Source organism: Caballeronia sp. GAFFF2, from assembly GCF_023631485.1.
Classification (GTDB): domain Bacteria; phylum Pseudomonadota; class Gammaproteobacteria; order Burkholderiales; family Burkholderiaceae; genus Caballeronia.
On record NZ_JALQDA010000030.1, the window covers coordinates 57672 to 113899 of the forward strand.

Annotated in this window: 56 protein-coding genes and 1 pseudogene (2 of these 57 cut by a window edge); 37 read left to right on the forward strand and 20 right to left on the reverse strand. The window is 61.2% G+C overall.

From position 1 onward, the window contains the following. Positions 1 to 163: the 3' portion of a family 1 encapsulin nanocompartment shell protein gene (locus NCT04_RS22460; RefSeq protein WP_250467784.1), read on the forward strand. 644 nt of this gene lie to the left of the window's left edge; the window shows 163 of its 807 coding nt (coding positions 645-807); its start codon lies off the left edge, out of view; the stop codon is at positions 161 to 163. A 90-nt stretch (positions 164 to 253) separates the two neighbouring features. Continuing rightward, complete coding sequence (locus NCT04_RS22465) at positions 254 to 574, forward strand: DUF1330 domain-containing protein (protein ID WP_250467785.1); 321 nt, start codon at positions 254 to 256, stop codon at positions 572 to 574. Here the strand turns inward: NCT04_RS22465 and NCT04_RS22470 are convergent. From NCT04_RS22470 to NCT04_RS22485, 4 genes are read right to left on the reverse strand one after another with little or no spacing between them, the layout of a single operon-like run. Then, positions 571 to 1314, reverse strand: a complete 744-nt coding sequence (locus tag NCT04_RS22470) for a FadR/GntR family transcriptional regulator (RefSeq protein WP_244831068.1) — start codon at positions 1312 to 1314, stop codon at positions 571 to 573. The genes NCT04_RS22465 and NCT04_RS22470 overlap by 4 nt on opposite strands. A 60-nt stretch (positions 1315 to 1374) precedes the next feature. Next, positions 1375 to 2163, reverse strand: coding sequence for an ATP-binding cassette domain-containing protein (locus tag NCT04_RS22475; RefSeq protein ID WP_244831069.1), 789 nt, complete (start codon positions 2161 to 2163; stop codon positions 1375 to 1377). Then, positions 2160 to 3173: an ABC transporter permease gene (locus NCT04_RS22480; RefSeq protein ID WP_244831930.1), complete on the reverse strand. Its 1014-nt coding sequence runs from the start codon at positions 3171 to 3173 to the stop codon at positions 2160 to 2162. The genes NCT04_RS22475 and NCT04_RS22480 overlap by 4 nt, the downstream gene beginning before the upstream one ends. Next, complete coding sequence (locus NCT04_RS22485) at positions 3173 to 4279, reverse strand: sugar ABC transporter substrate-binding protein (RefSeq protein ID WP_244831070.1); 1107 nt, start codon at positions 4277 to 4279, stop codon at positions 3173 to 3175. The genes NCT04_RS22480 and NCT04_RS22485 overlap by 1 nt, the downstream gene beginning before the upstream one ends. A gap of 321 nt (positions 4280 to 4600) precedes the next feature. On the opposite strand from NCT04_RS22485, the gene NCT04_RS22490 reads away from it, so the two are divergent. The 10 genes from NCT04_RS22490 to NCT04_RS22535 all read left to right on the forward strand — a co-directional run bounded on the left by NCT04_RS22490 (position 4601) and on the right by NCT04_RS22535 (position 14802). Next, positions 4601 to 6343 (forward strand): IlvD/Edd family dehydratase, encoded by a 1743-nt coding sequence (locus tag NCT04_RS22490; protein ID WP_250467786.1) that lies wholly within the window; start codon positions 4601 to 4603, stop codon positions 6341 to 6343. A 181-nt stretch (positions 6344 to 6524) separates the two neighbouring features. Beyond that, positions 6525 to 7757, forward strand: coding sequence for an urea ABC transporter substrate-binding protein (locus tag NCT04_RS22495; RefSeq protein WP_250467787.1), 1233 nt, complete (start codon positions 6525 to 6527; stop codon positions 7755 to 7757). Positions 7758 to 7820: 63 nt separating this feature from the next. After that, on the forward strand, positions 7821 to 8690 hold the full coding sequence (locus NCT04_RS22500; RefSeq protein WP_250467788.1) for an ABC transporter permease subunit: 870 nt from the start codon (positions 7821 to 7823) through the stop codon (positions 8688 to 8690). A 66-nt stretch (positions 8691 to 8756) separates the two neighbouring features. Then, positions 8757 to 9737 carry a branched-chain amino acid ABC transporter permease gene (locus NCT04_RS22505; RefSeq protein ID WP_250468037.1) on the forward strand — a complete coding sequence of 327 codons (981 nt, stop codon included), beginning with the start codon at positions 8757 to 8759 and terminating at the stop codon, positions 9735 to 9737. Next, entirely contained in the window at positions 9734 to 10444 is a 711-nt protein-coding gene (locus NCT04_RS22510) for an ABC transporter ATP-binding protein (RefSeq protein ID WP_250467789.1), read from the forward strand. Before NCT04_RS22505 ends, NCT04_RS22510 begins: the two co-directional genes overlap by 4 nt. After that, positions 10441 to 11148, forward strand: coding sequence for an ABC transporter ATP-binding protein (locus NCT04_RS22515; protein ID WP_250467790.1), 708 nt, complete (start codon positions 10441 to 10443; stop codon positions 11146 to 11148). The genes NCT04_RS22510 and NCT04_RS22515 overlap by 4 nt, the downstream gene beginning before the upstream one ends. Before the next feature lie 13 nt (positions 11149 to 11161). Then, positions 11162 to 12148 carry an acetamidase/formamidase family protein gene (locus NCT04_RS22520; protein ID WP_250467791.1) on the forward strand — a complete coding sequence of 329 codons (987 nt, stop codon included), beginning with the start codon at positions 11162 to 11164 and terminating at the stop codon, positions 12146 to 12148. Between the two features lie 74 nt (positions 12149 to 12222). Beyond that, a complete protein-coding gene (locus NCT04_RS22525; protein WP_244831077.1) occupies positions 12223 to 13377 on the forward strand; it encodes a transporter substrate-binding domain-containing protein in 1155 nt (384 codons plus the stop codon). Between the two features lies 1 nt (position 13378). Continuing rightward, positions 13379 to 14020 (forward strand): ANTAR domain-containing response regulator, encoded by a 642-nt coding sequence (locus tag NCT04_RS22530; RefSeq protein WP_244831078.1) that lies wholly within the window; start codon positions 13379 to 13381, stop codon positions 14018 to 14020. A 17-nt stretch (positions 14021 to 14037) separates the two neighbouring features. Continuing rightward, on the forward strand, positions 14038 to 14802 hold the full coding sequence (locus tag NCT04_RS22535; protein ID WP_250467792.1) for an SDR family NAD(P)-dependent oxidoreductase: 765 nt from the start codon (positions 14038 to 14040) through the stop codon (positions 14800 to 14802). 15 nt (positions 14803 to 14817) lie between these two features. On the opposite strand, the gene NCT04_RS22540 is transcribed toward NCT04_RS22535, so the two are convergent. Then, on the reverse strand, positions 14818 to 15744 hold the full coding sequence (locus tag NCT04_RS22540) for a glycosyl hydrolase (RefSeq protein WP_250467793.1): 927 nt from the start codon (positions 15742 to 15744) through the stop codon (positions 14818 to 14820). Between the two features lie 4 nt (positions 15745 to 15748). Between NCT04_RS22540 and NCT04_RS22545 the strand changes: the two genes are divergently transcribed. The 5 genes from NCT04_RS22545 to NCT04_RS22565 all read left to right on the forward strand — a co-directional run bounded on the left by NCT04_RS22545 (position 15749) and on the right by NCT04_RS22565 (position 21239). After that, on the forward strand, positions 15749 to 16249 hold the full coding sequence (locus tag NCT04_RS22545; protein ID WP_250467794.1) for a hypothetical protein: 501 nt from the start codon (positions 15749 to 15751) through the stop codon (positions 16247 to 16249). Positions 16250 to 17127: 878 nt separating this feature from the next. Beyond that, entirely contained in the window at positions 17128 to 17847 is a 720-nt protein-coding gene (locus NCT04_RS22550; protein ID WP_244831081.1) for a FadR/GntR family transcriptional regulator, read from the forward strand. A gap of 37 nt (positions 17848 to 17884) precedes the next feature. Further along, positions 17885 to 18652, forward strand: coding sequence for an SDR family oxidoreductase (locus tag NCT04_RS22555; RefSeq protein ID WP_244831082.1), 768 nt, complete (start codon positions 17885 to 17887; stop codon positions 18650 to 18652). 27 nt (positions 18653 to 18679) lie between these two features. Beyond that, the gene (locus NCT04_RS22560) at positions 18680 to 19987 is read left to right on the forward strand and encodes an MFS transporter (RefSeq protein WP_244831083.1); all 1308 of its coding nucleotides are present in this window, start codon (positions 18680 to 18682) and stop codon (positions 19985 to 19987) included. A 4-nt stretch (positions 19988 to 19991) separates the two neighbouring features. Further along, complete coding sequence (locus tag NCT04_RS22565; protein ID WP_250467795.1) at positions 19992 to 21239, forward strand: enolase C-terminal domain-like protein; 1248 nt, start codon at positions 19992 to 19994, stop codon at positions 21237 to 21239. A 2-nt stretch (positions 21240 to 21241) separates the two neighbouring features. Here NCT04_RS22565 and NCT04_RS22570 read toward each other — a convergent pair whose 3' ends face one another. The 3 genes from NCT04_RS22570 to NCT04_RS22580 all read right to left on the reverse strand — a co-directional run bounded on the left by NCT04_RS22570 (position 21242) and on the right by NCT04_RS22580 (position 22557). Then, the gene (locus NCT04_RS22570) at positions 21242 to 21712 is read right to left on the reverse strand and encodes a hypothetical protein (RefSeq protein WP_250467796.1); all 471 of its coding nucleotides are present in this window, start codon (positions 21710 to 21712) and stop codon (positions 21242 to 21244) included. Between the two features lie 42 nt (positions 21713 to 21754). After that, positions 21755 to 22222, reverse strand: coding sequence for a zinc-finger-containing protein (locus NCT04_RS22575; protein WP_250467797.1), 468 nt, complete (start codon positions 22220 to 22222; stop codon positions 21755 to 21757). A gap of 155 nt (positions 22223 to 22377) precedes the next feature. Continuing rightward, the gene (locus NCT04_RS22580; RefSeq protein WP_244831087.1) at positions 22378 to 22557 is read right to left on the reverse strand and encodes a CsbD family protein; all 180 of its coding nucleotides are present in this window, start codon (positions 22555 to 22557) and stop codon (positions 22378 to 22380) included. 149 nt (positions 22558 to 22706) lie between these two features. Here NCT04_RS22580 and NCT04_RS22585 point away from each other — a divergent pair. Continuing rightward, positions 22707 to 23396 (forward strand): annotated as a pseudogene (locus NCT04_RS22585) (GNAT family N-acetyltransferase); the annotation flags it as partial. A gap of 1 nt (position 23397) precedes the next feature. Here NCT04_RS22585 and NCT04_RS22590 read toward each other — a convergent pair. After that, entirely contained in the window at positions 23398 to 24279 is an 882-nt protein-coding gene (locus NCT04_RS22590) for an alpha/beta hydrolase family protein (protein WP_250467799.1), read from the reverse strand. Positions 24280 to 24504: 225 nt separating this feature from the next. Here NCT04_RS22590 and NCT04_RS22595 point away from each other — a divergent pair, with 225 nt between their 5' ends. From NCT04_RS22595 to NCT04_RS22625, 7 genes are read left to right on the forward strand one after another with little or no spacing between them, the layout of a single operon-like run. Then, on the forward strand, positions 24505 to 25584 hold the full coding sequence (locus NCT04_RS22595) for an ABC transporter ATP-binding protein (protein ID WP_250467800.1): 1080 nt from the start codon (positions 24505 to 24507) through the stop codon (positions 25582 to 25584). Next, positions 25581 to 26486, forward strand: a complete 906-nt coding sequence (locus NCT04_RS22600) for an ABC transporter permease (RefSeq protein WP_250467801.1) — start codon at positions 25581 to 25583, stop codon at positions 26484 to 26486. Before NCT04_RS22595 ends, NCT04_RS22600 begins: the two co-directional genes overlap by 4 nt. Beyond that, on the forward strand, positions 26483 to 27337 hold the full coding sequence (locus tag NCT04_RS22605) for an ABC transporter permease (protein WP_250467802.1): 855 nt from the start codon (positions 26483 to 26485) through the stop codon (positions 27335 to 27337). Before NCT04_RS22600 ends, NCT04_RS22605 begins: the two co-directional genes overlap by 4 nt. A gap of 31 nt (positions 27338 to 27368) precedes the next feature. Next, positions 27369 to 28448 (forward strand): ABC transporter substrate-binding protein, encoded by a 1080-nt coding sequence (locus tag NCT04_RS22610; protein ID WP_250467803.1) that lies wholly within the window; start codon positions 27369 to 27371, stop codon positions 28446 to 28448. After that, entirely contained in the window at positions 28445 to 29812 is a 1368-nt protein-coding gene (locus NCT04_RS22615; protein ID WP_250467804.1) for an LLM class flavin-dependent oxidoreductase, read from the forward strand. The genes NCT04_RS22610 and NCT04_RS22615 overlap by 4 nt, the downstream gene beginning before the upstream one ends. A gap of 10 nt (positions 29813 to 29822) precedes the next feature. Then, positions 29823 to 31052: an acyl-CoA dehydrogenase family protein gene (locus tag NCT04_RS22620; RefSeq protein ID WP_250467805.1), complete on the forward strand. Its 1230-nt coding sequence runs from the start codon at positions 29823 to 29825 to the stop codon at positions 31050 to 31052. Between the two features lie 15 nt (positions 31053 to 31067). Beyond that, on the forward strand, positions 31068 to 32366 hold the full coding sequence (locus NCT04_RS22625; protein ID WP_250467806.1) for an NtaA/DmoA family FMN-dependent monooxygenase: 1299 nt from the start codon (positions 31068 to 31070) through the stop codon (positions 32364 to 32366). Positions 32367 to 32389: 23 nt separating this feature from the next. Here the strand turns inward: NCT04_RS22625 and NCT04_RS22630 are convergent, their stop codons facing one another. The 5 genes from NCT04_RS22630 to NCT04_RS22650 are packed head-to-tail and all read right to left on the reverse strand — an operon-like array spanning position 32390 to position 37030. Beyond that, entirely contained in the window at positions 32390 to 33586 is a 1197-nt protein-coding gene (locus NCT04_RS22630) for an acyl-CoA dehydrogenase family protein (RefSeq protein WP_250467807.1), read from the reverse strand. A gap of 39 nt (positions 33587 to 33625) precedes the next feature. After that, complete coding sequence (locus NCT04_RS22635) at positions 33626 to 34342, reverse strand: ABC transporter ATP-binding protein (RefSeq protein WP_250467808.1); 717 nt, start codon at positions 34340 to 34342, stop codon at positions 33626 to 33628. Positions 34343 to 34345: 3 nt separating this feature from the next. Next, positions 34346 to 35161, reverse strand: a complete 816-nt coding sequence (locus NCT04_RS22640; RefSeq protein ID WP_250467809.1) for an ABC transporter permease — start codon at positions 35159 to 35161, stop codon at positions 34346 to 34348. A gap of 23 nt (positions 35162 to 35184) precedes the next feature. After that, on the reverse strand, positions 35185 to 36189 hold the full coding sequence (locus NCT04_RS22645) for an aliphatic sulfonate ABC transporter substrate-binding protein (RefSeq protein ID WP_250467810.1): 1005 nt from the start codon (positions 36187 to 36189) through the stop codon (positions 35185 to 35187). Between the two features lie 31 nt (positions 36190 to 36220). Continuing rightward, positions 36221 to 37030 carry a class II aldolase/adducin family protein gene (locus NCT04_RS22650; RefSeq protein WP_250467811.1) on the reverse strand — a complete coding sequence of 270 codons (810 nt, stop codon included), beginning with the start codon at positions 37028 to 37030 and terminating at the stop codon, positions 36221 to 36223. A gap of 290 nt (positions 37031 to 37320) precedes the next feature. Between NCT04_RS22650 and NCT04_RS22655 the strand changes: the two genes are divergently transcribed. Further along, the gene (locus NCT04_RS22655) at positions 37321 to 38892 is read left to right on the forward strand and encodes an alanine/glycine:cation symporter family protein (protein ID WP_250467812.1); all 1572 of its coding nucleotides are present in this window, start codon (positions 37321 to 37323) and stop codon (positions 38890 to 38892) included. A gap of 48 nt (positions 38893 to 38940) precedes the next feature. Here the strand turns inward: NCT04_RS22655 and NCT04_RS22660 are convergent, their stop codons facing one another. Continuing rightward, entirely contained in the window at positions 38941 to 39687 is a 747-nt protein-coding gene (locus tag NCT04_RS22660) for a glucose 1-dehydrogenase (RefSeq protein ID WP_250467813.1), read from the reverse strand. A gap of 382 nt (positions 39688 to 40069) precedes the next feature. On the opposite strand from NCT04_RS22660, the gene aqpZ reads away from it, so the two are divergent. Further along, positions 40070 to 40801 (forward strand): aquaporin Z, encoded by a 732-nt coding sequence (gene aqpZ, locus NCT04_RS22665; RefSeq protein WP_244831104.1) that lies wholly within the window; start codon positions 40070 to 40072, stop codon positions 40799 to 40801. Positions 40802 to 40827: 26 nt separating this feature from the next. On the opposite strand, the gene NCT04_RS22670 is transcribed toward aqpZ, so the two are convergent. Then, positions 40828 to 41376, reverse strand: a complete 549-nt coding sequence (locus NCT04_RS22670) for a MarR family winged helix-turn-helix transcriptional regulator (protein ID WP_250467814.1) — start codon at positions 41374 to 41376, stop codon at positions 40828 to 40830. A gap of 105 nt (positions 41377 to 41481) precedes the next feature. Here NCT04_RS22670 and NCT04_RS22675 point away from each other — a divergent pair, with 105 nt between their 5' ends. Both NCT04_RS22675 and NCT04_RS22680 read left to right on the forward strand, forming a co-directional pair. Further along, positions 41482 to 42279: an SDR family NAD(P)-dependent oxidoreductase gene (locus NCT04_RS22675; RefSeq protein WP_244831106.1), complete on the forward strand. Its 798-nt coding sequence runs from the start codon at positions 41482 to 41484 to the stop codon at positions 42277 to 42279. 29 nt (positions 42280 to 42308) lie between these two features. Further along, positions 42309 to 43349, forward strand: coding sequence for an aldo/keto reductase (locus NCT04_RS22680; RefSeq protein ID WP_250467815.1), 1041 nt, complete (start codon positions 42309 to 42311; stop codon positions 43347 to 43349). 82 nt (positions 43350 to 43431) lie between these two features. On the opposite strand, the gene NCT04_RS22685 is transcribed toward NCT04_RS22680, so the two are convergent. The 3 genes from NCT04_RS22685 to NCT04_RS22695 are packed head-to-tail and all read right to left on the reverse strand — an operon-like array spanning position 43432 to position 45555. Then, on the reverse strand, positions 43432 to 43605 hold the full coding sequence (locus tag NCT04_RS22685; RefSeq protein ID WP_250467816.1) for a hypothetical protein: 174 nt from the start codon (positions 43603 to 43605) through the stop codon (positions 43432 to 43434). A 53-nt stretch (positions 43606 to 43658) separates the two neighbouring features. Beyond that, a complete protein-coding gene (locus NCT04_RS22690) occupies positions 43659 to 44114 on the reverse strand; it encodes a YaiI/YqxD family protein (protein WP_250467817.1) in 456 nt (151 codons plus the stop codon). Positions 44115 to 44166: 52 nt separating this feature from the next. Next, the gene (locus tag NCT04_RS22695; protein WP_250467818.1) at positions 44167 to 45555 is read right to left on the reverse strand and encodes an MFS transporter; all 1389 of its coding nucleotides are present in this window, start codon (positions 45553 to 45555) and stop codon (positions 44167 to 44169) included. 214 nt (positions 45556 to 45769) lie between these two features. Here NCT04_RS22695 and NCT04_RS22700 point away from each other — a divergent pair, with 214 nt between their 5' ends. Beyond that, positions 45770 to 47587, forward strand: coding sequence for an IlvD/Edd family dehydratase (locus tag NCT04_RS22700; protein WP_244831110.1), 1818 nt, complete (start codon positions 45770 to 45772; stop codon positions 47585 to 47587). A 15-nt stretch (positions 47588 to 47602) separates the two neighbouring features. Here NCT04_RS22700 and NCT04_RS22705 read toward each other — a convergent pair whose 3' ends face one another. Next, entirely contained in the window at positions 47603 to 48703 is a 1101-nt protein-coding gene (locus NCT04_RS22705; protein ID WP_404989374.1) for a LacI family DNA-binding transcriptional regulator, read from the reverse strand. Between the two features lie 219 nt (positions 48704 to 48922). Between NCT04_RS22705 and vgrG the strand changes: the two genes are divergently transcribed. The 7 genes in view from vgrG to NCT04_RS22740 are tightly spaced (at most 32 nt apart) and all read left to right on the forward strand, a layout consistent with a single transcriptional unit that may run on beyond the window. Continuing rightward, entirely contained in the window at positions 48923 to 51316 is a 2394-nt protein-coding gene (vgrG, locus tag NCT04_RS22710) for a type VI secretion system tip protein VgrG (RefSeq protein ID WP_250467819.1), read from the forward strand. Then, positions 51313 to 52146, forward strand: coding sequence for a DUF4123 domain-containing protein (locus tag NCT04_RS22715; RefSeq protein WP_250467820.1), 834 nt, complete (start codon positions 51313 to 51315; stop codon positions 52144 to 52146). The genes vgrG and NCT04_RS22715 overlap by 4 nt, the downstream gene beginning before the upstream one ends. Continuing rightward, positions 52140 to 52622 carry a DUF3304 domain-containing protein gene (locus NCT04_RS22720; RefSeq protein ID WP_250467821.1) on the forward strand — a complete coding sequence of 161 codons (483 nt, stop codon included), beginning with the start codon at positions 52140 to 52142 and terminating at the stop codon, positions 52620 to 52622. The genes NCT04_RS22715 and NCT04_RS22720 overlap by 7 nt, the downstream gene beginning before the upstream one ends. Positions 52623 to 52636: 14 nt before the next feature. Then, positions 52637 to 54250, forward strand: a complete 1614-nt coding sequence (locus NCT04_RS22725; protein ID WP_250467822.1) for a T6SS phospholipase effector Tle1-like catalytic domain-containing protein — start codon at positions 52637 to 52639, stop codon at positions 54248 to 54250. A gap of 32 nt (positions 54251 to 54282) precedes the next feature. Further along, the gene (locus tag NCT04_RS22730) at positions 54283 to 54531 is read left to right on the forward strand and encodes a PAAR domain-containing protein (protein ID WP_244829230.1); all 249 of its coding nucleotides are present in this window, start codon (positions 54283 to 54285) and stop codon (positions 54529 to 54531) included. Positions 54532 to 54535: 4 nt separating this feature from the next. Beyond that, a complete protein-coding gene (locus NCT04_RS22735) occupies positions 54536 to 55780 on the forward strand; it encodes a KPHS_23130 family T6SS system protein (RefSeq protein ID WP_502800693.1) in 1245 nt (414 codons plus the stop codon). Continuing rightward, positions 55773 to 56228 carry the 5' portion of an ImcF-related family protein gene (locus tag NCT04_RS22740; RefSeq protein ID WP_250467824.1) on the forward strand. 2169 nt of this gene lie beyond the right edge of the window, so only the first 456 of its 2625 coding nucleotides appear in the window; it begins with the start codon at positions 55773 to 55775; the stop codon falls past the right edge of the window. Before NCT04_RS22735 ends, NCT04_RS22740 begins: the two co-directional genes overlap by 8 nt.

Genomic DNA, 56228 nt, shown 5'->3' on the forward strand with positions numbered 1-56228 from the left:
TTCCACGCGCGGTGGCGACTACGAACTGCATCTCGGGCAGGACCTCTCCATAGGCTATACGAGCCATACGGACACGACCGTGCAACTCTATCTGCGCGAAACGCTGACCTTCCTGATGCTGACGAGCGAGGCGTCGGTGGCGGTGGTCGCTGCATCGGCTTAAAGCGCGGGCCACGCCTTACCTCTCAGGTAATCGACGCACGGCACGGCGCACGCGAAGATGTCTTCACCTCATCAAACGGGAGACATTCGAATGACCGCATACGCCGTGGGCCAACTGCACGAAGTCGAGATGTGCGCGGATATCGTTCAATACCTGGAAGCGATCGATGCGACGCTCGCGCCCTTCGACGGTCACTTCATCATTCACGGTGAACGCCCGGAAATGCGCGAGGGAGAGTGGAGGGGCGATCTCATCGTGATCGCCTTTCCCGATCTCGCGCAAGTGCGCGCCTGGTACGAATCCGACGCTTATCAACGCATCCTGCCGCTACGCACGAAGCACGCGAGCAGCGCGGTGTTCTTCATCGATGGCGTGGATAGGGATCACAAAGCGACCGACATCCTGACTTAACCCGACAGCGGCCGCTCGGGTTCCAGGGCTGCGCCGCCCAGAATGGACGTTGCATCGGCGCGCGCGTGGTTGAGTTGCACGAGGCTCGCCTGACGCGCGGCGAGCGCATCGCGATGCGCTATTGCCGTGAGAATGGCTTTGTGCCGCGGCAGCGACAGCGCATGCGTGTTCGGATGCCGGCTCGTCAGCTTGATCGATTCCGACAGCGCGAGCGACAGCATATTGCCGATATACGCGAGCATGTCGTTGTGCGTCGCGGACATGATCGCGCGATGAAAATACAGATCCGGTTCGAGCAGTTCTTCGGCGGTCTGCGCGGCTTCCATGCTCTTATATGCCGCGCCGATACGCTCGATATCCTCGTTCGTTGCAGAGATGGCGGCGAGCGCCGCAGCGGCAGGCTCGATGATCTGCCGCACCGTCATCAGCGAACGAAAGAACTCGCCTTCACGGAGATTGCCGACGGTCCAGACGAGCACATCGGGATCGAGCATGTGCCATTCGTCGCGCGCACGCACCACGCTGCCCACGCGCGGCTTCGAGACGACGAGTCCCTTCGCCACCAGCACGCGAGTTGCCTCACGCAGCACGGGACGGCTCACGCCATAGGTTTCGCAGAGCGCGGGCTCGGCAGGCAGACGTTGTCCCGGCGCGAACACGCCGCTCACGATCTGCATGCCGAGTTCCTGCACGATCCGTCCGTGCATGCTCTTGCGTTTCGCCGGGTTCCGGTAGTCCATATCGATCCGGCCGATGTCCTGAAGTCGCGCCCGTTGCGTCCGTTGCGTCCGTTGCGTCCGCTACGCGGTGGTCGCCCGCATCGCGCGATATTCCCGCCGCACGATTTCCATCAGCTCCGCCACCGACGTATTCGCGCTGCGCTGCTCATACGTCACGCGTCCGCGTTGCATCAGGATGATGCGATCGGCGATATCGAGCGTCTGCGCGTAGTTGTGCATGATCATGATGATCGACAGGCCGCCTTTCTCCTTCAGACGCAAGACGAGATCGATGATGAGCGCAGCCTCGCGTGCGCCCATGGCGGCGAGCGGTTCGTCGAGCAACAGAATCTTCGCGTTCGAATTGACGGCGCGCGCCACCGCTATAGCCTGACGTTGGCCGCCCGAAAGACGCTCCACAGGCAGATCGACGGAAGGCACATGCACGCCGATATCGTCGAGACATTGCGCGGCGCGCTCGCGCATCTGCTTGTGATCGAGCAGACGAAACGGGCCCGGCTTCACGATCTCGCGATTCAGGAACATGTTGTGATAGATGCTCAGCGAATTCGCGAGCGCGAGATCCTGATACACACATTCGATACCGAGCGAACGCGCATGATCGACCGAGCGCAGCAAGGTTTCTTCACCGTGTATCTCGAGCTTTCCATCGGTCTGCTGATGGTAGCCCGTGAGTATTTTGACGAGCGTGGACTTGCCCGCGCCGTTGTCGCCGAGCACGCCAAGAATTTCGCCCGAGCCGAGCGAGAACGACACGCCATCGAGCGCCGTCACCGCGCCGAAGCGCTTGACGAGGTTGTCGCCACGCAGCGCATAGCTCGCCGGGGCGGTTTGCAAAACATCGCTCATACCCGGCCTCCCTTGCGGCGAACGCGGCCGATATGGATGTTGAAGATCATCGCGGCGAGAATGGCGGCGCCCAGAATGATGTTGAACGTGAACGCGTTGATGCCGATGAGCGTAAAGCCATCGTTCAGAATGCCCAGCACGGCCGCGCCGATGAGCCCGCCCACGATGGTGCCCGAGCCGCCGGTCAGTGGCGTGCCGCCGATCACGGCCGCCGCGACGGCCAGAAACATGATCTGGTTGCCGCCTGCTTGCGGGTCGATGGACGTAATGCGGTAGCCCTCGAGAATGCCCGTGAAGCCCGCGAGCACTGCGGCGAGAACGAAGTTTCCGAGCCGCAAGCGGTTCACCTGAATTCCGGCCTCGCTCGCGCCAATGGCGTTCGCGCCGGCCGCCTGCGTATGCAGTCCCCATCGCGTATGACGTAACAGCACGTGCATGACGAAGCCTATCGCCACTGTCCAGATGATCTCGCTATAGCCCCATCCGCCCATCACGGCAGCGAAGCCCGGTTCGCCCGGCGTAGCCACCGGCGTGCCGCGTGAAAGCGTCAAGGTGATGCCGTTGATGAGAAACAGCGTGCCGAGCGTGGTGACGAATGAAGGCAGGCGCAGCCATACCGTCACCGCGCCATTCACGAAGCCGATGATCGCCGCCGCGACGAGTCCCGCGATCACCGCGAGCCACATGGGCGCGCCCGCGTCGTTGGCGAACACCATCATGAAAGGCGCGAAGGCGAACACCATGCCCGCCGACAGATCGATGTCGCCGCCGATCATCAGCATCACTTCGCCGAACGCAATGATCGCCACCGGCGCGATGAACTGCGAGAGGTTGACGAGACTCGCGTTGCTCAACAGGAAGTCGTGATTGATGACCTGAAAGTACGCGCACAACAGCACGGCCACGAGCAGGATGCGCAACTCCGCCGCCCAGTTCGACAACAAGGCCCCGCGCGGCCGTGGAACGCGCGCGGGAGCTTGTGTCTTCTGCGGTTCGTTGACCGCGTTCATCATGATTTGATCGCGCCGTTCATCGGCACGATCTGCGGCTTGGTCGACTTGCCTTCATAGCGCGTCGACGTGTTGAGATACGGCTCGACCGTGCCCTTGGTGACGAACTTCAGGCCCGTGTTGATGTTGGCCGGCCCGACAAGTCCACCGGAAGCCAGGAACGTGAACGCTTCCACGACCGTATAAAAGCCCTGCACATAAGGCTGCTGGTCGATGGTGAAATCGAGGAAGCCTTCGTGAATCAACTGGACGGTCTGGGGCAACAGATCGAAGCCGCCGCCGTGCACGCCCTTCGACGGCAGGTTGGACTCCTTCATCACTTGCGCCACGCCTTGCGTGCTGCCTGCATCCACCGCGAACATGCCTTTCAGATCCTGATGGCCGAGATAAAACGCCTTGATCTTCGAAAGCTCTTCGTTGACCGTGGCGCCCGTGGCGACCGTCTGAACGTCGATCTTCTTGCCGGACTTCTTGATCGCGTCGCTCGCGCCATCGAGGCGCGGCTGGATGTTCAACTGTCCGGGCGTCGCGATGAAAAGCGCCACCAGGCCGCTGTCGACGAGACTCGCAATACGCTCGCCCATCTGATAGCCAGAGAGATACAAGTCCTGCCCGATGTACGCGAGGCGCGGGCTCGTCTTGCCGCGCGGCGCATCGGCGTTATAGGCGAACACGGCGATGCCCGCATCGAGCGCGGCCTGGATGGGCTTGTCGAAGGCGGTCGGATCGACGATAGGAACGGCGATGGCATCCGCCTTGGCCGCGATGGCGGAATTCACCGCGCGCACCATTTCGCCCGCATCCGAAGTGGCGGAGCCCGTCCACTGATAATCCATGCCGAGCAGCGAACAGGCGTCCTGAATGCCGTATTGCGTTGGCACGAAGAAAGGATTCGTGGTCACGTGATTGACGAACACGATCTTCCATTTCTTGTGCTGCGGAAATGCGGTTTCCGCGGCCTGCGCCGACGAGATCAATCCGCCCGCGCCGCCGGCCGCGCCGAGAAGCGACAGCGCTGCTCCCAGACCCGCACCCTGCATGAGGCCGCGACGGCCGTTGTTGATCGTGCTCTTGTTGTCTTCCGCGTCTTTTGAATCATGCGCCATGTCTTCCTCCTAGCCCTTTCTCGTTGGTCGATGGGTCGACTGATCGTCGATCATGTTCAGATAGTGAGTGGTGCGGGTTTGCGTCAAATGATGGGATGCTCGTGCAACTCCGACGTTGTTCTATTTCTTCGATTCATCGCGCTCTCAGGTTCGGCGTGGTGAAGCTCGAAGCACTCGGTTTGCTTCGCTGCAGCATCGCCTCTCGTTGAATTAGCCAAACTATATGCAGCGTTCACGCACGTTTCGATTAGCGTTTTCCCGGTAAGATGAAGCGCAATAGTCATGCTATTTCCAGCATCTCTCAAAGAGTGGGTAAAAGACATGGATGAGCCAAAACGTAAACTTCGATCGGCCGCCTGGTTCGGCACCGCGGACAAAAACGGCTTCATGTATCGAAGCTGGATGAAGAACCAGGGCATTCCGGGTCACGAGTTCGAAGGCAAGCCGATCATCGGCATATGTAATACGTGGTCCGAACTAACGCCGTGCAATGCGCACTTCCGCAAGCTCGCCGAGCACGTGAAGCGCGGCGTATTCGAGGCGGGCGGTTTTCCCGTCGAGTTTCCGGTGTTTTCGAATGGCGAATCGAACCTGCGTCCCACGGCCATGTTCACACGCAATCTCGCGAGCATGGATGTCGAGGAAGCCATTCGCGGCAATCCGGTCGATGCGGTCGTGCTGCTCGTCGGTTGCGACAAGACCACGCCCGCGCTTCTGATGGGCGCGGCGAGTTGCGACGTGCCGGCCATCGTCGTGTCGGGCGGGCCGATGTTGAACGGCAAGCATCACGGGCGCGACATCGGCTCGGGCACGGTCGTGTGGCAGCTGAGCGAGCAAGTGAAGGCGGGCAAGATATCGATTCACGAATTCATGTCGGCGGAAGCGGGCATGTCGCGTTCGGCGGGCACCTGCAACACCATGGGCACCGCATCGACCATGGCGTGCATGGCCGAAGCGCTCGGCGTGACCTTGCCGCACAACGCCGCGATTCCTGCCGTCGATGCACGCCGCTATGTGCTCGCGCATTTGTCCGGCATGCGTGTCGTCACCATGGCGCTCGAAGACTTGCGACTGTCGAAGCTCCTCACGCGTGAAGCATTCGAGAACGCCATCCGCGCGAACGCGGCCATTGGCGGTTCGACCAATGCGGCCATTCACTTGAAAGCGATTGCCGGGCGCATTGGCGTCGATCTACAACTCGACGACTGGACGCGCGTCGGACGCGGCACGCCCACGCTCGTCGACCTTCAGCCATCGGGCCGCTTTCTGATGGAGGAGTTTTATTACGCGGGCGGCTTGCCTGCGGTGCTGCGGCGCCTTGGCGAAGCGAATTTGCTGCCGCATCCAAACGCGCTCACCGCGAATGGCCACACAATCTGGGAGAACTGCAGGGAAGCGCCGCTCTATAACGACGAAGTCATCCGGCCGCTCGACAAACCGCTCGTGGAAGACGGCGGCCTGTGCGTGCTGCGCGGCAATCTCGCGCCCAATGGCGCGGTGCTGAAGCCGTCGGCGGCGACGGCGTCGTTACTCAAGCATCGCGGACGCGCGGTCGTGTTCGAAAACTTCGACGACTACAAGCAGAGAATTGCCGATCCCGAACTCGAGGTCACGGAAGACTCCGTGCTCGTGATGAAGAACTGTGGACCGAAGGGTTATCCGGGCATGGCTGAAGTCGGCAACATGGGTTTGCCGCCCAAGATTCTCGCGCAAGGCGTGACCGACATGGTGCGCGTATCCGATGCTCGCATGAGCGGCACCGCTTATGGCACCGTCGTGCTGCACGTTGCACCGGAAGCGCGCGCGGGCGGTCCGCTGGCTATCGTGCGCAACGGCGACTGGATCGAGCTCGATGCCATGCAGGGCGTGCTGCGTATCGATATCGACGAAGCGGAAATCAACACTCGGCTCGAAGCATGGAAGGCGGCGAAGACCGAGACGCCCGCGGACCATAGCGGTTATCGCAAGCTCTATGTCGATCATGTGCTGCAAGCCGACGAAGGCTGTGACTTCGACTTTCTCGTGGGCTGCCGGGGCGCGGAGGTGCCGCGTCACTCGCACTAGACACGAAGCGCACCGAACTATTTTGATTTCTCGTTGACAACGCGAATTTCGGCGCACTAGTATCGACTCCATTCCTTACGGCCCGACAACGATGTCCGCCTGAGGACCCGGCGTAGAAGCCCCCTGACGAACCGTGCGTTCGTCAGGGGGCTTTTTTTGTCTGTTTTCCTGGAGAACCTCAATGTTGCCAAAGCCGTCTGGCTGGATGCGTCTGGCCCTGCTTGCAGGACTTGGTCTCTCGTCGCTTGCTGCCAGCGCGGCGGACCCCGTGAAAATCGGCTTGCTCGAAGATGCTTCGGGCAACTTTGCGCTTGCGACCATCCCGAAGATCCACGCGACGCAACTCGCCGTCGATGAAATCAACGCAAAGGGCGGCATTCTCGGGCGCCCCATCACGTTGATCGCGTATGACACGCAGTCCGACAATACGAAGTTCCAGGAGCTTGCACGGCGGCTCGTTCAGACCGACAAACCCGACGTGATTTTCGGCGCGTTCTCCAGCGCGTCGCGCGAGGCCATTCGTCCGATCATGGACCGCGCCAAGCAACTTTATTTCTACGATAACCAGTACGAAGGCGGCGTCTGCGACAGCACCACATTCGTCACGGGCGCCGTTCCCGAACAGCAGTTCTCGACCTTGCTGCCGTGGATGATGCAGAAGTTCGGCAAGAAGGTGTACACCATCGCGGCCGACTATAACTTCGGCCAGATCTCGGCGGAATGGGTGCGCAATATCGTCAAGGAAAATGGCGGCACGATGGTCGGCGAGGAATTCATTCCGCTTTCTGTTTCGCAGTTCGGCCAGACCATTCAGAACATTCAGAAGGCCAAGCCCGACTTCGTCGTGACCTTGCTGGTGGGCGCCAATCAGGCTTCTTATTACGAGCAGCAAGCGCCCGCGCATCTGAACTTGCCGATGGCGAGTTCGGTCAACGTGGGCCAGGCCTACGAGCACAAGCGCTTCAAACCGCCCGCGCTCAAGGACATGTACGTGACGGCGAATTATGTCGAGGAAGTCGATACCCCCGCGAGCAACGACTTCAAGAAGCGCTTCCACGCCAAGTTCCCGAACGAGCCGTATATCAACCAGGAAGCGGCCAACGCTTACGACGCCATCTATCTGTACAAGGCGGCGGCTGAAAAGGCCAAGACCACTGATCAGGCGGCGGTGCAGAAGGCGCTGGAAAGCGGCATCTGCACGGAAGGCGCGCAGGGCAAGGTGTGTATCGATCCGAAGAGCCATCACGTGAGCCACACGATCTACCTCGTGCATGTGAAGGACGATCACTCGGTCGACATTCCGAAAGTATGGGACGACGTGCAGCCTTACTGGCTGGGCAAGGTCGGCTGCGATCTGCCGAACAAGCCGGATCATCGTCAGTACACGCCGACGAATCTGCCGAAGAAGTCGTAAGTTGAGGAAACGGCGCGCCGCTCGTCACGAGCGAAACGCGCCGGCAACCTGGGTGACGCATTCATGGCCACGGTGTTCGTACTTTATTCGCTCGTTTATCAATTCGGCGACAGCTTCGCTTATCTCGTGCTCGCAGCGCTCGGTCTTGCCGTGATCTTCGGCATGATGGGCGTGATCAACCTTGCGCATGGCGAATTCATCATGTGCGGCGCGTATGTGACGATCATCGCGGCGAAGCGCGGCGTACCCTTACCGCTCGCGATGCTGCTCGGCGCGATCGCCGCTGCGATAGCGGGCGTCGTCATCGAACGTCTGGTGATACGTCATCTCTACGACCGTCTCTTCGATTCGGTGGTCGCGACGTGGGCCATCAGCCTTATCGTGCAACAGACCATGCTGCTGGTCGCCGGGCCGTCGATAGAAGGCATCGGCACGCCGTTCGGATCGTTCTATGTCGGCGAATACTCGTTCTCGGTGTATCGCGCCGTCCTGCCGGTGATCGCGCTCGTGATTCTGTTCGCGTTGTACCTCCTGTTCTTCAAGACCAACTATGGCGTCTGCGCACGGGCCACCATACAGAACGCGAACATCGCGCAATGTCTCGGCTTGCGCACGGACCGGCTCTACACGCTGACCTTCGCGCTCGGTGCGGGGCTCGCGGGGCTGACCGGCGCGCTCTATGCACCGACCATGACCGCCGTGCCCACGATGGGCAGCAACTTCATCGTGCAGGCGTTCGTCTCGGTGGTGGTCGGCGGCGCCAACGTCATTGCGGGCACCACGCCTGCCGCTGCCGTGCTCGCGGTGATACAGACGGCGCTCACTGCATCGTATGGTCAGTTGTTCGGGCAGATCGGCTTGCTGGTGACGGTGATCGTCGTCATCCGGCTGATGCCGCAAGGCCTCGGCAATCTGTTCACCCGCTTGCGTTAGGAGCCTCGTGTGAACAAATCAATCGCATTGAAGTGTCTGCCGTGGCTCGTCGCATTTTGCTTGCCGATGGTGATCGACGCCACCGCAAGCGGCAATCTCGCCTACTGTCTCGTGTGGGCTTTCAGCGCGGTCGGACTTGCGGCGATGTGGGGCCACGGCGGCATTCTCTCGTTCGGACAGACCGCGTTCTTCGGGCTTTCGGGCTATACGTATGGCGTCTTTACGCTCAACTTCGGCGACTACTGGTATCAGTCGTGGCTCGGCGTGATCGTCGGCTTGCTGGTGAGCGTGGTGGTGGCCGCCTTGATCGGCTACATGATCTTCTACGGGCGCATCAAGGGTGTGTTCATCGGCATCGTGACCTTGTCGGTCACGCTCGTGCTCGAAACGTTCATGGCGCAGACGGCGGGGCCGCAATGGACCATAGGACAGGCACCGCTCAACGGCTACAACGGCATGGGCGGCATGCCGCAGCTCACCATTCCGTGGCCCGGCGGCACGCTCACGCTGGAGAACGCGAGCTTCTATTACCTCGTGCTGGTATTGCTGCTGATCGTGTATGCGATCGCTAAACGCCTGCTCGACGGAACCTTCGGACTCACGCTCGTCGCGATCCGCGAGAACCCGCAGCGCGCGGAAATGCTGGGCGTGGATATCCGCCGGCATCAGTGGATGATCTTCGTATTCGGCTCCACGCTCGGCGGCCTGTCCGGTGCGCTCTATACGATCTGGGGGTCCTATATCACGCCATCGACGATGGGACTCACCGCAGCCGCAATGCCCGTCATCTGGGTGGCTACCGCGGGCAGGCAGAGCATCGGCGGCGCGATCATCGGCACTGCATTCCTCGTGTGGCTCTCGCAAAACCTCGCGGTGTACGGCAGCCAGTACGCGCTCATTCTGATGGGTGCGATCCTGCTGATCGTCGTGCTCGCGGCGCCCGAAGGCTTGCTGCCATCGTCGGCGAAGTTGCTGCGACGACTCTTCGACCGCGACCGGACGCATTCGCATGGCGCGATCAATGCGCACAAGGAGAGCAAATCTTGACGGCCTTACTCGAAACGCGCGCGCTCAAGAAGCACTTCGGCGGCGCGCACGTGATCAACGGTATCGACTTTCAGATCGACGCGGGCGAGATACGTTGCGTGATCGGTCCCAATGGCGCGGGCAAGAGCACGTTCTTCAAGCTCATCACCGGTGAACATAGACCATCGGACGGCAGCGTGTATTTTCTCGGCCGCGACATGAACCATGTGTTGCCGCATGAGCGCATACGCATGGGCATGAGCATCAAGTTTCAGATACCCGGCGTGTTCCCGGACCTCACCGTGCGCCAGCATCTGCAACTGTCGCTGCATCGCGCGAAAGATGACAGGCCCGAGAGCATCGACGAACTCTTGCAGCGCTTCTTGCTCGCGCAGGAAGAGCATGTACCGGCGCGCAATCTTTCGCACGGCAAGAAGCAATGGCTTGAAATAGCGATGGCCGTATCGCTGCGCCCGAAGCTACTCTTTCTCGATGAACCCGTGGCCGGCATGTCGGTGGAAGAGACGCACGCGACGGGCGAACTCATCAAGCAACTACGCGACGATGGTCTCACGATGATGGTCGTCGAACACGACATGACCTTCGTGAAGCAGATCGCAACGCGCGTGAGCGTGCTGCACGGCGGACGCCTTCTCGCCGATGGTCCGCTCGATGAAATCCTCGCGCGCGACGATGTTGCCGAGGTTTATCTGGGGAAGAAGCAATGAGCGCCTTCTTCGAGGTATCGGGCGTGGAAGGCGGCTATGGCGGCGGACGCGTGTTGAATAGCGTGTCCTTCGGCATAGAACGCGGCGAAGTGCTCGCAATGATCGGCCGCAACGGCGTGGGCAAGACCACGTTGATGCGCGCGTTGATCGGACTCGTGCCGTTGAGCGCGGGAAGCATTGCGCTCGATGGCGTCGAGCTCGGGCATGCGAAGCCTTACGTGCGAGCGCAGCAAGGCATCGGTTATGTGCCGCAAGGGCGCGAGATATTCGGCATGTTGACCGTGGCCGAGAACCTGCAGGTCGGTGCACAGGCCAATCGCGCGCAGGCCGCCGAGATGAAAGCGAAAGTCGTCGAGTACTTTCCGATTCTCAAGGCGCGTTACCGGCAAAGGGCGGGCACCATGAGCGGCGGCGAACAACAGCAACTGGCGATTGCGCGCGCGTTGATCAGCGCGCCCAAGGTGTTGTTGCTCGATGAGCCGTCCGAGGGCATTCAACCGTCGATCGTCACGCTCATCGGCGACACCATTCAACAGATTGCGCGGGAGGCGCGTATCGGCGTATTGCTGGTCGAGCAGGACATGGGCATGGTAGAGCGCATTGCGTCGCGCTGCTGCGTGATGGACAAGGGCCGCATAGTCGATACCCTGAGCCCGGCGCAACTCGGAGACGAACAACTGATTCGCCAGTATCTGGCACTGTGAAGGAGCATCAGACATGAAATGGCTTGAAGATTCGATCATGATGAAACGTGGCGTCGGCGCGAGCCGCGAGCCGGTTGAGCACCATCTCACGGAAGAGTTGCAGCAGACGTTCCACTACACCATCGGTCCTTATTCGCAACCGGTGCTGCATGTGAAACCGGGCGACCGTATCGTGGTTGAAACGCGCGATGCCTTCGAAGGCAAGATCAAGGAAGAGACCGACAAGCCATCCGAACTGCTGACTGTGCCGTTTCTCAATCCGCAGAACGGACCCGTCATGATAGAAGGCGCGGAGAAGGGCGACGTGGTGGCCGTGTACATCGAAAAGATGTCGCCGCGCGGTGACGACCCGCACGGCTTCTGCTGCATGATCCCCAACTTCGGCGGCCTCACGGGCACGGACTACACGGCGCTTCTCAACGAGCCGCTGCCCGAGATCGTGCGCAAGATCAAGATCGACGAAGAGAACGTCTATTGGAGCAAGCGCAATACGTTGCCGTACAAGCCGCATATCGGCACCTTGAGTCTTTCGCCGGAGATCGACTCCATCAACTCGCTCACGCCGGATTCGCACGGCGGCAACATGGATGTGCCCGACATGGGGCCAGGCAGCATCACCTACTTGCCGGTGCGCTCGCCAGGCGGACGGCTTTTTATCGGCGATGCACACGCCTGCCAGGGCGATGGCGAAGTGTGCGGCACGGCGGTGGAGTATCGAAGCACGACGACGGTGCGCGTCGATCTCATCAAGGGCTGGAAGATCGATTGGCCGCGACTCGAAAACGAAGACGCGCTGATGAGTATCGGTAGTGCGCGTCCGTTGGAAGACGCCACGCGCATTGCGTACCGTGAGCTCGTGTTGTGGATGGCCGCCGAATATGGCTTCGACAAGTGGGATGCATATATGATGCTGAGTCAGGTAGGCAAGGTTCGGCTCGGCAACTTCGTCGATCCGAAATACACGGTGGGCGCCATGGTCGCGAAGCGCTACCTGAAATAACACTCAAATAAAGGCGTGCGACGCTCGAGTTCACGCGTTGCGCGTCCGTACATTTCCGGTGAGCGTGTCACGCTATGGCTTTGTCCGATCCCATCAAAGTGGGCCTGCTTTCTTCCACGAGCGGCGCGACTGCACTGCTCGAACGTTCGCAATGGCGCGGGGCCGCGCTTGCAATGGCCGAGATCAACGCGTGCGGTGGCATTGGCGGGCGCGAACTCGTGGCGGTTCATTACGATCCCGCGTCCGACCCAGCGGCATTCAGAGAGCGGGCGGAATGGCTCATCATGAAAGACGGCGTGAACGTGATCTTCGGCGGTTACACGTCCACGAGCCGCAAGGCCATGTTGCCGGTGGTCGAGAAGCACAATCGTCTGCTCATTTATTCGCAGCAGTATGAAGGCTTCGAGTATTCGGACAACATCATTTATAGCGGGGCATCGCCGAATCAAAATGGCGTGCAGTTGGCCGACTTCATGACGGAGACGTTCGGTGCGCGTGTGTATATGGTCGGCTCGCGCTATGTCTATCCGTATGAGTGCAACCGCACGATGCAGGAGTTGCTGTTGCAGCATCCGGAAGGCGCGATTCTCGGTGAACGTTATCTTCCGCTCGATGTATCGCGCGAGCCGTTCGCCGAAGTCATCGCGGACATCAAACGCAAATCGCCCGACTGGATTTTTTGCACGCTGATCGGCGCCACGGTGCCGTATCTCTACGAAGCCTATGCGCGCGCCGGCCTCGATCCCGCGGTGATGCCCATTGCCAGCCTCAACACGTCCGAGACCGAGATTCATGCAATGGAACGAGGAATCGCACAAGGACACTACACGGCCGCGCCTTATTTTCAAAGCATCGATACGCCGGAGAATCACGCCGCCGTGCGTCATCATCAGACGCGCTTTGGCGCCGATACACCCACCGACATGAACTGGGAGGCTGCGTACTATCAGATGCACATGTTCGCCGAAGCCTGCGCGCGCGCGGGCTCGGACGAGATCGGCACGATCATGCCGCATCTGCTCGGCGCGGAGTATGCGGCACCGCAGGGACGCGTGCGTATCGACCCGGTGAATCATCATATGGCGTTGTATCCGCGTATTGGCCGTGCGAATGAAGACGGTCACTTCAGCGTGTTGCGCGAGTCGAAGATCGCGGTCGCGCCCGATCCTTATATGACGCACCAGACGCTCGGCGATTGGGTGACCAAGCTGAGCTTGCGGGACTACTGACGTGAGCACGCGAGGCGACAGAGGACAGCGCAGTTTGACTGGCTCCATTCTGGAGCGCAGTCCGCGCGTGATCGTCGTGCATCCGGACGATGACGACGGCCTCACGTTGACGAGCCATTTGCGACGCATTGGCTTCGAGGTCGAACGCGTATGGCCGCCCACGGATGTGCTGCCCGATCACGTGGATCTCGTGTTTCGCGCGTTGCGGCCCGACGAACGCGCGCCGCAGGACGAATGGCTCGGTCCCGACGCGCCGCCGCTCATCTGCGTCATCGGCTACGAGAACCCGACGTTTATCGATCAGGCCATCAAGATGGGATCGGACGGCATCATCACCACGCCCATACGCGCGTCAGGCTTGTTGTCGGCCATCGTCATGGCGCTCTATCACGCACGACGCGCGCGTCAACATACGCAGCGTATTGCGAAGCTCGAACAGAAGCTGCTCGACAGTCGGCATTTGAGCGAGGCGAAGAGCATCCTCATGCTCATGCATCAGATCAGCGAGAGTCAGGCTTACGACATGCTCAGGGCGCAGGCGATGGAAAAGCGCGTGACTATCGACGATATCTGTCACTCGGTCATTCAAGCGGGCGAAGTGCTGCAGCTCAAACGCTGCGCCGCGCCCGGAGAGGAAAGTTAGGCACAGGAGCCACGGACATGGACTTGCAACTCAAGGGATTGAAAGCGATCGTCACGGGCGGGACCAAGGGCATTGGCCTGGCCATTGCACAGACGCTGGCGAAGGAGGGCGCGGATGTCGCCATCTGTGCGCGCGATGCGGCAAGCGTGGCAAGCACGGCGGATGCGCTCGCGGAACTGAGCGGCGCGCGTTCGCTGGGCGCAGCCGTCGATGTCGCCGACGGCGCGGCGCTCGAGACCTGGGTGCAAAGCGTTGGAGAGGACTGGGGCGGTATCGATATCATCGTCGCCAATGTGAGCGCGCTCGCCATCGGCAACGACATCGAATCGTGGCGCAAGGAGTTCGAGACCGACTTGCTCGGCACGGTTCATCTCGTCCATTCCGCCATGCCCTACCTCGAAAAGAGCGCGGCTGCATCTATCGTGGCCATTTCCAGCGTGTCGGGACGCGAGATCGATTTCGCGGCGGGACCGTATGGTGTTTTCAAGGCGGCGCTCGTTCACTACATGCAGGGGCTTGCGAATCAGCTTGCCGCGAAGGGCATTCGCGCGAACACGGTGTCGCCCGGCAATGTGTACTTCGAAGGCGGCGTGTGGGACTGGATCGAGCATAACGATCCCGAGCTCTTCGCCAAGGCGCTCGCGTTGAACCCGACAGGACGCATGGCAAAGCCGCAGGAGATTGCGAATGCCGTTGCGTTCATCGCGAGTCCGGCGGCGAGTTTCGTGAGCGGCGCCAACTTCGTCGTCGATGGCGCGCTCACTCGCGGCGTGCAGCTTTGAGCGGCACTGCGACCCTTACATCGGGTTCGCGGCGACGAAGTTCTTGAACGCCGTGTACTTCGGCTTGATGGTCCTGCCGTCGTTCTGCATCAGGCCGTAGGGACCTTCGCCGCCCACCGGGTCGTCATAGAGCTCGTAAGTCTGGATGGACTGGATGTTGTATTGCCTCGCGAGCAGCACGAACTCCGCCATCATAAGGTTGCCGACCAGATAGTTCGCGGTTTGCGTGTCCGTGCCATAGCTCGGACGCACACCGAATTCGTTGATCCAGATGGGCTTATTGAACTGCGCGAGCGCCGCGAGCACGTTGTGGCATCCGGTGCCGCCGCAAGCGTTCACGATGTCGCCCTGATCCGAATACCAGTGCCATGCGGTGATGTCCCAGCTCACAATGGGATGATTCGTGGTGCCGTCGGGTTGCGTGCCGTTGGCGAGCATCTGATCGAAGCCGTAGTGCATCCACGCGCCGCCGCCCATGACGATCTTGCCCGCCGTATCGACGGACTTCACGCCCGCGATCATGCCGCGGATCACGCCGCGTGCAATCTGAAACTTCGCGTTGTCGTAGTGCTGCGGATAGATGCCGTCCACGTTTCCGGTGAGGCATAGCGCTTCGAGCTCGTTGCTGACTTCATAGTACGGATAGCGATTTGCGGCCGCCGTCTGCTGACCGAGCGTGAAGGCCGCGTTATAGGCATCGGCTTCGCTGCTGTAGTTCAGGTCCATCAGCATGACGGGGTAAACGGTCACGCCGCCTGCGGCCATCGTCGTTGCGATGCCGGCGAGCTTGGTCGCACCATACGCGCTGAACACTTCGTTGCGATACATCTTCACGCCTAGATCCTGCAACTGCGAGAGTTGCAGCGCGGGGCTCGATATGTCGTAGGCGCCGCCTTCGTTGTTGTGGCCGTTCGCGCCATAGAAGATCGAGTGCACGGTCACGGGTGTGACGGGCGTGACGATCGTGCCGGAAGCGGGTGAGCCTGATGACGCCGGAGGGTTGTTTGCAGCGGGCGGGACAATGGGCGTTACGGGCGTTACGGGCGTTATAGGCGTTACGGGCGCTGCGGGCGCCGTGGGCGCGATGACGGTCGTGTCGTTGCTGCTGGTCGAGTTGCTGCCGCTGACCGTATGCGCGGACGACGTCGTGTCGCTCGTGGATGCCGTCGTCGTCGTCGTGGTCGCGGCCGAAGCCGATGCAGCGCCGCTTTGGGTCGTGGTCGTGGTTGGAGTCGTCGCTGCGGAGCCGGACGAGTTAGTGCCTGCCGCCGAGGTGCTCGACGCTTCCTTTGCATCGCCTCCGCCACCGCCGCCGCCACACGCCGCGAGAACGAGGCTCGCGGCGAGCGCTGCTGCAAGCTTGATCGCGCTTGGCGCGGTAAAACGGGTTGCAGAGAAAAGAGGCGCGGTCGTCATAACGATACAGAATCCCTTAAAGAAGGCGTGATCATCCGCACGGACCAGACGCGACGGAAGTTAGTCATCCGTATAAACGCAAATCCGAGGACGAACGAAACCGTCCGACACGAAGATCGGTGCTGGACCACTAAAGCGGTATCACGTCAGCCTGCGTCTTCAACGACGCGCGGCCCTGGGCGGCGAGCGTCGGACAATCGTTTGCTCGAAGCTCGCGTTTGAGAAAAGCTTGAAAAGTCGCTTGAACCGATGTTGCAAGAACGACCGATCGTCCTATAAGCATCGCTGCAACAAGTACGTTATCGGCGCGGCAGTGGCGAACTTTAGGCATTCAGGGAACGATGACAACGAAGTCCATCACGCCGGTTTCAAACTCCAAAAAAACCAAACCCCGCTGGGCCATCGGCCGAACGGGGTTTCGTCGTTGCACTTGCTCATTGCTCACTTCCTGACCATTGCGCTCAGGCCTGCATTACGGCTACAGCGGGAAAACGTGCTGCGCTTTGTTGCGATAAAGATGACGCGTTGGTTTCAGACAACTTCTGTTTGCAACTGCTTCAAGCGAACCTTGCTTGGCTGCGCTTCGGTCAAGGTAGGTAGGTGAGGCCGTGTGTTCAGCACTCGCTGGGTCCGCTTTAGTGCGGTGCGTTGATCAGCACCACGGAACAAAGTTTAATGCGCGTGCTCACTTTTCAATCGGTGAAGGTGATGCCTTTTCGACTTTCTGTTCGGCGCATATGCGGCACTCAAGTCCAGCGAGATACCGCCGTCTGATCGACGCTGCGCAACTAACCGCCGAATCCTGGCGCCCCGGCCTTCGCTGGCGCCATCCTAGGGACAACCCGCATTGTTCTGACGGCCACTTGATTGTTACCTTCCAAATCATACGTATGATCTAGAGACATAAAAATGCCGACTTTGCATAGTCAAGTGCTCAACGAGATGGGCGAGCAGATTTGCTCCGGCAAATTCGCGCCCGGCGACATCCTGCCTGCCGAGACCGAACTCGCGGAGCAGATGCAGGTGAGCCGCATCACTATCCGCGAGACGATGAAGTCGTTGTCGGCGAAGGGCATGCTTCAGGTGCGCCGCCGCCACGGCACCATCGTGCTGCCGCGCGCACAGTGGCAGCTTTTCGATCCCGATGTCATCACGTGGCGCGCACGCGCAGGCGCAATCGACGACGCGCTCATTCAGGACCTGATGGAGTTGCGGCTCATCATTGAACCGAATGCCGCGAAGCTCGCCGCGAAACGGGCGACCGCGCAGGACCGCAAGGACATTCGACGCGCATTCAAGGCAATGGAGCGGGCTGTCGCGGGCCAGGGCGAATACGTTCCCGCCGACCTTGCTTTTCACGGCGCGATTCTCACCGCTTGCCATAACCAGTTCATCCAGCAGATGCAGAACGCGCTGTCGGCCATCCTGCGCACGAGTTTCGAACTGAGCTCGGAGATCGCGGGCGGTCCCGCGCGTTCGTTGCCGATGCACGAAGCGCTCTGCGTCGCAATCGAACAGGGCGATACCGCCGCCGCCGAGCGCGCGGTGCTTACGCTCATCGAGCGGGCGGAGAAGGACTTCGACGATCGCGCCGCGATGACGCGCACGCTCAACGACAAGCCGCTTTGAACCTGCAACGCGAAACGATTCAACCGAGGACTTACGCATGACACAGTTGTTCGACTTGAGCGGCCGCACCGCGCTCGTAACGGGATCGGCGCGCGGCATCGGCTTTGCGCTGGCGGAAGGCCTGGCGCAAGCGGGCGCGGGCATCATCGTGAACGGCACGCGGGCCGATACCGTCGATGAAGCCGTGCGCCGTCTGCGCGAACGGGGCGCCACGGCGCAAGGCCGTGCATTCGATGTCACCGATGAAACCGCGGTCGCCGCCGCCTTCGAGGCGTGGGACGCCGAAGGCGTCGAGGTCGATATCCTCGTGAATAACGCGGGCATCCAGTTTCGCAAGCCGCTCGTCGAACTCGCGCTCGCGGACTGGCAACGCGTGATCGACACCAATCTCACGAGCGCGTTCATCGTCGCAAAGGAAGCGGCGCGGCGCATGATCGCGCGCGGCAAGGGTGGCAAGGTCATCAACATCGGGTCGCTGACGAGCGAAGGCGCGCGCGCCACCGTCGCGCCTTATACGGCGGCCAAGGGCGGCGTGAAGATGCTCACGCGCGCCATGAGCGCCGAATGGGCCGCGTTCGATATTCAGGCGAACGCAATCGGCCCTGGCTACATCCTCACCGACATGAATCAGGCGCTCGTCGATAACGTGCAGTTCGACGCATGGGTCAAGGCGAGCAATCCGTCGCAACGCTGGGGCAAGCCCGAGGAACTCGTCGGCACGGCGGTGTATCTCGCGTCGCCTGCATCGAGCTATGTGAACGGCCAGATCATTTATGTCGATGGCGGTTGGCTCGCCGTGCTTTGAAGTATCACCATGAATCTTGGAGACAACATGGATAGCGTCAAAACGGTGGCACCGCAAAGATGGTGGTATCTCATGCCCATCATCTTCATCACATACAGTCTTGCGTATCTGGATCGCGCGAATTACGGCTTCGCGGCTGCGGCGGGCATCGACCGCGATCTCGGCATCACGCATGCGACGTCGTCGCTCATCGGCTCGCTGTTCTTTCTCGGATACTGCTTGTTTCAAGTGCCCGGCGCGATCTACGCGCAAAAGAACAGCGTCAAGAAACTCATCTTCATCAGCCTCGTGCTCTGGGGCGTGTGCGCCGCGTTGACGGGCATGGTGAGCAATATCCCGATGCTGATGGTGCTGCGCTTCGTGCTCGGCATCGTCGAGGCGGCGGTGATGCCTTCCATGCTCATGTACATCAGCCGCTGGTTCACGCGCACCGAACGCTCGCGCGCGAACACGTTCCTCATTCTCGGCAACCCCGTGACGGTGCTGTGGATGTCGGTGGTTTCGGGCTATCTCGTGAAGAGCTTCGGCTGGCGCGAGATGTTCATCATCGAAGGCGTGCCGGCTATTGCATGGGCCGTGGTGTGGTGGTTCACGGTGAAGGACCGTCCCTCCGAAGTCACCTGGATGAGCGACGCCGAGAAAGCCGAACTGCAAGCGCGTCTCGTCTCGGAACAGGCGCACATCGCACCCGTGCGCGATTACAAGTCGGCGTTTCGGTCGTCCATCGTGCTCAAGTGCTGCGCTATCCACGCGCTGTGGAGTATCGGCGTGTACGGCTTCATCATGTGGTTGCCGTCCATCCTGAAGGCGGCCTCGACCATCGACATCGTGTCGGTCGGCTGGCTCGCGGCGGTGCCTTATCTCGCGGCCATCATCCTGATGCTGCTGGCATCGTGGCTCTCCGACAAAACGCGTAATCGCAAGCTCTTCGTGTGGCCGCTGCTGCTAATCGGAACGATCGCGTTCGTCGGCTCCTATCTCGTCGGCAGCTCCAACTTCTGGCTCTCGTTCGGCTTGCTCGTGATCGCGGGTGGCACCATGTACGCGCCCTACGGACCGTTCTTCGCGCTCGTGCCGGAACTCATTCCGAGCAACGTGCTTGGCGGGGCGATCGGGCTCATCAATGCGTGCGGCGCACTCGGCGCGTTCTGCGGTTCGTGGGTCGTCGGCTATCTGAATGGCGCGACGGGCAGTCCGTCCGCATCGTATGTGTTCATGGCTGCGGCGCTCTTCGCTTCGGTCGTGCTGATGATGCTCGTGCCCGCCACCACCGGCGAACGTTCCACGCCCAAGGGAGGCGCGGGCAAGTCCACGCCTTCCGTTCTTGCGAAGTAACGTCATGGCCATCCTCATCACCGATGTCAAAGTCATACTGACCGCGCCGGAAGGCATCAATCTGCTCGTCGTGAAGGTCGAGACGAATCAGGACGGTCTCCATGGGCTCGGCTGCGCGACCTTCGCCTACCGGCATCTCGCGGTCAAATGTCTGATCGAAGAGTATTTGCGGCCGCTGCTCATCGGGCGCGATGCGCAAGCTATCGAAGAGCAATGGCAGCTCATGCATCAAAACGCTTACTGGCGTAACGGGCCGATAGAGAACAACGCGATCTCCGGCATCGACATGGCCTTGTGGGACATCAAGGGCAAGCTCGCGAACATGCCGCTCTATCAGCTTTTCGGTGGCAAGGTGCGCGAAGGCGTGCCGATCTATCGTCATGCGGATGGTCGCGATCTCAACGAACTCTGCGAGAACATTCAGCGATATCGCGAGCAAGGCATCACGCATATTCGCTGTCAAAGCGGTGGTTATGGCGGCGGCGGTTTTGGCAAGGCACCGCAGAGCGCACCGCGCGGCGCGCCCGATGGCATCTATCTCGACAGCCGCAAATATATTCGCGATACGCTGAAGCTTTTCGATGGAATTCGCAGCAAGATCGGTTTCGATGTCGCGTTGTGCCACGACGTGCATGAGCGCCTGAAGCCAGTGGAAGCAATTCGCTTCGCACGCGAGCTGGAACCGTATGAACTTTTCTTTCTCGAAGATGCGATCGCGCTGGAAGAAGGCGAATGGATGCGCCAGCTACGCGCGAAGACCACGACGCCGCTCGCGCAAGGCGAGTTGTTCAACAACCCTTATGAATGGCGTTTTCTGATCACTGAACGGTTGATCGATTTCGTGCGCGTGCATCTGAGTCAGATAGGCGGCATCACGGCGGGACGCAAGCTGCAGATTTTCGCGGAGCAGTTCGGCGTGCGCACGGCATGGCACGGTCCAGGCGATATGTCGCCGCTCGCGCATGCGGCGAATATTCATATCGATCTGGCATCGCGTAATTTTGGCGTGCAGGAATGGTCGGGCACGGAACCGCCCAATTTCGTGATCCAGAATTTGAAAGGGCCGCGTGCCGCCTTGCTCGATGTGTTCCCCGGCCTGCCGGAGTTTCGCGACGGCTACGTTCATGCGAACGACAAGCCAGGCTTGGGCGTCGATATCGACGAGAAGGAAGCCGCGAAATATCCCTGCGAGGCCGACGTTACCGTATGGACGCAAACGCGCCTCATGGACGGCGGCCTGCAAACGCCTTGAAGCTAACTCAAGGCGCGGCGTTGCTGCATCGGTTGATACGCTTCGCCAGCCTTGAAGCGGTCGAGGCGCTCGCTTGCCGTCGTCAGGGCGGCGAGCGTGGCGCGCTGCAACTGATGATCGTACAAGGAGACGATTGCCGCGATCTGCTCGAATGCTTCCGGCGCAAGGGTCCACGTGCCGGATTCTCGGCCGCCGTCGAATACTTCGGCCATGATGCGGTCCGCGGCCATCAGCGCGTCGTGGGAGAAGTCGCCGTGACCCGCTTCGGACAGGAAGCGCGCGAGCAGCATCGCTTCGGTGATCTGCTGGGCGGGTGCGATGTCGGTGGCGCCGGCACGCAGCGCTTGCAATGACAGATGCACTTGCAACGCGAGTTCGTTGGCTACCGAGCGAGGAATCGGCAGCAGTTGCGCTTTGGACAGCCGCGCGCGCGAAGCCTGCGGCGAACGCTGAAAAGGAAGGGTGCGTGACATGCGTATAAGCGAAAGAAGCGCCGTCGTGGTTGACTTCTCTCGTTAACGTTCGTCCCACGCGTTTTCTGAAGGGTTGTTTTGGCGTGTGCGTGCAAATTCTTCGAGGATCGCAATGGCACGCTCGCACTGCGCCGCGTCCAGCGAGTGGATGGACGGTTTTACCGTATCGGCGCCGATTTGCTGCGCGAGCCACTTCAGGCCCTTTGCACGGGCTTCGAAAATATTGCACGCGTCGCGGCGCACTTTTGCCTGGGCGAGCGGTTCGAGGGCAGCGTGTAGTTTTGTCTTCAGATCGCGTAAAGCGGCATCGGCCAGACGCCCGAGCGGAACCTGGCGCGTGCTGCGCGGGAAAACACCGATCCACGCCTGACAAGGCGCACAGACCCAGAGCGGGCCGTGATCGTCGCGATACGGGTAGATTTCATCGTCCGAGCGAACAAGCGTCGCGGGCGCGCCGCAATAGTCGCAATTGGGATGAGGCAGAGGTTTGACCGGGCGGCCGACTCGCATTGTTGAATAAGTCGAGGGACGGAAGCGGCCAATATAGCAAACGCAAACTGCGAAATGAAACGATGCCGGCAAGTGAGCGCGAAGCTCTCGTGCCGGCATCAAACCTCGACTTGCAGGGAGCGGCTCAAGGCTCACTCCTGGAGGCATTTAGCGACTTAGCGCTGGTCCTTCTTCACTTCTTCCTTGACGTCGCCGTATTGCTTGCGAGCTTCGCCGGCGCCTTGCTGGACCTGACCCTTCACTTGCTGGGCGGTGTCGCCAGTCATCTTGCCGACCGCCTCATTCGCCTTGCCCTTCACCTTTTCGGCGGTACCCTTAACTTGATCCTTGTTCATGGTGAACCTCCTTGAATGGTTGCGTGGGACGGTTTGCCTCCACGAATATCAATATCGCAAAACACGGGCCTGCCCTGCGAACGATCGGTCGTTTTTCGTTCGTGCCAAACTACATTGCAAATTCAACTGAAAGAGGAGACTTCCGGCGTATGGCAAGAACCAACGAGTACCAACAAGCTATCGGCGATGCCGTGACCGACTGGAAAACGCGCGAGCGCCCCGCGCGAATCGTCATCGAAGGCACGCACTGCAAGATCGTGCCGCTCGATGTCGACGCACATGCGCAGGATCTTTTCCACGCGTACAGCGAGCCGAGCGACTGGACCTATCTGTTCACCGGTCCGTTCAAGGAGTTTGCGGCGTTCCGCACGTATTTGACACAAGCGGCGGCATCGGCCGATCCGATGCACTACGCCGTCATCGATAAATCCAGCGGCAAGGCAGTCGGGACGTTCGCGCTGATGCGCATCGAGCCGGTTCATGGCGTGATCGAAGTGGGCAGCGTGACGTTTTCGCCGCTGCTCAAGCAAACGCGCATCTCGACCGAAGCGCAGTATCTGCTGATGCGCTACGTGTTCGAAGCCCTGCAATACCGGCGCTACGAATGGAAATGCGACAGCCTGAACGCGCCATCGCGCAAGACGGCGCTGCGATTAGGCTTCGAGTTCGAAGGCATCTTCAGGCAAGCTATCGTGTACAAGGGGCGTAACCGCGATACCGCGTGGTATTCGATCATCGATAAAGACTGGCCCACGGTGCGCGCCGCATTCGAACGCTGGCTCGCCGACGACAACTTCGACGCCGACGGCAAGCAATGCGCATCGCTTGCGGGCTTGAGAGTCAACGCATCTGAATGACAGGCGCGAGAAAATTGCGCACGTAAGGCAGCCAGATCGGAATGGCCGCGCGAGACGCGAACATTCCGTGACCGTTTTCACCGTAGGGCGGCTCCATCACGAACTGACCTTTGCCGCCTGCTTGCTGGAATGCGTTGAACCAGCTTCGCGTGTAGTCCGGGCCGAAGTACTGATCGTTCTCGACATAGTGCCAAAGCACCGGCACGCGCACGGTGCCCGCGAAGTGCGTGATCGCTCTTAGCATGTTGTCCGGGGCGCACGGCACGGTTGGATGCCTTGCCGGATCGCCGCCGCGTCCGCCCGAGAAGTTGAGCACCGCTATCACGCCGGGCGGATCGAAGCTCGCCGCCGCCAGCGAAGAAAACCCGCCCGCAGATTGCCCCGCCAGCACGATCCGGTTGCCGTCCACTTGCGGCAGGGTCTTCGCATACGCGATGGTCGCGAGAATGTCCTGTGCGGCTGCATTGCCGGATGCTTCGTAGTCGGCAGTGGCGCACTTGCCGGTGCTCTCGGCATACGTGCCGCCCGTCGCGCCATAGCCTCGGCGAATCGGCACGATCACGGCGAAACCCATCTCCACGAAAGTACGAATCTGCGGAATCAGCCGAAAACGCCCGGTCTTCACGCGATTGAGCGGATCGGGCGGACTGCCGTGACTCAGCACGATGAGCGGAAACGGCCCCGCGCCATCCGGCTGATAGAGCGTCGCGACCAGCTCACGGCGCGAGTCGCCGAACAAGCCTTTCTCGATCATCGGAACCTGCACGACGGTTTCATGCAAATCGGCGGCGAGGCTTTCGGGTTCGTCCGCGCGCGCGACGGAGACGGCGGCAAGCGCGGCAAACACAAGGGCTGAAAGGCGCATGAGCGGAGTTCGAGCGTCTGGGTGATGCGCAATGTATCAGATCGTCTCCTTAGTTAATCACCCATCGGTGAATTCGTTTATCACCGCGCCGTCACTTTTCTAAGCCAGGAAAATTGGTTTGGCCTCGGCATGCCGGCTCTTATTCTTTTTGCTCTGCGACGACGCGTCTCTCCAGTGCTCGTTCCATTCAACCGGCGCGGCCACGCGCTGCATCTCAGAGCGTCCATGGCAACGGTTCAATTGCATAGCGTCATCAAGCGCTACGACGGCGCACCGGTCGTCGATGCGGTCTCGCTTTCCGTGCGCGACGGCGAATTCCTCACCTTGCTCGGCCCGAGCGGATGCGGCAAGACGACGTGTCTCCGCATGGTCGCGGGCTTCGTCACGCCGGATGCGGGCTCGGTCCATATCGGCGGCGAGGATGTGACGCAGGTTCCGGCTCATCGGCGCAATACGGGCATGGTGTTTCAACAGTACGCGCTGTTTCCGCATCTGACGGTCGCGCAGAATCTCGCCTTCGGTCTACGCGTGCGCAAGCTGCCGGGCAAGGAGATCAAACGGCGCGCCACCGAAGCGCTCGACCGCGTGCGCCTTTCGGGTTATGCGGATCGTTACCCGGACCAGCTATCGGGCGGGCAGAAGCAGCGTGTCGCGCTGGCACGAGCGCTCGTCATCAATCCGCGCGTGCTGTTGCTCGACGAACCGCTCGGCGCGCTCGATCAGAAACTGCGCGAGGAATTGCAGGCGGAGATCAAGCGCATTCAGCGCGAAGTGGGTATCACGACCATCTTCGTCACGCACGATCAGAGCGAGGCGCTGAGTCTTTCGGATCGCATCGTCGTGATGCGGGAGGGCGGTATCAGTCAGATCGGCTCGCCGCAGGAACTGTACGACCGGCCGGTGGATCGATACGTCGCGAGTTTCATCGGCAAGATCAATCTCGTCACGGTGACGGCAGGCGCGCTCGGCGCCGATGGCCGCTTGCGCGTGCAAAGCCGCCAGACGGCCGAACCATTCGATGTCGATCTCGCCGGCGGCGCAGCGCCCGCGCCCGGCGAACCGCTGTTGCTCGCGTTGCGGCCGGAGCGCATTCAGATCGGCACGGGTTTGCCGAACCGCGTGCAGGGCCGCGTGGAACTCGCCACGTATGCGGGCGACGGCTGGTATCTCGAAGTCCGCACGCAGGCAAGCGAGCCGCTCATCGTGCGCACGTCGGGCCGCGCGGCACCCGCCGCTGGCGATGCCGTCACGCTCGGCTGGCACCACGGCGATGCCGTCCTCTTGCGCGACGAGGCCGCCACATGAGCAACGATGCCTTGCTGACAGGCGGCGATCTCGCCGCGACGCCTGCGCCGCTTTCGGCGACGAAGCGCAGGGGCGCCGCCTACGGCGCGCTCGCCTTGCCGGGACTGGCGTTTCTTGGCGTGTTCTTCGTCGCGCCTATTGGCTATCTGCTGATCTTGTCGCTGCACGGCGGCGGCTCGATGGGCCGTGTCGACGACACATGGACGCTTTCCAACTACGCGCGCTTTCTCTCTGATGCGTACTACCTCCAGATCCTGCTCGACACGCTCGTCTTCGGCGCATTGACGGCGATCATCTGCGCGGTGTTCGGCTTTCCGTTCAGCTATTACCTTGCGCGCACGCGTTCGCGCTGGCGCACGCCGCTTTTGTTCGTGACGGTGTTGCCGTTGCTCATCAGCGCCGTGATCCGCAATCTCGGCTGGATTCCGGTGCTTACCGAACACGGCATGCTCAATACGCTCTTGCTGGGTTCCGGTGTGGTGAAGGAACCCGTGCAGTGGATCTTCAACTACACCGGCGCGCTCATCGGCATGGTGCACGTGGAGTTTCCCTTCATGGTGCTGATGCTGACGAGCGCCATCCGCAAGATCGATCCCGCGCTCGAGGAAGCCGCCATCAATCTCGGCGCGACGCCTTTTCTGGCGTTCGTGCACGTGGTCTTGCCGCTGTGCCGGCCGGGACTGGCGGCGGGCGCGTCGATGGTCTTCATGGCCGCGATCAGCGCGCTCGTCACGCCGGGCATTCTCGGCGGGCATCGGGTGATGTTCATGGCGCTCTACATCGATCAGCAGATGCACGGCGTGCTGAACTACACGGTCGGCTCGACCGCGGCCATCCTGACGATGATCGGCGCGCTCGCATCGATGCTGCTTGCCGTGCGCATGAGCGGAGCGCGGACATGAGTACCCAAGCGAGTACGTCGGCCGTCGTCTGGCATCGCGATGCCGCATCGAGCGCGTTGAAATGGCTGCTGCGTATCGCGACCTTCGCGGTGCCCGTGTTTTTGCTGCTGCCGTTTATCGGCATCGTCAGTGCTTCGTTTTCGAAGAGCGGCGCGCTCGCGTTTCCGCCGAGCGACTGGACGCTCCACTGGTATCGCTCGATCTCGCCGGACTATTACGCTGCGCTTCGCTACAGCGTCGCGCTGGGCACGGCGACGACCGCGCTCGCCACGCTCGTCGGTGTGCCGCTTTCGTTGTCGATCGTGCGCGGACGTTATGCGGGGCGCGGCATCGTGAATGCGCTATGCGTTGCGCCGCTGGGCGTGCCGACTATCGTCATTGCGGTGGCGGGCTTCAAGTTCTTCATGCTCGCCGCCGACTGGCACGACATCGGACTCAACGGAACGAGCGCGGCCATCGTGCTGATGCAGGCCGTGTTCACCTTGCCGCTCGTCGTGCGCTCGGTGGTCGCGAGCTTCGCGCACTACGACAATGCGCTCGATGAAGCCGCGCAGAACCTTGGCGCCACGCCTTGGCAAGTGTTTTGGCGCGTGACCGTGCCACTCGTTTTGCCCGGCGTGATCGCGGGAATGCTGTTCGCCTTCGTGCTTTCGTTCGACGACGTGGTGGTCGCATGGTTCGTGGGCGACCCGAGCCGTCCGACCTTGCCCGTCAAACTCTTCAACGCGATGGAAGTGGAGTTCGATAACGCGGTTACCGCGCTGTCCACGCTGATCGTTGCGTTCTGGGCCGCGCTCGCGTTGCTGCTCAATCGTTTCTTCCGTCTCGAACGTCTCTTTTCGCGGCGTTGAGCCTTCTCCTTCTTTCCTCACGAGGCCATTCTTGAAAGTTATCGCCAGGCTCGCGCTCGGGCTCTTCGCACTGACCGCATCCCTCGTTGCCGGGCTCGCGCATGCGCAGAGCGCAGACCCCAAAGACATCGTGCTGCGCGTGTCGTCGTGGGGCGGCAAGTCCACGCAGACGCAGATCAAATACGCGGGCGACATCTTCACCAATAAAACGGGCGTGAAGGTGCAATTCATCGATGGCGCGTCGATCGATCACGTCGCCAAGCTCGTCGCCGCGAACGGCCGCAACGTGCCCTATGACGTCGTGCTGCTCGACGGCGACGTGCGCGCGCAAGCCATCAAGGCAGGCGTGCTGCAAAAGCTCGATCCGGCGAAAGTGCCGAACGTGAATTTCGCGCTCGATCTCGCGAAGAACGCGCAGGGCTATGCGCCTGACTTCGATTTCGTCTCGGCGATCTTCGTCTACAACGCGGACAAGTTTCAGCAAGCAGGCATTCCCGCGCCCTCATCGTGGAAGGACTTGTGGAACCCGAAGCTCGCGGGTCACGTTGCGTTGCCCGATCTCGCCAATGGCGCGGGCCGCGCGCTGCTGATCGAAACGTCGCGTCTGAATGGCGGCGATGAAGGCAATCTCGACAAGGCCGTTGCGGAGATTGCGAAGATCAATGCGCGCACGTTCTGGCAGACCTCGCAACAGGCGGAGCAACTCATCAAGTCCGGCGATATCTGGCTTACCGTCATTGCCGATGGCCGTGCCTACGCGCTTCAGGATGCCTACAAGCCCGCGCGCGCGGTGCGTCCGACGGAAGGCTCCATCGCGTTCGCATCGACGGCGGATATCGTCAAGGGCACGCCGCATCCCGAACTCGCGGCGCAGTTCCTGAACGAGATCTACGGCGCGCTTTATCAGCTCGGCAACGCAACGGACTTCTACTACGGCCCGACCAACCGCCTGCTTGCGCCCGTGATCGAAGCCGACCCGCAACTCGCGGCCAAGCTCATCTACAAGCCGGAGCAAGCCCAGGCGCTATATCACCCGGACTGGAACAAGTTCTGGGGCGCGTTCGATCGCGCGCAGGACTCGTGGAACCGGACCATCGTCTCCAGAAAATGACCCAGCACATCCACTTCAACGCGTTCCACATGAACGCACCCGCGCATTCGTGGGCGGGCTTCTGGCGGCATCCGCGCGACCGCTCGCTCGAACACAACACGCTCGGCTACTGGGTAGAACTCGCGCAGACGGCCGAGCGCGGTCTCTTCGACGGCGTGTTTCTCGCCGATGTCTTCGGCATCTACGATGTCTACGGCGGCGGCACCGACGCCACGCTCTTCGCGGCTGCGCAAGCGCCCTCGCACGATCCGTTGCTGACCGTGCCCGCCATGGCTTATGCGACGAAGCACATCGGCTTCGGCGTGACGGCGAACCTCACCTACGAGCATCCGTATCAGTTCGCGCGGCGCTTTTCCACGCTCGATCATCTGACGAGCGGCCGTGCGGGCTGGAACGTCGTGACGGGTTATCTGGAAAGCGCGGCGCGTGGCATGGGTCTCGCGAAAGCGCGCGAGCACGACGAGCGATACGCGGCCGGCGAGGACTTCCTCGAAGCCGTCTACAAGCTGTGGGAAGGAAGCTGGGCCGAAGGCGCGGCGGTGCGCGACAAGCGTGCGGGACATCCTTATACCGACCCGTCGCGCGTGCGGCGCGTGAAGCATGAAGGCCCGTATTACCGTGTCGATGGCTTCAATCTCACCGAGCCTTCGCCGCAGCGCACGCCGGTGTTGTATCAGGCCGGTGCGTCGGGACGCGGCAAGGCGTTCGCGGGCAAGCATGCGGAATGCGTGTTTCTCGAAGGACAGACGCCTGCCATCGTCGCGGCGGCGGCGCGCGACATCCGCCAGCATGCAGTCGATGCAGGCCGCGCTGCCGACGATGTGCTGCTTTATCTTGGCGCGACCGTCGTGGTTGCGCGCACGTCGAAGGAAGCGCGCGAATTGCAGGCCGAGTATGCCGAATACGTCGATACGTTGGGACAACTCGCGCTGGTGTCGGGCTGGACCGGCATCGACTTCGGGGAACTGGATCTGGACGAACCGATTCGCTATGTGAAGAGCAACGCGCTGCAGTCGACCGTCGAGAATCTCACGAAGCGTGCAGGCCGGCCCATCACGCCGCGCGGCATGAGCCGCTTCGATCAGATCGGCGGACGCGGGCCGTTCATCGTCGGCGATCCGCGCGAGGTGGCGGATCAATTGATTGCATGGATAGATGAAACCGGCGTCGATGGCTTCAATCTGCGGCGTCTCGTGATGCCCGAAAGCCTGCATGCGTTCGTGGATCTCGTCGTGCCGGAACTGCAGAATCGCGGGCGTTATCGCACCGAGTATGCCGAGGGCACGCTGCGCGAGAAGCTCTTTGCCGGGCGCGGACCTCATCTGCGAGCGACGCATCCGGGCGCGCAATATCGCGACCTTTGAGCCAGCCGACATGAACCAGATCGATCGAACCATTTTCTCCGATGCCATCGCACGCCTGCATCGTGGACTTGCCGAAGCCACGCCGGTGCTCAAGCAACGCAGTGCGCAAACCGACGAAGCCGCGACGTTTCCCTACGACAACATCCGCACCTTGCACGATGCGGGTCTGCTCGCAGCCGGTCTGTCGCTGGAACGCGGCGGAGCGGGCTTCGGACGCGGCACGAGCTTCACGCATTTCTTCGATGCGGTGACATCGATCGCGCGCGCGTGCAGCAACACCGCGCAGCTCTATACGGTGCAGACAGGCGCGCTTTTCACGCTGGAATTGCTGGCCGATTCCGCACTTGTGGATGAACTCGCCGCCGCCGTGCGCGACGATGGCGCGACCTTCTGCTTCACCGCCGCCGAACCCGACGAGCGCTTCACGTACGACAACAAGCGCACGAACCTCAAGTCGTATGCCGAGCGTCTCGACGACGGCCGCTGGCGCGTCAAGGCGGAAAAAGCCTTCGCGACAGGCTCGGTCGGCTGCACTTACGCGCTCTTCCAGTGCGCGACCGTGACCGATGACGAAGGCCGTCCGCCCGAGTCCGTTCTCGTGCTGCTGCCGCGCAGTCACGAAGCGGTGAACGTGCTCGATACGTGGGACGGCATCGGTCAGCGGGCCACATCGAGCGGTCGGCTCGTCGTGAACGAAAGCGTGATCGATGGCCGCTGGGTTGCGGGCAATCCGGCCAGCGTGCCTGCTGCGGCTATCTTCGCGCCGCTCTATCAACTCGGCTTTGCGGCGATTCTCGCGGGCATCGGCGAAGCGGCGCTCGACGATACCTTGCACTTCGTGAATCACGTGCAGAAGCCGACCAACGGTTACGCACGCGCCGCCGAGGAGCCCGCGATTCAGGCGCATGTCGCCGATATCCGCATCGCGCTGAGTGCGAGCCGCGCGCTGATCAACGAAGCAGCCCGTTCGATGGACGCCTTCACGCGCGGCGAAGCGGATATTGCCGAGGTGCTGGTCGCCGTTTATCAGGCGAAGGTGCATGCGAGCGGCAGTTCCATTGAAGCGGGTTCGCGGCTCTTTCAGATCGGCGGCGCGCGTTCGGCTACGAGGCGCGCCGCGGCGGACAGGCACTGGCGCAACGCGCGCACGCTGACGCTGCACGATTCGGTCGACAAGCAAAAAGGCGTGGTTGCGCGACACGTGCTCGGCGTCGAGCGTCCGAACGTTTCCACGCGCTAAACAAGGACACGTATCGTGCTGCTTGCATTCTTTCTGTCGCATTCGGCTTCGCCGCACACGGTCGGGCAATGGCGTCTGCCGCGCTCGTTCCAGGGCTTGCGCTACGACCGTCCGGCGTATTGGGAGCACGTTGCGCGCACGGCGGAGCGTGGCGGCATCGACACCATCTTCTTGTCGGATTCGTATTCGATCTACGAGACGTATCGCGGCGACAGTGACGACACCTTGCGCTGGGCCGTGCAATGTCCGCGACATGACCCGCTGCCGCTCATTCCGATCATGGCGCGTGTGACGCAGTCGGTTGGCATCATCACGACGCTGAGTACCGCGTTTCTGCCGCCGTACTGGGTCGCGCGGCAGTTCGCGACGCTCGATCATCTGACCGAAGGGCGCGTGGGGTGGAATCTCGTGACCACGGCGGGCGAACCCGAAGCACGTCAGTTCGGGCAGAAGCTCGATGAACACGACACGCGGTATCGGCGCGCGGAGGAGTATCTCAAGCTGTGCCAGACGCTATGGGATAGCTGGGAGCCGGACGCGATCGTCGCGGACCGCGCGTCGGGCGTGTTCGCCGATCCATCGAAAGTCGCGAGGATCGACTTTCACGGCGACTTCTTCGCGAGCCAGGGGCGCTTCACGGTGCCGCGCTCGCCGCAGGGCAGGCCGTTGATTGCGCAGGCGGGTTCATCGAGCGCGGGCGCGGCATTCGCGGGACGGCATGCGGAACTCGTGTTCGGCTTGCGGCATTCGGCGCGCGGCATGCGCGAGTTCGTCGACAAGGTGCAGGGCGAAGCCTCGAAAGCCGGACGTAGCGCGGGCGATGTGCGCATTCTGTGGGGTATCGTGCCTATCGTCGGGCAGACTCGCGAAGAAGCCTTGCAGAAGCAGAAGGCCATTCGCGACAACGTGACGGTCGAAGCGGGCCTCACCATGTTGTCCGCGTTTCTCAACACCGACCTCTCGCGCTTCGACGCCAACGCGCCGTTTCCCGATATCGGCGAAACGAGCGGCATTCGCGGGCATCTTTCCACCATCACCGAAGACTTCGCGCCGAATACGCCGCTCGGCGAGATCGCGCGTCATTTCGCTGCGGGACAGGGACCGCATGTCGTGGGTACGGCGTCGGAAGTCGCGGATCAGTTGCAGACCTTGCTCGATGAAGGCGGCGGCGATGGCTTTATCTGCATCACGCACGCGTTGCCTGCCTGCATGGACGAGTTCGTCGATCTCGTGGTCCCCGAATTGCGGCGACGCGGCTTGCGGCCCGCGTCGTATGAACATGCGACGTTGCGCGAACGCGTGAAGGCGGGTTGACTTGCACGGCACGCGAGCATGATTCAGAAGTAGGAGAGATTGGGCAGCGGCGTGCCATGCGCCGCCTGCCTGCCGATTGCAAGCGCCTTGAAGATGAGCGGATTGTGGGCCGTCACCGTACGCAACGCGCGCCAATGCCGGTCGAGCCGCTGGCTCACGCGCGTGCTCGAAGCGCCACCGAGTTCGAACAGTTCTCCCGCTGCGCGCAAGGCGAGTTCGTCGATCACCACTTTCGACTTCGCCGTGCTGTTGGCGGCGCGCTCGAACGCATGCGAGGAGACATCGCCCGATGCGGCGCTGTCGAAGCCGCGTTCGAGCCATTGCGCCGCTTCAAGCACACTCACATGCGCCAGATGCGCCACGCTTTCGATGCGGCCGAGCACTGCTTGCAGAAGCGGGTCGTTGGCGGGTACTTCATCGACACCGTGATAGAAATTGCGTTCGCGCGACTTCAGCAAGTGCGCGGCATCGGAAACAACGCGCTGCAAAATGCCCGCCACCACCGCCGAGAGATACAACTGCGCGAAGGTCGCGACATACGGCAGCGCGGTGACGCGGCTGTTATCGACGATCTCGTCGGGCAACACCTTCACGTTCGTGTAGTTGGTCGAGCCGCTTGCCGTGAACTGCTGACCGAAGCCGTCCCAATCGTCCGCTATATCCACGCCTTCGCGCGTGGCGGGCACGACGACCTTGATCTGCTTGCCGGCCTCATCGACTGCAAAGACGTAGATGTGGTCCGCATACAGGTTGCCCGTGCTGTAGAACTTCTTGCCGTTCAGACGCAGGCCGTCAGGGCCGGAAGTGACCGCTGTGTCGTAATCGAAGTTGCCTACGTTGCGCTTGCCGAGTTCCGTCGCCGATGCGCCATAAGTCTCGCCACGCGCGACGCGGTCGAGATAGGTATCGAATGCGGGGAGGCGTTTATGGTCGATCAGCAGGCTCTCCACCAGATTCAGATGGTTGCGGAACGCGTGCGCGACATTCGGATCGGCTGCTGCAAGATCGATCACGAAGTCGAATAACTGCGTGAGCGTCAACGCGGCGCCGCCACGTTCGCGCGGCAAACGCAATGCGCCGATGCGCGCGTTTTTAAGGCGCTGCATCGTGGCCTTGAAGGCGGCCGTGTCGCGGCCGGGTTGCGCTTCCTGATCGGCGACCCAGGGCAAAAGCGCGCGCAAGTCGCGGACATCGAGTGCAGATGGTGCGGTGTTGGTCACGTTGATCTTCCTTGAACGATGAGAGGGAAAGATGTCGGATTACGCGTGCGCTTCGGCGGGCACGCCGAGCGTCGCGAGCAAGCGGTCGCGTAGCGCCGCAAACGCGGGATCGGTGGACACGCGCGGGCGCGGCAACGCGATGTCGATATCGCTGCCAATGCGGCCATGCTCCAGGACGAGCACGCGGTCGGCGAGCAGCAGCGCTTCATCGACGTCATGCGTGACGAGCAGCACCGTCGCCTCATGCGCTTTCCACACGTGCGCAATGAGCCGCTGCATCTGGATGCGCGTGAGGGCATCGAGCGCGGCGAACGGTTCGTCGAGTAGCCAGACTTTCGGATCGCGGACCAACGCACGCGCGAGCGCCACGCGTTGCGCTTCGCCGCCCGACAGCGTCAGCGGCCATGCATGCAGCCGATGCCCGACGCCCACTTCGTTGAGTGCCGCGGCGATCACGGCGCGCGCGTCGGGCTTGCGCAAACCGAGCGCAAGATTTTCCTCGACGGTTTTCCACGGTACGAGACGCGGCTCCTGAAACACGACCGCGCGCTTGTCCGGCACGTCGACCGTGCCGGCGGGTGCTTCATCGAGGCCCGACAGCGTGCGCAACAAGGTGGACTTCCCCGAACCCGAACGGCCGAGCAACGCCACGAAAGAGCCGCGTTCGATGTCGAGATCGAGCCGGTCGAGTACGGTGTGCGCGCCGAAGCGCCGCGTCAGTTGCCGGATACGGATGATAGGATCGCGTGTGGTCATCGCTCAGTCCTTGATCGTGGATGGCCGCCATGCAAGCAGACGTTTTTCGGCGCCGCGCACCAGGGCATCGGTGACGAGTCCGAGCAGTGCATAGATCAGGAGGCACGCCATGATGATGTCGGTGCGCATGTAGTTCTGCGCCGTGATGGCGAGATAGCCGATCCCGCTCGACGCGTTGATCTGCTCGCCCACCACGAGCGAGAGCCACGCAATGCTCAGCGAATAGCGCAAGCCGACGAGAAACGAAGGCAATGCGCCCGGCAGCACGATATGGCGAATCTGCTCGGCACGTGTGAGGCCGAGCGTGCTCGCCATCTCGACGATCTTGGCATCGACGCTGCGGATACCCGCGAACAGATTGAGGTAGACCGGTATCAGACAGCCCAGCGCGACGAGCGCGATCTTCGGTGTCTCGCCGATACCGAACCACAGGATGAACAGCGGCACGAGCGCCAGATGCGGCAAGGTGCGCGTCATTTGCAAAAGGGCATCGACGGAATCCTCGCCACGGCGCGAGAGACCGCTAACGAGCGCAAGCGCGACACCGAGCGTGAGGCCGATGGCAAGCCCGCTTCCCGCGCGCGCCAGCGACGCGAGCAGATGCGTGCCGAGTTCGCCGCTGGCCGCGAGTTCCCAGAGCGTCGTGGCAATCTGCGCGGGCGACGAGAAGCGCCGTTCGTTGACGAACCCGGTTGACGACGCCAGTTGCCATGCCGACAACAACGCCACCGGCACGACGAGCCGCCGCCAGCGCAATCCGGCGGCGCGTCGCGGCGCGGGCGCGGCTTGGCCTTCGACGGCAAGTGTTGGATGCGACATGAGACGACTCCTTCGGAAAGTGTTCATGCCCGCGTCGCGAGCTGGCCGTCGAAGGCCGTGCTCACGTTGCCGATCGACTGCTTGATCATGCCGTAGCGATAGAAACCGTCAGCGGCGTGCTGGAGCGCGTTGCGCACGTTGGAATCGAGCGGCGCGGGCGTCGGCTTGTACTCGGCGAGCAAGGACTTCGCGGTGGCGGGATCGAGGTGCGTGTCCTTCACGAGCGCGGCGGCGGCCGCATCGACATTGGCGAGCGCCCAACGTTGCGCGCGCTCGCTGCGAGCGAGGAAGTCGCGGATCGCATCGCGCTTGTCGCGCGCCGCTTTCTCATGCACGAGTAAAAAGTTGTTGCCGCTATAGAGATAGTCGACGTCGCGCAGATCGGCGATGGGATACGCGCCGTTCTGCTGGATCGCAAGCGTCGAATATGGCGCCCAGGTGAGCCACGCATCGACGGCGCCGGCGGCAAATGCGGGCTTTGCGGCACCGGGATCGAGGAACACGAGGTTCACGTCTTCGCGCTTCAACCCCGCCTTTTCGATGAGACCGTAAGCCATCAGTTGCGGCCCGCCGCCTGCATTGACCGCGAGTTTCTTGCCCTTCAGGTCCGCGACCTTGCGGATGCCCGAGTCGCGTTGCGCGAGCAGCGGAATGAAGCTCGGCGCGAAGGTAATCGCGCTGACCGCGCGCGCCGGGCAACCCGCCGCATATGCAAAGAGGAACACGCTGTCGCCGGTCTGACCGACATCGAGTGCGTCGGCGTTGAAGGCCTGCAATTCCGGCTGGCCTGCGGGAAACTTGCTCCACTCGATTTCGTACGGCAGATTCTTCGCTTCGCCGGAGGCTTCGAGGAAGGCTTTCCAGCCGATGGAATTCATGTCGCCCACGCGCAGCACCGGAGCCGCGCGCGCGGACGTGCCGATCATGAAGCCCGCCGCCTTGGCGAGGCCGCCGATAATCAGCTTGCGGCGAGTCGAAGAGCCGGGAGTGTCGTTGGTTGAAACGGTGTTGGTCGATTGGTCGGTCACGTGGGTATGTCGGCAGAAGAGTGGCGGGAGGTCAGAGGGCGTAACCGGGATTGCGCTGATCGAGCAGACGCTTGAGCGCTTCGAAATGCAGCACGTGGTAGGGCTTGCCGGACCAAGCCGCGCCTTCCCTTGCCGCTTCCGTGTATTGGCGATGCACCTTGTCCTGCTGCTCTTGCGATAAAAGCCGCAGCGGTTTGCCGGTTGAATACGCGAGCACCTGAAAGCGCGCCGCGCGTTCGAGCAGATAAAGACGGTCATACGCCTGCGACACGCTGCGCCCCGTGACGATCACGCCATGATTCGCCAGGAACAAGATGCTCTTGTCGCCGAGACGGTCGGCAAGACGCCGCCCTTCCTCGATGTCGTAGGCTAGCCCGGTGTATTCGTCGTCGTAGGCAATGTGCTTGAGCAGCAGCAATTCCGCCTGGCCGATAGGCAACAGCCGCTGATCCGCAAGACGCGTGAGCGCGGTCGTGTAGGGCATATGCGTATGCAGCACGGCGGCATGACGAACTGGATCTGCCTGATGGATCGGCAGGTGAATGCATAGCGCCGATTGCTCCACCACGCCTTCTCCGGCAATGCGGTTGGCGTCGTAATCGAGCGTGAGGAAATCGCTGGCCTTGACTTCTGACCAATGCAAACCGAATGGCGCGACGAGAAAGCGCCCGCGCGGATCGGGCAGCGACAGCGAGAAATGATTGGCGATGCCTTCGTGCAGATCGTGCATGACCGCTGCGCGATGCGCGGCCGCAAGATCGATGCGTCCTGTCTGTTCGAATCGTTCGATTTCCGCGATATCCGCGATATCCACGAGCGTCGCGCTGTCCGCTTCGGCCATTGCAGTCACCTTTCCTTGCATTCGATGGAGAAGGGCATTCTGCTGGCATGCAGGTGCGCGAACAAACATCGAAAGGTGATTCGCTATTGAGCGCGCGGCTTGATTAGTTATGCGATGGGGACAGCTTTGTAAATAATCGCGCGTGAATGCAGGACTATTTGAGACGCGGCGTGACAGTATAATGAGCGCCCGCGCCCGTAGCCGGTCGCATCAATGCTCTCGCAATCAGCCAGATTTTTGCAATTCGACCGTCCTAAAGGACAGGTCGCAGCAACAAAGGATAAGCCTGCGTGGAAAATCTTTTCCAATCCGTGAATGCGTTCTTCGCATTCATCGCGCCCATTTCCGATTTTCTCTGGGACTTTCCCACCAACTTCAAAGCTTATTCACAGATTCCGGTTCTCGGACAGTTCCCCTTCGCAATACTGCTGCTGGTTGGCGTCGGCATTTACTTCTCCATTCGCACGCGCTTTGTCCAGACCATGAATATGCGCAAGATCGTGCGTATCATGTTGCGCCGGCAGACATCGAGCACGGGCGTAAGCGCGCTTGCATCGTTCATGCTGGGACTTGCGATGCGCGCGGGACCGGGAAATATTGTCGGCATCACGGGCGCGATTTCCGTCGGCGGACCAGGCGCATTATTCTGGATGTGGGTCGCGGCGTTCTTCGGCATGGCGACCGCTTTCATGGAATCCACACTGGCGCAACTCTTCAAGGAGAGAAAGCAGAACGAGTTCGTCGGCGGCTTGCCGTTTTATGGACGCCGCATTCTCGGCGACCGGCGAATTGTCGGCACGTTTCTGTCGCTCGTGTTTATCGTCTATGCGCTTTTCAACGTGCCGCCGCAAACGTTCAACGTGTTCACCGCGATAGGCACCATTGCCGATACCGTCGCCGGCACGCATCTCGCGCGGCAATCGGCGGTCTATTACTTCATTGCGGGCGGGTTGATCGTCGCGTGTTCGTTCATCATCATGGGCGGCATTCGGCGAGTCACGGCTTATACGGATGTACTCGTGCCGATCAAGGCCGCGCTCTTCTGCCTGATGTCGCTCGTTATCATCCTCATTAATCTGCCGCTCATTCCGTACTTCTTTCGCGAAGTGGTGGTCGGGGCGTTCGCGCCGCATGCATTGTTCGGCGGCGCTATTGGCACGGCGCTTGCGCAGGGCGTGAAGCGCGGGCTGATGTCGAACGAAGCAGGACAGGGCACCATTACGATGGCGGCCGCCATTGCCGATAACGATCACCCGTGCGAACAGGGTTTCGTGCAAAGCCTGGGCGTGTTCTTCGACACCATGGTCATCTGCACGATGACGGGCTTCATCGTCGTGATGGCGCACGTGTGGACCGGCACGGTCAATGGTCAGGCGTGGGAATCGGTGAGGGCATCGAAGATCACGGTTTATCTGGCTTCCGTGCAGGCGCTGGTGCCTGAGTCGGTGGGCCACGTGATCCGCATCGTGATGTGTCTGTGCTACGGCCTTTTTGCGTTCACCACGTTGCTCGGCATGATCTCGTTCGCGGAGATTTCCGCGAATTTCATCTCGCGTGGGCGCGCGTTCATCGTGGGAATAAGAGTCGTCGGCTCGCTTGTGTTCGTGCCGTTCGGCGCGTTGACGGTGCTCGCGGGCCTCGAATTGCCGAACCTGTGGGCGTTGTCGGACCTGATGAATATCGTCATGGTGCTGCTCAACGTTCCCATCGTGCTGGCCGGGCAAAGGCTCGTGTATCGCGCGCTGGCGGATTATCGGAAGGGAAGCGGCGGAAGGTTCGTCTCGGCGAACATTGGCGTGAAGACAGAATATTGGCTGGACGATCGGAAAAGCGCCACGCCGCCGCCGCAGACAACCCGCTAACGGCGGCGTGATCGAAGGTCCTCTCGCGAGGACCCGTTACCGCTCAACTTAACGCATACCGCCGCTGGCGATCAGTTGCTCGCCGGTGATCCACTTCGAATCATCCGAGGCCAGGAATACCGCGATCGTCGCGATATCGTCCGGGCGGCCAACGCGGCCAAGCGGCGTTTGAGCGACGATCTGAGTCTCGAAGTCGGAGCCGATGATGCCGTTGCTCTGCGTGCCTTCTGTCACGATCATGCCGGGGTTGATGGAGTTCACGCGGATCTTCTTCGGGCCGAGTTCACGGGCGAGGGAACCGGTGATGGCATCGACCGCGCCTTTCGTGCCGCTATAAACCGCGCTTTGCGGCGGCGTGATACGCGACACGACCGAACTCACGTTGATGATGCTTCCGCCTTCGCCGAGGTGCGCCGCAGCGAACTTGGTCGTCAGCAGCACACCGAGCACGTTCACGCTGAACTGCTTATGGTAATGCTCCTCGGTGATTTCCTCGACCGGTGCGAACTCGTACACGCCCGAGTTGTTCACGAGGATATCCAGCCGTCCGTAGGTTTCGACGGCGGCATTGACGATTCCTTGCGCATCCGCCGACTTCGACACATCGCCGCCCACTGCGGTCGCCTTGCCGTTTGCCGCGGTGATGGCCGCGACCACTTCGTCCGCGCCCGCCTTGCTGCTTGCGTAATTCACGACGACCGAAGCGCCTTCTGCCGCGAGCGCCTTGGCGATTGCCGCGCCAATTCCTTTCGATGCACCCGTTACGACTGCAACCTTGCCGGTGAGCTTGCCCATTTCTGTCTTCCTTTATCGATGATTCGCTGAAAGTTAAGCCGGCGTTGAATCAGGTTCAGGCCGGCTTGCGTTGAGAAGCAATGTATCCGTGAGCCGCCTCTTGAAAAAGCCCGATATGACGAATTGATTTGCGGGATTTAACGAACAATCGAACTCTGGTTATTCATTGAACGATGAATTACCACGCGGCTTGCGCATTCTTCAGAGGTGAAGGGACCCAATGGCGAGCATTACCGATTCTGAAACATCCGGCTAGCAATCGGCGTACTTTCGCATACTCTTAAGGAGCACAGAAGGTGCGATTTCGGCGGCTGCTTATTCAACAGCGGCTCCACATACTTCGGATAGATTGGTATTACTTACTAAACTGCGGAGAAAGGCCATGCCTCTACAGAATCGAATGTTGGCGGAGTTCGTCGGAACGTTCTGGCTGGTGGTGGGCGGATGCGGCAGCGCGATTATCGCGGCAAAATTCTCGACTGTCGGAATCGGGCTCCTTGGTGTGTCGCTCGCGTTCGGACTGAGCCTTCTCACGATGGCCTACGCCGTCGGTCCCATCTCCGGATGCCATGTTAATCCCGCTGTCACAATCGGCCTGACGGTTGCGGGCCGTTTTCCCGCGCGCGATGTCGGTCCTTATATCGTCGCTCAGGTGCTTGGCGCCATAGCGGGTGCGGCCGTGCTCGCATATGTCGCAGCGGGTGCGCCAGACTTCGACCGCTTCGCGGGATTCGCCGCCAACGGATACGGCGATCATTCACCCGGCAAGTACACGCTAGGCGCGGGACTCGTGTCCGAAGTCGTGATGACGTTCATGTTCGTGTTCGTCATTCTCGCGGCCACGCATGAGCGCGCGCCGGTCGGCTTCGCGCCGATCGCCATCGGACTCTGCCTTACGCTCATTCATCTGGTGAGCATTCCGGTGACCAACACCTCGGTCAACCCGGCGCGCTCGACCGGTCCCGCGCTTTTCGCGGGCATGTGGGCAATCCAGCAACTTTGGATGTTCTGGGTGGCGCCGATAGTGGGCGCGATATTCGCGGGCCTGATCTATCCGGCGATGTCGGGGTCGTTGTCGCCCACCGCGCCTATCGTGGGCCGCAAGGTGAGCTGACGCCAAGCCCCAGGCGCGCGGTGAAGCTACCGCGCGCTGTCGGCCTGATAAGCCTCGAAGAAATCATCCGATGCGACCTTGTCCGCAAGCGTCCGCAACGTCGCAGCAGCGCCCGCTCCGAGCACGCGATCCACGCGCCGGTTCGCAGCCACCCAATACGCGAGCGCGGCCTTCAATTGCTTTCTGCCCAACGCCGTAAGCACACAGCGCTTCGAGCGCTTGTCCTCGGCATCCGCGCGTAGTTCCACCAGTTCGTCACGCACGAGCGGACGCATGGCATGCGTCACCGCCGACACCTGAATGCCGAGCCGCGACGCCAGTTCCTGCAGGGACGGTCCTTCGCTCGCATGCTCCTTGCAGTATCGATCGATCTGCGAGAGCAGCGCCATTTGCGTCGCCTTCATGTCGAGCGGCGCGAGCGCCTCGTCATAAAGCTGGCTCAGTCGACGCGATGCCCGGCGCAGCGCCGTGTTCGTGCAGGCGAGCGGTGCAAACACGTCCGCGGCATCGGACTCGATAGTCGGGACGGACTCGGCACGCTTTGCTCGTGCCTTAGATGTAGCTTTCTTTTCCATACGCATAGGATGGTTGATTGCCTCGCGCTTGACAAGCTTCGGGCAAATACACATATACTTGAGCCCTCAACTAACTCCAGTTTAATCCTTCGTCAGGGAGAAGTCATGGTGAATCAAGCATCCCGCAAGATTGCGGTTGTCACGGGCGCGTCGTCGGGTATCGGCGCGGTGTATGCGCAACGTCTGGCCGCGCGCGGCTACGATCTGTGGCTGGTCGCGCGTCGCGCCGACCGTCTGCGCGAACTGGCGAGCGAGATTGGCGGCGCGCATGGCGTGAACGTCGAGACGGTCGTCGCAGACCTGACCAGCGAGGCGGATCTGCAACGCGTCGAGCAGCGCATCGCGGCCGAAGCGAACATCCACGTGCTCGTCAATAACGCGGGACTCGCGCGGCTGCGGCCGGTGGCGCAGTCATCGGTGGCGGATACGGCCACGCAGATCGCGCTCAATATCACCGCGCTCGTTCGTCTGACGCAAGCCGTGGTGCCCGGTTTTGTCGCGCGCAACGAAGGCGCGATCATCAACATTGCTTCGGTGCTGGCGCTCGACACCTTGCCCGTCAGCGCGGTCTATAGCGGCACAAAGGGATTCGTTCTGAACTACACGCGCGGCTTGCAATTGGAACTCGCGAACACCGGCGTGAAGGTGCAAGCGGTGCTGCCCGCAGCGACGGCCACGGAAATCTGGGACGAATCGGGCGTGCCGCTCGACTCGCTGGCGGCGGGCACGGTCATGCGCACCGAAGACATGGTCGATGCCGCGCTCGAAGGTTTCGATCAGGGTGAAGCCATCACCATGCCGTCGGTACACGACGCGCAGTTGTTGCACAGCTTCGAAGAAGCGCGTCAAACGCTATTCCGCGCATCGCAGAACGGCACCGCCGCGCCGCGCTATCGCGCCTGATCGCCGGAAACGGAGAGGAGCAGATCGACATGCGTTATCGCATTTTCGGAAGTACGGGACTGAAGGTATCGTCGCTGGCTCTGGGCACGGGCAACTTCGGCACGGGTTGGGGATACGGCTCGGAGCGCGACGAAGCGAAGACGGTCTTCGATACGTATCGTGCGGCGGGCGGCAATTTCATCGATACCGCCGACAGCTATCAGTTCGGCGATAGCGAAACCATCCTCGCCGAGTTCATCAAGGCGGAGCGCGAGGACATCGTGCTCGCGAGCAAATTCTCGCTCGGGGCGTCGCCGGACGCGGGTCTGCAGCGCACCGGCAACAGCCGCAAGGCGATGGTGCAGGCGGTCGATGCAAGCCTGAAACGGCTCGATACCGATCGCATCGATCTTCTCTGGGTGCACATGCCCGACGGCGTGACGCCAAGCGAGGAGATCGCGCGCGGGCTCAACGACCTCGTGCGCGCCGGCAAGATCCTCTATGCGGGGCTATCGGACTTTCCTGCCTGGCGCGTCGCGACGGCGGCGACGATCGCCGAGATGCGCGGTTGGGCGCCGATCAGCGCGTTGCAGATCGAGTACAGCCTGGTCGAGCGCACCGTCGAACGCGAGTTGCTGCCAATGGCCGCGGCTTTCGGTCTTGGCACGGTGGCCTGGTCGCCGCTCGGAGGCGGGCTTCTGAGCGGTAAGTATCGGCAAGGCGAGACGGGGCGCAAGCAAGGACTCGGTGTCGTGATCCACGACGAAAGCGACGCGCGCAAGACCGCCACGGTCGACGCGGTTCTCGCCATCGCCAATGAGCTGGGTGTATCGGCGGCGCAGGTGGCGATCGCGTGGGTGCTCGCGAAGGGCGTGTTGCCGATCATCGGACCGCGTACCTTGAAGCAGCTGGACGACAACCTCGGTGCGCTCGCGGTCACGCTTAGTGCAGAGCAGCTCGCGCGACTGGATGCGGCAAGCGCCACGCCGCTCGGTTTTCCGCATGACGTGGTGAACGCAGAGAGAACGCGCAGCCGGCTGGCGGGCGGCAAGGCGGATTTGCTGGATTATCCGCTGACGCCGGTTCGATAAGGAAAGGGGCGCGAGCCTCGGCCCCAAAAAACAAAAAGCCTCGCATTAAGCGAGGCTTTTCAAAGACCGCACGAGGCAGCCGTTACTTGCAGTGGCGTTCCCAATGATGATGCACGCGCACCTTGTGGCACTCGGCATGATGGTGGGGGGCCGCGAAAGCGGTGGTAACGGAAAGGAACGTGGTGGCGGCCAGCAGTGCGGCGAAAACAGCTTTCTTCATGACGTCGATTATCAGGGGATTGAGAGGAGGCGCCATCGTATCAACCGAACTTTACGATTACGTTATGTGATGCGTTTTGCGCAACAAGATTACTTTGTGGCGGACCGCTTCGCGAGAAATCTGTCCAGTTCGCCCGCGAACTTCTTGCCATCGCGCGGAGCGTAGGGCGGCGGGCCGCCGGTCTGCACGCCGGAACTGCGCAACTGATCCATCATCGCGCGAATGGAGAGTCGCTCCTCGATATTTTCCGCGTTCATCCATTCTCCGCGCGGGTCGAGCACATGCGCGCCTTTCGCGAGCGCGGCGGCCGCAAGCGGAATGTCCGCGGTGATGACGAGATCGCCGGCTTGCGCCATTTCGACGATGCGCTTATCCGCGACATCGAAGCCCGCTGGCACCTGAATCGCGCGCAGCCACGGCGACGCGGGCGTGCGCAAAAATTGATTGGCGACGAGCGTCACGCGTACTTCCACGCGCGGCCCGGCGCGGAACAGAATGTCCTTGACGATGGCAGGGCAGGCGTCGGCATCGACGAAAATTTCCATTGACTGGCGTCCGCTCGAAGGAAGACGCCGATCATACTCCCGATGCCAACGCTCAACGAACGGCGTCGCGCAAGTCGGTGAGATCGCGGCCACGGGTCTCGGTGGACATGGCGACGCCGACGAGCGTGAGCGCCGACAACACGGCGGTGTATGCGCCCATGACCCAGAAGCCGCCGCCCGCGCGGCCAATCAGATAGATGCCGAGAATTGGCGCGAGTCCGCCCGACAACACCGCGCCGATCTCGCGCGACAAGGCCACGCCCGAGTACCGATAGCGATTGCCGAAGAGTTCCGCGAAATGCGCGCACTGCGCCCCGAGCATGCTGTTTGCGCCGATGGCGAGCCCGCCGAACATCGCGAGCGCGACCCACCAGAAGCTGCCGGTGCTCACCATCCACCACGCGGGGAACGCCCAGAGCAGCATGAAGATCGCGCCGCCGCGATACACCGTCTTGCGCCCGAGCCGATCCGACAACGCCCCGAAAAGCGGTGTGGTAATCACGCTCGACAAAGTAGCGATGAGCGCGCCGCTCGTGCCCACGCGCGCCAGTTCCGCTGGCGGCACGCCGTGCCGCGCCGCCACGGTGCCGCTGAGGAACGCGATCACGATGGTCGTATAGATGGTCGAGCCGCCTTGTTCCGCAAGCCGCATCAGCACGGCCGCGACGACGGTGCGGCGCGCGTCCTTGATGACGAGCCGCATCGGCGAACGCGCGACCTTGTGTCCGCCTTCGAGCGCGGCGAAGGTCGGGCTTTCGCGCAGACGCAAGCGTATCCAGATGGCGACGCCGATCAGCACGACGCTCGCGAGGAACGGAATGCGCCAGCCCCAGGCGAGGAGCGTGGCCTGATCCATCGAGTGCTGCATGATGCTGAACGTCGCCGTCGCAATGCCGAAGCCCGCGAAGATGCCGACGAACGGAAGCGCCGCGAAGAAGCCACGCGTCTTCACGGGCGCGACTTCGGCCATCAAGGTGGATGCGCCCGCCTGTTCCGCGCCCGCGCCGAATCCTTGCGTGAGGCGCAGCAAGACGAGCCCGACCGCGCCGAGCGGACCGGCGGGCAGCAAGCCGACGAGCGTCGTGGATACGCCCATGATCGCGATGGTCAGCAAGAGGACGAACTTTCGGCCTTTCCTATCGCCGAGCGAGCCGAAGAACAAGCCGCCGAGCGGACGCGCGAGAAAGCCCACGCCGTAGGTCGCGAAGCTCGCGAGCAGACCTGCGCTCGCGTCGAGCGTGGAAAAGAACACGCGGCTGAAGATCAATGCCGTGGCCAGCCCGAAGATAGCGAAGTCGTAGTATTCGAGCGCGCTGCCGACGGCGCTCGTGAGAATCGCGCGCCGAAGCTGCCTCGCGGAAACGGGCGCGGAAGCGCCGTCGGAAGGACGATCGAGCGGAAGCGCGCCGGCATGCGCCAACGCATCGTGGTGGGACGTCATCTTCTCGTGTCTCCTGATTCCTGCGCGGTGTCTCTCTGACGACACTCGATCTGAAAGCCGGACGAAAACCGCCGCCTTCGGATAAACCCGGTTATCGGTAACCGTCAACAAAATCTAACATGGAGGGATGCCGATCTACAAGAAAGCGCTAATGGGCATTTGCCCGGATGCGCGTAGGCTGGAACCCCGTCGTCAACGTATCGCGAGTACTGTCATGACACCAACGAATAACTCAGCTCCCCAATCCGAAGACGCGCAGAACAAGAAGCGCCTGCGCAGCCGCCGCTGGTTCGACGATCCCTCGAACCCCGGCATGACCGCGCTCTATCTCGAGCGCTATATGAACTACGGCATCACGCGCGAGGAATTGCAGTCGGGTAAGCCGATCATCGGCATTGCGCAGACGGGCTCCGATCTCGCGCCCTGCAACCGGCATCATCTGGAACTGGCGACGCGCGTGCGCGACGGCATCCGCGATGCAGGCGGCATTCCACTCGAATTCCCCGTGCATCCGATCCAGGAAACCGGCAAGCGCCCGACCGCCGCGCTTGACCGCAATCTCGCGTATCTCGGGCTCGTCGAAATCCTGCACGGCTATCCGCTCGATGGCGTGGTGCTCACCACCGGTTGCGACAAGACCACGCCCGCGTGTCTGATGGCCGCGGCGACCGTCAACATTCCGGCTATCGTGCTGTCGGGCGGTCCCATGCTCGACGGCTGGTGGAAGGGCAAGCTCGCGGGCTCGGGCACCATCATCTGGGACGCGCGCAAGCGTCACGCCATCGGCGAGATCGACTATGAGACGTTCATGGACGAAGTGTCGTCGTCCGCGCCTTCTGTCGGGCATTGCAACACCATGGGCACGGCGTTGTCGATGAATTCGCTCGCCGAAGCGCTCGGCATGTCCTTGCCCGGTTGCGCCGCGATTCCCGGGCCGCATCGCGAACGCGGCTGGGTGGCGTATCGCACGGGGCAGCGCATTGTCGGCATGGTGCACGAGAATCTGCGGCCTTCGGACATCATGACCAAGGGCGCTTTCGAAAACGCCGTGGTCGCGGCGGCGGCGCTCGGGGCATCGTCGAATTGTCCGATTCACATGATCGCGATTGCGCGGCACATGGGCGTGGATCACACGCTGGATGACTGGCAGCGCCTCGGTCCCGAGATTCCCTTGCTGGTGGACTGTCAGCCCGCTGGCCGCTTTCTCGGTGAGGCGTTCCATCGCGCGGGCGGCGTGCCGGCCGTCATGCGCGAACTGCAGGCGGCAGGCAAGCTCGACACGAGCGTGCGTACGGTCACGGGCAAGACGCTCGGCGAAGACCTGGCCGCCGTCGCAGACGTGGATCGCGAAGTGATTCGCGCGTATGACGATCCGCTTAAGCCGGCGGCGGGCTACGTCGTGCTCTCCGGCAATCTGTTCGACAGCGCGGTGATGAAGATCAGCGTGATCGACGACGCCTTCCGCAAGCGCTTTCTCTCCGATCCCGAGCATCCGAACGTGTTCGAAGGCAAGGCGATCGTCTTCGAGGGACCGGAGGATTATCACGCGCGTATCGACGACCCCGCGCTCGAGATCGACGAACGTTCCGTGCTGGTGATTCGCAATTGCGGGCCGGTGGGTTATCCGGGCGGCGCGGAAGTGGTGAACATGCAGCCGCCCGCCGCGCTCATCAAGCAAGGCATCACGCAGTTGCCGACACTGGGCGATGGCCGCCAAAGCGGAACCTGCGCGACGCCTTCGATTCTCAACGTATCGCCGGAAGCGGCGGTGGGCGGCAACCTCGCGCTGCTGAAGACGGGCGACCGCTTGAGAATCGACTTGCAGAACTACAAGGTCAACGTGCTGATCGGCGATGATGAAATGGCGCAGCGCCGCGAAGCGTACGTGCCTATCGAGTTGCAGAACAAGACGCCGTGGGAAGAGATTTATCGCAGCATGGTCGGGCAGCAGGGCAGCGGCGCGTGTCTTGAGCCGGCGCTCGGCTATCAGGACATCATCGAGACGCGCGGCGAGTCGCGGCACAACCACTGAGCCGTAACGAGGTCTTTACGCGCTTTCTCGCGGGATGACTTCGTAAGGCACACGCATGAACGTGGGCACGTCCTGCCGGTCGGGACGCGCCTGCGCGATTTCGCGCCGTGACGCGTTGGGTGTCTCGGACTCGTCGAGCGCGGCGAGCAGCGATTCGCCGGTGGCGTGACCGATCCCGTAGGCATCGACGGATACGGTGGTGATGGTCGGATAGCAATGGCGCGACACTTCGAAGTCGCCGAAGCCCGCCACCGCGATATCGCGCGGCACCGACATACCGCGCCGATGACACGCCATGATGACGCCGAACGCGTGGATGTCGCTCGTGCACATGATGGCGTCGGTATCGGGCCATCGGTCGAGGATCTGTTCGAGCGCCGCGCCGCCGTGACCCATGGCCGCGCCGTGCGCCATGTCCGTGGTCCAGTCCGTGTGCGCGATTTCGCGGATGTCGTGCAGACCCGCTTCCTTCACGGCGCCGAGATAGCCATTGCGCCGCGCGACGCCGCGCAAATCCAGGTGCGATGCGCTGCTCACGAAGCCAATGCGCCGATAGCCGCGCGCATAGAGATAGCGCATCATCGCGGCGGCCGCGTCCGCGTTGGAGAAGCCGACGACGCGATCCACGGGTTTCGCGGGAATCTCCCAGATTTCGACCACTGGAATGCGCGCCTGTTTGAGCATGGCGCGCGCCTTGGACGTGTGCTGACCTCCCGTGATGACGACGGCACGCGGCTGATGACTCAGGAGCGCGCGGATGAGCGCTTCTTCCCTTTCGAGCAGATAGTCCGTGTTGGCGAGCAAGAGGCGCAGACTGCGCGCCTCGACGACATCGTTGATGCCGCGCACGGTCTCCGCAAAATTCGAACTCGATAACGACGGCACGATGACCGCGACGACATTCGTTCGGCCGGAAGAGAACGCACCCGCGATGGCATCGGCGACATAGCCGGTTTTCAGCACGGCATCCATGACTCGCGCGCGCGTCTCTTCGCTGACGTGCTGGCCTGTCAAAACGCGCGACACCGACATCTTCGACACCCCGGCGATACGCGCGACATCGGCCATGCGGACGGGGGCGGCGGTGGGCGATGTGGGATCGTTGACTGATGTCATGCCGGGGCGTTGCGCGGTGATGATTCGATGGGGGTAATCATACCGGCTTGTGGGGGGCAAGTTCGCGTTCAGACGATGACGCGTGACCTTGGCTACTTGAGACTATTCCTGTTTGTCAGCCGATCGATTGACGTTCTTTTGTTGCAGCCCTAAATTCCTGCGCTAAAAAGCTCCAGGCGCGACGGTTCCATACGTTGCGTTCAACTGAACGGGAAGCGAATGAATGCTGTAACGAAAAAACTGACGGACGCGCTGCAGCATCCAAGCGCGCGACTCACCCAGCGTTTGAGCATATGGATCGGTACGCTCGAGCTCGAACTCGACGTGCTCAAGTTCAAGGTCAAAGCAGGATTATGCGATGACTACAAGGCGGAGGTCACCGTTACCTCGCCGCGTCTCGATATCGATGGCAAGCTCTGCGTGGGTCGGCGTGCGGGCTTGCAGATCGACGAGCGAGTAGCCGTCCCGTCGGTGAATTATGTCCAGCCTGTCGATCACGAGGCGGCCACTTTCAATGGCATCGTCACGCGCTTCGAACGCATCAAAGCGAACCGCGATGAGGCGACCTACAAACTCCGGATCGAACCTCGGTTTGCCGCGCTTTGCAAGCGCGTGCATGGCTCGGATGTATTCAAAGACATCACCTTTCAGGAAATGGTGACGCGACTGCTGGTCGACCGGAAGAACATCGATGCCTTCGATATCGAGTTCCATCTGGAAGGCGCGCAAGAGAAGATGGAGCAGGTTGTGATGTACGAGGAGTCCGTGTGGGCCTTCGTGACACGTCATGCAAAACGTCGAGGCATATGCTGGTTTTACAAGCAGGGTCGAGGCAAGGATGGTCAACTGGACACGCTCGTGTTCACGGACAATCCGCGCGGGTACGTGCGCTCGATCGACGTACCCCTGCTCTCTGACTCGGGCATGAACAGCAACTGGCATGAGGCTGCACTCTCGGTCAGCGAGACGCGTACGCTGGTGCCGGCCGCCATCGAGTTGTGGGAGCGCAATTACCGCACGCCGGAAGATCCGCTGCGGGCGAGCGCGAGCATTTCCAATGAGGCCAATGACCAATCGGTGTTCGGGCGAATCAGCGGTAGCGCGGAATTTCATCTGACGCCTCAGCAGGGTGAGTCGCGAGCACAGACGCGGCGCGATGAGCAGATTGCAAAGCAGGTAAAGCTTTCGGGCAAGAGCAATGCGAAGGGCATGGCGCCAGGCGTGGTGGTCAAGCTGACCAATACGAAGCTGGCGAGCGCTCCGTATGGATTCGTGGTCGAGTCGATGACGATGAAGGGCAGCCGATCGAAACCGGCGCATGTCCGCTTCAAGGCGATGCCCGCGCATCTGGCCTACCGTCCCGACTTCGTTTATGAACGCGACTGGAGATTTCTGAAGGGACCGGTCGTTGGCGTCGTCACGACGTTTGACTCGTCGCCTTATGGCTGCATGGACGAGCATGGCCGATATCCTGTGTTGCCGAAGTTCCTGCAGGGAACGGCTAACACTGACAAGCAGTTGCTGAAGCTGCGGCTGCTTCGTCCGTCTTCGTCTTATCAAGGTGGCTTCCATTCGCCTTTGCTGCCGTCCACGGAGGTTTTGCTTGGTGCGGCGCATGCCGATGTAGATCGCATGCATATCGTGGGAGCGCTCCATGACTACTCGCATCCGGACGTGGTGCACGGCGCCGATGCGATGTTCAGTTACGCAATCTGGCGCGCGCCGCTGCTCGGCGCCGAGATCGTCTTCAACGATCTGCGAGGCAAGGAAAGCGCGCGTATCGCCACGGTCTACAGCCAGACGGCGTTCAATCAGGGCTATCTGCTCAACAGTAAAAAGCTCGCGCGAGGCGAGGGCTTTGAAGCGACCACCCAGGCGTGGGGGACCGTGCGCGCAGCGAAAGGACTGTTTTTTTCGGCCGATGCGGCGGCTGGCGCTGATACGCCGCACTTGGAGATGCCTGCTGCGATCCAGCAATTAAAGGTGGCGTTCGAGCGCGTGACGGCTCTCGTAGACGCGAATAAGCAGGCCAACGCTGACGCGGCTGACAAGGACACGCAGGCGGCGCTCGTGGACGGGTTGAGCCAGCTTCATGATGCCGGGTTACTCGCGAGCACACCGGGTGGCATGGCCTTCGTTACGCCGAAATCGGTCCAGCATTCGGCGGGCGAGAACGTGATTGTAACCGCAGGGGAGCACATGGACGTGAGCATCATGCGGCGGCTGCGCATGGCGGCTGGCGAACTCATTTCGCTGTGCGCGCATAAGCTTGGGATCGAGTTAATCGCCGCCAAAGGGAAGGTCAGGATCGAGGCGCACAGCGACGAGATGGCGTTGACGGCCCTGAAGGACGTCACCGTCACGAGCACGGAGGGCCGATTGGTCCTCGCCGCGAAAAAGGAAGTGTGGATTGGCGCGGGCGGCTCGTACATCAAGATCAACGCTAGCCAGATCGAGAACGGAACCATGGGCGCCATCCTGGAGCGAGGTGCGTCCTGGGACCGACCCGGCCCCGCGTCAATGCAGCCGGAACTCCCGTTGCTGCCCAAGTCCATCTGCATTCCATGTCTGCTTTCGGAATTCTCGCAAGGCGCACTGTTGGGTACGAAATGACATCGAACAACCCAGAACTCGAAGCACAGGCGCTAAGTACGGCGATTCATGAATTTCAGCAAGCCAATCAAGATATTCAGACCTACGCGTTGGTATATGGCGTGGCTTTTCCGCCGCTCTATCGCGAGCTGCGTCAGTGGCTGGGGCAGGACATCAGCAATCAGCGGCTGTCGTTAATTTTCGATGCGCAGTCGGAGGATGGACGCAGTCAGTATGGTCCGTACCTGGTTCGTATCGCGCGAGGGGCCGAGAAGCCATCGAAGCTCCTGACGCGGCTGGCGCACGCCTGCGTAGATGATTACCGCGGCGTGTCGTTCCTGTTCTCTCGCCTGCCAACCGACGATCTGATCTGCGGCCTGAGCGAGCGGCTAGATGCATTGTGCGAGGACGGCAGTGAATGGCAGATGAAATTTTTCGATACGCGCTCGCTTGCCGTGCTTGACCGCGCTTTGTCTGCCGAGCAGCGTCGGGCGTATCTCGGACTTGCAAAACAATGGTGGTATCTCGATAGGTATGGTGAGACGCAGAAATTGATCTTGGCGGACGAGACTGAAGACTCATACTGCGGTCCCCTTCGGCTAAGCGAGCAACAGACTGAGGTCTTTGTGGACGCCAGTTTGCCTGATTCCGTGTTGCATTCGCTGCAGCTGAGCGATGACGATCTCCTCGCTGAGTTCGATGCACAGACTCGCTACCGGGTCTGCGAGGGGATTGTCGCGCAGGCAACAACCGAGGAGTTGCTCAGTCATATGTTGCTGACTAACCGGGTGGGATCGGCTTTGCTCGCAGCACATAAACAAGAGGAACAAGAGGAGCCGAAATCATGCTGAAAAGGCGATTTAAACGTATTGCATTGGCAAGCTTGCTGGCGCTTACGAGTCTCGGGGGGTGCACACAAGATCCATACATGCTCGGAATAATTGGATACAACTACACCGATCGCGCCTTCTGGAACTTCGGAGTGAATGGTCAGGGGGGAGGCAGTGTTGAGCTAAGCACGCCGACTTCTGGCGGTGGAAGTGTTTCCTGCTGCGTCATTATGAGTCGCAAGACAAAAATGCCCTTTTGGGTCGAGGTTGGATACTCAATGGACGCTCTCGAATCCTATCCTTCAAGGAAAATCGTCGATCCGCCCAAGCCAGCCAAAAAAGTACGAGTCGAAGTAAGAGGCTCTATTCCTCCTAATCCGAAATATCTTGAGATTCACTTCTACCCGGACGGTCATATTGAGGCCGCCATATCTAGTTCGGATGGACCCTCGCCGCCGCGATTGAAGCTTGAGCGACGCATGCCCTTTGTACGATAAGAGAATAAATAGCCATGTTGGACATTACTCAGGTTCCTTCCTCGGCTGGTCTGCGGCCGTTGACTTCGAGTGAGCGTGAAAAGCGTGCGGAATCTATGGCTTGCTTCGATGAGAAAAAGCGGCCTGGTACTTCAGACTGTTCGCAATCGCTTTGGATTTCTGTCTTCTTCGACGGTACAGGAAACAATCTTTACATTGACACAGAAAAGTCGGCACATAGTAACGTTGCACGCCTTCATGCGGCACATGCTGAAGATGAAGAAAGGACAGGCACATATCGAATCTATATCAACGGGCTCGGCACACCTTTCCCTGAAGTCGGCGAGATGACAGCGAGCACGCCGGGACTTGCGTTCGCTAGCGGTGGAGACAAGCGTTTGCGGTGGGCAAGGACTCAGTTCGATCAGAGAATCTCCAAAGCGAAAGCTCGCGCGACGAACCCTAAGCAACCGATTCGAATGATCAACGTCGCGCTGTTCGGCTTTTCACGAGGCGCAGCCCTGGCGCGTGCTTTTGCTGTTCGCCTGTCCAAGGATTGCCGACAGGACTCCGCCGGATGGCGCTATCAAGGTTACCCGATCCGGGTGTACTTCATGGGCTTGTTCGATACGGTTGCCTCCGCAGGGTTACCCGCTAGTGCCAAATCCGTCGATCATAGTCCAATCCTAAAATTCGCCACCTACGCCATATCGCCGGCTCTGAGCGTCGGACTTAGTATTGCACCGAAAGATGGTCACTACGATTGGGCGAAAAGCCTAAAGATTCCGGCAATGGTAGAACAGTGCATTCACTACGTCGCCGCGCATGAGGTCCGCGATTCTTTTCCCTTGGATTCCGTGCGTGACGGAAAGCACTATCCACCGAATTGTTTTGAGATCGTCTATCCCGGAGTGCACTCAGACGTAGGTGGGGGCTATGCGCCCGCAGAACAGACCAAAGCGCTGGAAGACGCGGAAAAGCTAAGTCAGGTGCCGTTGCTACACATGTATCGTGCGGCTCGAACTGCCGGCGTACCGCTGCGATCTTTAAGCACGCTCGGTGCAAAGGTCCAAGCGTCGTTTAGTCTTTCTCCCAAGACCGCGGCTCTGTTCAATCGATATCAACGGCGCGCTCGAGCCGCCGGATCACTTGAGAAAGCTGTCTCCGATCATCTTTTCCCGCTTTACGTCGCACGTAGTCACCTCTCCAAGCTGACCAACGATTCCGCCGCACGCGCACGTCTGCCTAAGGCAAAGCAAATACTTGCAAAGACAAATAACAGCGACTTGGTGCCAAAGCAGGACGAGCAACTACGTCTTATCACCAAAGGCGGTCTTGCGATCAATAGTGCGACGGCGGAAGCAGAGACTAAGAAACTGAATGGGAAGACCTTGACCCTGAGGGAATTGACGTTGGCCCGTGCTTATGAAGACGTGTCTTTAATCATCGGCGAACCAAGCGACGCGCAAGCTGAACTCGATTTTTTTGACTACTTGGTACACGATTCTGTAGCCGGCTTTGGAAACGATTTTTCAAAGCTTCAGAACTGGCGAATGATGTACTTCGGCGACGTTTCCTACATGCCCGAAAACGACTGGAGCATTGCCTCAGCGCGTGAGCGTTCGGATAACACTGAGGCAATTGCATAAATTGGTTCGAAGACAAGTAAAAGGAGCACGAAATGATTGATCTCATCCGTCTTGGCGACGACACCGATCACGGTGGCAAAGTCATTACCGCCTCGAAGACCATGCGCTTCGGCGGTAGCTATGTCGCGCGCAAAGGAGACGAGGTAAGTTGCCCTTTGCACGACATCAAGCCTAACCTCGTCATCGACGGTGACGATGGCACGACCGACGGCGGGGTTCCAGTCGCCCGGCACGGCTTTCGTGCTACGTGCGGCTGTCGCCTTATTTCTAGCTTGCGGTAGACGGATGCCCGTCGTTTTACCCCCGGCAGAGTCATCCGAGACCCGTCCCGAGCCGCCACGGATGATTATTTGGCTGGTGCTTCTTGCTGTTGTCATGGCGGGAGGCGCCGTTTATACCTTCGTCGCGTGGCCCAAGAACGAATCGACGCGCACAGCATGGTTCTGGATCCAGCTGTTAGGCATTCCTTTTCTGCTTTGGGCGCTTGCCTACGGATTGCGCTGGCTCTATCACGAACAGGAATGTGATCGGATCGACGCAGTGAACGAAACACTGCGCGCAGACCGAGAAAAAGCAGTGGAGTTTGCCCGCGATCCGCTCGCGGTGCTCGGCTATGCCTATCTAACTGGCGCCGGCACGTCGAACATGGCGAGGCTCATTGCGGAGCCTGCGAACACCGCCGAACTGCCGACAGGGGAAATCGCAGTCTCGGTTAGCAACTACAAGGAACTGCCGCTGGTCGGTGACGACGATGATCCATCACGCTATCGCGCCTGCTTCGGAGATCTGATCGGGGCGATGGTCGATGTAGTCCGGAAGATTCCCCATGACGCGCCATTTGCCGTTCGTCTGCAGTTGCCCAAGGAGGCGGATCGCGACACCTCGCTTGCGGCATGGCAAGCTTGTTGGACCGCCGCGAAACTTCGACCGACCACTGCCATTCTGATCGAACCCGAACAAGGCGTGATGGCGCTGGATGAATGGCTCGATGTTCGAGGTGGGCCAAAGTTGGAACGGTTCGTCCTTTTTGCTGCTGTACAGCTTCGTGAAGCGCCATTCGACGACAGCACCGAAGCTGCGGTCGCCTTGCTGCTGTCATGGGCGCCGCTCGCCTATCGTTATGAGCTTTGTCCGCTTGCAATACTGCACCGGCCGATCGAAGGTGAGTCGGAGGAGTGCAGGGCTGTACTGACAACCCCTTTGCGGTTTGGGCACGCGACAGGCGATCAAATTAGTGATCTATGGGAAGCTGCTCTGGAGTCCGACGAGAAATCAATCATCTCCCGAGACATTTCAAGCTTGGTGGCCGGCGTGTCAAAGACTGAGAAATTGTCCGGTATTCACGACATTGACAAGACATTCGATCGCCTCGACGGCGCGACCGGATGGCTCACGCTCACGCTCGGTATCGAGCACGCGGCGGATACCAAGCGCCCACAACTAATGGCATGGAGAGAAGGCAGGTTTCGCGTTGCGGTCGCGCAGCCGGGAGGCCAGACATCGACACGCGACGGAATAGAAATTGCCTAAATCTCGTTATTGGATTTTTGTGGGAGCGCTGACCGCGCTCGCTTCACTTTACGCTTGGTCCCATGGCTCGGAACTCGATCCATCTGCTGCCCGAAGGGTGATTTTTGTGTGCATGATGGGCGCGATCGTACTCAGTGCACGGGGCGCGCTGTCAAGCACATGGCGCTTGACAGCGCGCTTTGCCCTGCAGCGCAAGCAGGAGCAATTCGAACGCGATCCGCGCGCCCGGCTGAGTGCGGCCGAGACGGTGCGCAAAGAGTCTGTGCCGATCAAACGGGAAGCACTGAAATTAGCGCTTCGCGACCGCCATGGCAGGTGCTGGCGGTACCGTGATCGTTGGATTCTTGTGAGTGGCGACGAGTCGATCGTCAAACGCCTTGCGCCAGGGCTTGCCAAGAACGGCTATGAGATCACCAGTGGTGCGGTTCTGATTTATGCGGCGCAGACA

What these genes read in the sequence shown, in the direction of transcription:
- NCT04_RS22470 (WP_244831068.1), bottom strand. Translation starts at nt 1,314, where the DNA reads ATGGACTACCGGAACCCGGCGAAACGCAAGAGCATGCACGGACGGATC.
- NCT04_RS22715 (WP_250467820.1), top strand. Translation starts at nt 51,313, where the DNA reads ATGACATCGAACAACCCAGAACTCGAAGCACAGGCGCTAAGTACGGCG.
- NCT04_RS22660 (WP_250467813.1), bottom strand. Translation starts at nt 39,687, where the DNA reads ATGGGCAAGCTCACCGGCAAGGTTGCAGTCGTAACGGGTGCATCGAAA.
- NCT04_RS22515 (WP_250467790.1), top strand. Translation starts at nt 10,441, where the DNA reads ATGAGCGCCTTCTTCGAGGTATCGGGCGTGGAAGGCGGCTATGGCGGC.
- NCT04_RS22690 (WP_250467817.1), bottom strand. Translation starts at nt 44,114, where the DNA reads ATGGAAATTTTCGTCGATGCCGACGCCTGCCCTGCCATCGTCAAGGAC.
- NCT04_RS22685 (WP_250467816.1), bottom strand. Translation starts at nt 43,605, where the DNA reads ATGGCGCCTCCTCTCAATCCCCTGATAATCGACGTCATGAAGAAAGCT.
- NCT04_RS22505 (WP_250468037.1), top strand. Translation starts at nt 8,757, where the DNA reads ATGGTGATCGACGCCACCGCAAGCGGCAATCTCGCCTACTGTCTCGTG.
- NCT04_RS22720 (WP_250467821.1), top strand. Translation starts at nt 52,140, where the DNA reads ATGCTGAAAAGGCGATTTAAACGTATTGCATTGGCAAGCTTGCTGGCG.
- NCT04_RS22725 (WP_250467822.1), top strand. Translation starts at nt 52,637, where the DNA reads ATGTTGGACATTACTCAGGTTCCTTCCTCGGCTGGTCTGCGGCCGTTG.
- NCT04_RS22590 (WP_250467799.1), bottom strand. Translation starts at nt 24,279, where the DNA reads ATGCGCCTTTCAGCCCTTGTGTTTGCCGCGCTTGCCGCCGTCTCCGTC.
- NCT04_RS22730 (WP_244829230.1), top strand. Translation starts at nt 54,283, where the DNA reads ATGATTGATCTCATCCGTCTTGGCGACGACACCGATCACGGTGGCAAA.
- NCT04_RS22490 (WP_250467786.1), top strand. Translation starts at nt 4,601, where the DNA reads ATGGATGAGCCAAAACGTAAACTTCGATCGGCCGCCTGGTTCGGCACC.
- NCT04_RS22650 (WP_250467811.1), bottom strand. Translation starts at nt 37,030, where the DNA reads ATGGCCGAAGCGGACAGCGCGACGCTCGTGGATATCGCGGATATCGCG.
- NCT04_RS22565 (WP_250467795.1), top strand. Translation starts at nt 19,992, where the DNA reads ATGGCCATCCTCATCACCGATGTCAAAGTCATACTGACCGCGCCGGAA.
- NCT04_RS22550 (WP_244831081.1), top strand. Translation starts at nt 17,128, where the DNA reads ATGCCGACTTTGCATAGTCAAGTGCTCAACGAGATGGGCGAGCAGATT.
- NCT04_RS22535 (WP_250467792.1), top strand. Translation starts at nt 14,038, where the DNA reads ATGGACTTGCAACTCAAGGGATTGAAAGCGATCGTCACGGGCGGGACC.
- NCT04_RS22700 (WP_244831110.1), top strand. Translation starts at nt 45,770, where the DNA reads ATGACACCAACGAATAACTCAGCTCCCCAATCCGAAGACGCGCAGAAC.
- NCT04_RS22500 (WP_250467788.1), top strand. Translation starts at nt 7,821, where the DNA reads ATGGCCACGGTGTTCGTACTTTATTCGCTCGTTTATCAATTCGGCGAC.
- NCT04_RS22605 (WP_250467802.1), top strand. Translation starts at nt 26,483, where the DNA reads ATGAGTACCCAAGCGAGTACGTCGGCCGTCGTCTGGCATCGCGATGCC.
- NCT04_RS22705 (WP_404989374.1), bottom strand. Translation starts at nt 48,703, where the DNA reads ATGACATCAGTCAACGATCCCACATCGCCCACCGCCGCCCCCGTCCGC.
- NCT04_RS22525 (WP_244831077.1), top strand. Translation starts at nt 12,223, where the DNA reads ATGGCTTTGTCCGATCCCATCAAAGTGGGCCTGCTTTCTTCCACGAGC.
- NCT04_RS22465 (WP_250467785.1), top strand. Translation starts at nt 254, where the DNA reads ATGACCGCATACGCCGTGGGCCAACTGCACGAAGTCGAGATGTGCGCG.
- NCT04_RS22600 (WP_250467801.1), top strand. Translation starts at nt 25,581, where the DNA reads ATGAGCAACGATGCCTTGCTGACAGGCGGCGATCTCGCCGCGACGCCT.
- NCT04_RS22580 (WP_244831087.1), bottom strand. Translation starts at nt 22,557, where the DNA reads ATGAACAAGGATCAAGTTAAGGGTACCGCCGAAAAGGTGAAGGGCAAG.
- NCT04_RS22520 (WP_250467791.1), top strand. Translation starts at nt 11,162, where the DNA reads ATGAAATGGCTTGAAGATTCGATCATGATGAAACGTGGCGTCGGCGCG.
- NCT04_RS22485 (WP_244831070.1), bottom strand. Translation starts at nt 4,279, where the DNA reads ATGGCGCATGATTCAAAAGACGCGGAAGACAACAAGAGCACGATCAAC.
- NCT04_RS22555 (WP_244831082.1), top strand. Translation starts at nt 17,885, where the DNA reads ATGACACAGTTGTTCGACTTGAGCGGCCGCACCGCGCTCGTAACGGGA.
- NCT04_RS22575 (WP_250467797.1), bottom strand. Translation starts at nt 22,222, where the DNA reads ATGCGAGTCGGCCGCCCGGTCAAACCTCTGCCTCATCCCAATTGCGAC.
- NCT04_RS22495 (WP_250467787.1), top strand. Translation starts at nt 6,525, where the DNA reads ATGTTGCCAAAGCCGTCTGGCTGGATGCGTCTGGCCCTGCTTGCAGGA.
- aqpZ (WP_244831104.1), top strand. Translation starts at nt 40,070, where the DNA reads ATGCCTCTACAGAATCGAATGTTGGCGGAGTTCGTCGGAACGTTCTGG.
- NCT04_RS22595 (WP_250467800.1), top strand. Translation starts at nt 24,505, where the DNA reads ATGGCAACGGTTCAATTGCATAGCGTCATCAAGCGCTACGACGGCGCA.
- NCT04_RS22615 (WP_250467804.1), top strand. Translation starts at nt 28,445, where the DNA reads ATGACCCAGCACATCCACTTCAACGCGTTCCACATGAACGCACCCGCG.
- NCT04_RS22735 (WP_502800693.1), top strand. Translation starts at nt 54,536, where the DNA reads ATGCCCGTCGTTTTACCCCCGGCAGAGTCATCCGAGACCCGTCCCGAG.
- NCT04_RS22640 (WP_250467809.1), bottom strand. Translation starts at nt 35,161, where the DNA reads ATGTCGCATCCAACACTTGCCGTCGAAGGCCAAGCCGCGCCCGCGCCG.
- NCT04_RS22480 (WP_244831930.1), bottom strand. Translation starts at nt 3,173, where the DNA reads ATGAACGCGGTCAACGAACCGCAGAAGACACAAGCTCCCGCGCGCGTT.
- NCT04_RS22675 (WP_244831106.1), top strand. Translation starts at nt 41,482, where the DNA reads ATGGTGAATCAAGCATCCCGCAAGATTGCGGTTGTCACGGGCGCGTCG.
- NCT04_RS22635 (WP_250467808.1), bottom strand. Translation starts at nt 34,342, where the DNA reads ATGACCACACGCGATCCTATCATCCGTATCCGGCAACTGACGCGGCGC.
- vgrG (WP_250467819.1), top strand. Translation starts at nt 48,923, where the DNA reads ATGAATGCTGTAACGAAAAAACTGACGGACGCGCTGCAGCATCCAAGC.
- NCT04_RS22475 (WP_244831069.1), bottom strand. Translation starts at nt 2,163, where the DNA reads ATGAGCGATGTTTTGCAAACCGCCCCGGCGAGCTATGCGCTGCGTGGC.
- NCT04_RS22680 (WP_250467815.1), top strand. Translation starts at nt 42,309, where the DNA reads ATGCGTTATCGCATTTTCGGAAGTACGGGACTGAAGGTATCGTCGCTG.
- NCT04_RS22670 (WP_250467814.1), bottom strand. Translation starts at nt 41,376, where the DNA reads ATGGAAAAGAAAGCTACATCTAAGGCACGAGCAAAGCGTGCCGAGTCC.
- NCT04_RS22570 (WP_250467796.1), bottom strand. Translation starts at nt 21,712, where the DNA reads ATGTCACGCACCCTTCCTTTTCAGCGTTCGCCGCAGGCTTCGCGCGCG.
- NCT04_RS22695 (WP_250467818.1), bottom strand. Translation starts at nt 45,555, where the DNA reads ATGACGTCCCACCACGATGCGTTGGCGCATGCCGGCGCGCTTCCGCTC.
- NCT04_RS22620 (WP_250467805.1), top strand. Translation starts at nt 29,823, where the DNA reads ATGAACCAGATCGATCGAACCATTTTCTCCGATGCCATCGCACGCCTG.
- NCT04_RS22560 (WP_244831083.1), top strand. Translation starts at nt 18,680, where the DNA reads ATGGATAGCGTCAAAACGGTGGCACCGCAAAGATGGTGGTATCTCATG.